Source organism: Thermanaeromonas sp. C210, from assembly GCF_013167955.1.
In the GTDB taxonomy this organism is placed as follows: domain Bacteria; phylum Bacillota; class DSM-521; order Neomoorellales; family Neomoorellaceae; genus UBA12545.
Window position 1 is genome coordinate 292,587 of the sequence record NZ_BLWF01000004.1, and the last position, 57,671, is coordinate 350,257.

General features: G+C 58.0%; 55 protein-coding genes and 1 pseudogene. 5 read left to right on the plus strand and 51 right to left on the minus strand.

The genetic code is table 11. From position 1 onward, the window contains the following. Window positions 1-864: 864 nt before the first annotated feature. The 11 genes from TAMC210_RS11790 to TAMC210_RS11840 form a co-directional block, all read right to left on the minus strand. Entirely contained in the window at window positions 865-1,140 is a 276-nt protein-coding gene (locus tag TAMC210_RS11790) for a hypothetical protein (RefSeq protein WP_173298993.1), read from the minus strand. A 67-nt stretch (window positions 1,141-1,207) separates the two neighbouring features. Continuing rightward, window positions 1,208-1,870, minus strand: coding sequence for a LysE family transporter (locus tag TAMC210_RS11795; protein WP_173298994.1), 663 nt, complete (start codon window positions 1,868-1,870; stop codon window positions 1,208-1,210). Between the two features lie 182 nt (window positions 1,871-2,052). Beyond that, window positions 2,053-3,240 (minus strand): methionine adenosyltransferase, encoded by a 1,188-nt coding sequence (gene metK, locus TAMC210_RS11800; RefSeq protein ID WP_173298995.1) that lies wholly within the window; start codon window positions 3,238-3,240, stop codon window positions 2,053-2,055. 28 nt (window positions 3,241-3,268) lie between these two features. Then, window positions 3,269-4,495: a bifunctional phosphopantothenoylcysteine decarboxylase/phosphopantothenate--cysteine ligase CoaBC gene (gene coaBC / locus TAMC210_RS11805; protein ID WP_173298996.1), complete on the minus strand. Its 1,227-nt coding sequence runs from the start codon at window positions 4,493-4,495 to the stop codon at window positions 3,269-3,271. After that, window positions 4,474-4,677, minus strand: a complete 204-nt coding sequence (gene rpoZ, locus TAMC210_RS11810; protein WP_173298997.1) for a DNA-directed RNA polymerase subunit omega — start codon at window positions 4,675-4,677, stop codon at window positions 4,474-4,476. Before rpoZ ends, coaBC begins: the two co-directional genes overlap by 22 nt. Beyond that, a complete protein-coding gene (gmk, locus tag TAMC210_RS11815) occupies window positions 4,655-5,293 on the minus strand; it encodes a guanylate kinase (RefSeq protein ID WP_173298998.1) in 639 nt (212 codons plus the stop codon). The genes rpoZ and gmk overlap by 23 nt, the downstream gene beginning before the upstream one ends. Beyond that, complete coding sequence (gene remA, locus TAMC210_RS11820) at window positions 5,294-5,566, minus strand: extracellular matrix/biofilm regulator RemA (protein WP_173298999.1); 273 nt, start codon at window positions 5,564-5,566, stop codon at window positions 5,294-5,296. Window positions 5,567-5,584: 18 nt separating this feature from the next. Then, window positions 5,585-6,466, minus strand: coding sequence for a YicC/YloC family endoribonuclease (locus tag TAMC210_RS11825; RefSeq protein ID WP_173299000.1), 882 nt, complete (start codon window positions 6,464-6,466; stop codon window positions 5,585-5,587). 12 nt (window positions 6,467-6,478) lie between these two features. After that, a complete protein-coding gene (locus tag TAMC210_RS11830; RefSeq protein ID WP_173299001.1) occupies window positions 6,479-7,654 on the minus strand; it encodes an LL-diaminopimelate aminotransferase in 1,176 nt (391 codons plus the stop codon). A 17-nt stretch (window positions 7,655-7,671) separates the two neighbouring features. Continuing rightward, the gene (gene dapF, locus TAMC210_RS11835) at window positions 7,672-8,511 is read right to left on the minus strand and encodes a diaminopimelate epimerase (protein WP_173299234.1); all 840 of its coding nucleotides are present in this window, start codon (window positions 8,509-8,511) and stop codon (window positions 7,672-7,674) included. Window positions 8,512-8,603: 92 nt separating this feature from the next. Beyond that, window positions 8,604-11,354: a calcium-translocating P-type ATPase, SERCA-type gene (locus tag TAMC210_RS11840; protein WP_173299002.1), complete on the minus strand. Its 2,751-nt coding sequence runs from the start codon at window positions 11,352-11,354 to the stop codon at window positions 8,604-8,606. Between the two features lie 211 nt (window positions 11,355-11,565). On the opposite strand from TAMC210_RS11840, the gene TAMC210_RS11845 reads away from it, so the two are divergent. Continuing rightward, complete coding sequence (locus tag TAMC210_RS11845; protein WP_173299003.1) at window positions 11,566-13,386, plus strand: Rqc2 family fibronectin-binding protein; 1,821 nt, start codon at window positions 11,566-11,568, stop codon at window positions 13,384-13,386. Here the strand turns inward: TAMC210_RS11845 and pyrF are convergent. The 6 genes from pyrF to pyrR all read right to left on the minus strand — a co-directional run bounded on the left by pyrF (window position 13,299) and on the right by pyrR (window position 21,297). Next, complete coding sequence (gene pyrF, locus TAMC210_RS11850) at window positions 13,299-14,018, minus strand: orotidine-5'-phosphate decarboxylase (RefSeq protein WP_173299004.1); 720 nt, start codon at window positions 14,016-14,018, stop codon at window positions 13,299-13,301. The two genes, TAMC210_RS11845 and pyrF, sit on opposite strands and share 88 nt — an antisense overlap. 24 nt (window positions 14,019-14,042) lie before the next feature. Next, a complete protein-coding gene (gene carB, locus TAMC210_RS11855) occupies window positions 14,043-17,255 on the minus strand; it encodes a carbamoyl-phosphate synthase large subunit (protein ID WP_173299005.1) in 3,213 nt (1,070 codons plus the stop codon). Then, window positions 17,256-18,338 carry a glutamine-hydrolyzing carbamoyl-phosphate synthase small subunit gene (gene carA, locus TAMC210_RS11860; protein ID WP_173299006.1) on the minus strand — a complete coding sequence of 361 codons (1,083 nt, stop codon included), beginning with the start codon at window positions 18,336-18,338 and terminating at the stop codon, window positions 17,256-17,258. Window positions 18,339-18,396: 58 nt separating this feature from the next. Next, complete coding sequence (locus TAMC210_RS11865) at window positions 18,397-19,689, minus strand: dihydroorotase (RefSeq protein ID WP_173299007.1); 1,293 nt, start codon at window positions 19,687-19,689, stop codon at window positions 18,397-18,399. Next, window positions 19,689-20,612, minus strand: a complete 924-nt coding sequence (locus TAMC210_RS11870) for an aspartate carbamoyltransferase catalytic subunit (protein WP_173299008.1) — start codon at window positions 20,610-20,612, stop codon at window positions 19,689-19,691. Before TAMC210_RS11870 ends, TAMC210_RS11865 begins: the two co-directional genes overlap by 1 nt. A 121-nt stretch (window positions 20,613-20,733) precedes the next feature. Continuing rightward, window positions 20,734-21,297 carry a bifunctional pyr operon transcriptional regulator/uracil phosphoribosyltransferase PyrR gene (gene pyrR, locus TAMC210_RS11875; RefSeq protein ID WP_277997719.1) on the minus strand — a complete coding sequence of 188 codons (564 nt, stop codon included), beginning with the start codon at window positions 21,295-21,297 and terminating at the stop codon, window positions 20,734-20,736. A gap of 357 nt (window positions 21,298-21,654) precedes the next feature. Here pyrR and TAMC210_RS11880 point away from each other — a divergent pair, with 357 nt between their 5' ends. The 3 genes from TAMC210_RS11880 to TAMC210_RS11890 all read left to right on the plus strand — a co-directional run bounded on the left by TAMC210_RS11880 (window position 21,655) and on the right by TAMC210_RS11890 (window position 23,856). Beyond that, on the plus strand, window positions 21,655-21,846 hold the full coding sequence (locus TAMC210_RS11880; RefSeq protein ID WP_173299009.1) for a helix-turn-helix domain-containing protein: 192 nt from the start codon (window positions 21,655-21,657) through the stop codon (window positions 21,844-21,846). 319 nt (window positions 21,847-22,165) lie between these two features. Further along, window positions 22,166-23,092, plus strand: coding sequence for an ABC transporter ATP-binding protein (locus TAMC210_RS11885; RefSeq protein ID WP_173299010.1), 927 nt, complete (start codon window positions 22,166-22,168; stop codon window positions 23,090-23,092). Further along, window positions 23,089-23,856, plus strand: coding sequence for an ABC transporter permease (locus tag TAMC210_RS11890; RefSeq protein WP_173299011.1), 768 nt, complete (start codon window positions 23,089-23,091; stop codon window positions 23,854-23,856). Before TAMC210_RS11885 ends, TAMC210_RS11890 begins: the two co-directional genes overlap by 4 nt. A gap of 8 nt (window positions 23,857-23,864) precedes the next feature. Here TAMC210_RS11890 and TAMC210_RS11895 read toward each other — a convergent pair whose 3' ends face one another. From TAMC210_RS11895 to pgeF, 16 genes are all read right to left on the minus strand, one after another. Then, window positions 23,865-25,061, minus strand: coding sequence for a hypothetical protein (locus tag TAMC210_RS11895; RefSeq protein WP_173299012.1), 1,197 nt, complete (start codon window positions 25,059-25,061; stop codon window positions 23,865-23,867). Between the two features lie 172 nt (window positions 25,062-25,233). Continuing rightward, window positions 25,234-25,452, minus strand: coding sequence for a DUF2007 domain-containing protein (locus TAMC210_RS11900; protein WP_173299013.1), 219 nt, complete (start codon window positions 25,450-25,452; stop codon window positions 25,234-25,236). After that, complete coding sequence (locus tag TAMC210_RS11905) at window positions 25,434-26,399, minus strand: RluA family pseudouridine synthase (protein ID WP_254388655.1); 966 nt, start codon at window positions 26,397-26,399, stop codon at window positions 25,434-25,436. Before TAMC210_RS11905 ends, TAMC210_RS11900 begins: the two co-directional genes overlap by 19 nt. Then, on the minus strand, window positions 26,396-26,851 hold the full coding sequence (gene lspA, locus TAMC210_RS11910; protein WP_173299015.1) for a signal peptidase II: 456 nt from the start codon (window positions 26,849-26,851) through the stop codon (window positions 26,396-26,398). Before lspA ends, TAMC210_RS11905 begins: the two co-directional genes overlap by 4 nt. A gap of 3 nt (window positions 26,852-26,854) precedes the next feature. Next, window positions 26,855-27,652: a bifunctional hydroxymethylpyrimidine kinase/phosphomethylpyrimidine kinase gene (thiD, locus tag TAMC210_RS11915; protein ID WP_173299016.1), complete on the minus strand. Its 798-nt coding sequence runs from the start codon at window positions 27,650-27,652 to the stop codon at window positions 26,855-26,857. 191 nt (window positions 27,653-27,843) lie between these two features. Then, window positions 27,844-28,560 (minus strand): TraR/DksA C4-type zinc finger protein, encoded by a 717-nt coding sequence (locus TAMC210_RS11920; RefSeq protein ID WP_217267373.1) that lies wholly within the window; start codon window positions 28,558-28,560, stop codon window positions 27,844-27,846. Window positions 28,561-28,586: 26 nt separating this feature from the next. Further along, complete coding sequence (locus TAMC210_RS11925) at window positions 28,587-28,883, minus strand: DUF5665 domain-containing protein (protein WP_217267374.1); 297 nt, start codon at window positions 28,881-28,883, stop codon at window positions 28,587-28,589. A gap of 93 nt (window positions 28,884-28,976) precedes the next feature. Then, window positions 28,977-29,567 (minus strand): phosphate propanoyltransferase, encoded by a 591-nt coding sequence (gene pduL, locus TAMC210_RS11930; RefSeq protein WP_173299237.1) that lies wholly within the window; start codon window positions 29,565-29,567, stop codon window positions 28,977-28,979. Between the two features lie 54 nt (window positions 29,568-29,621). Further along, the gene (ileS, locus tag TAMC210_RS11935; protein WP_173299018.1) at window positions 29,622-32,408 is read right to left on the minus strand and encodes an isoleucine--tRNA ligase; all 2,787 of its coding nucleotides are present in this window, start codon (window positions 32,406-32,408) and stop codon (window positions 29,622-29,624) included. Between the two features lie 93 nt (window positions 32,409-32,501). Continuing rightward, complete coding sequence (locus TAMC210_RS11940; RefSeq protein WP_217267375.1) at window positions 32,502-33,041, minus strand: DivIVA domain-containing protein; 540 nt, start codon at window positions 33,039-33,041, stop codon at window positions 32,502-32,504. A 113-nt stretch (window positions 33,042-33,154) separates the two neighbouring features. Next, window positions 33,155-33,421: a YggT family protein gene (locus TAMC210_RS11945; RefSeq protein WP_173299019.1), complete on the minus strand. Its 267-nt coding sequence runs from the start codon at window positions 33,419-33,421 to the stop codon at window positions 33,155-33,157. Continuing rightward, on the minus strand, window positions 33,418-34,230 hold the full coding sequence (gene proC, locus TAMC210_RS11950) for a pyrroline-5-carboxylate reductase (protein ID WP_173299020.1): 813 nt from the start codon (window positions 34,228-34,230) through the stop codon (window positions 33,418-33,420). Before proC ends, TAMC210_RS11945 begins: the two co-directional genes overlap by 4 nt. A gap of 3 nt (window positions 34,231-34,233) precedes the next feature. Beyond that, window positions 34,234-34,677 (minus strand): cell division protein SepF, encoded by a 444-nt coding sequence (locus tag TAMC210_RS11955; RefSeq protein WP_173299021.1) that lies wholly within the window; start codon window positions 34,675-34,677, stop codon window positions 34,234-34,236. A 16-nt stretch (window positions 34,678-34,693) separates the two neighbouring features. Further along, window positions 34,694-35,386 carry a YggS family pyridoxal phosphate-dependent enzyme gene (locus TAMC210_RS11960; RefSeq protein WP_173299022.1) on the minus strand — a complete coding sequence of 231 codons (693 nt, stop codon included), beginning with the start codon at window positions 35,384-35,386 and terminating at the stop codon, window positions 34,694-34,696. A 59-nt stretch (window positions 35,387-35,445) separates the two neighbouring features. Then, window positions 35,446-36,420 (minus strand): HlyD family efflux transporter periplasmic adaptor subunit, encoded by a 975-nt coding sequence (locus TAMC210_RS11965; RefSeq protein ID WP_373996452.1) that lies wholly within the window; start codon window positions 36,418-36,420, stop codon window positions 35,446-35,448. Beyond that, window positions 36,421-37,236, minus strand: coding sequence for a peptidoglycan editing factor PgeF (gene pgeF, locus TAMC210_RS11970; RefSeq protein WP_173299024.1), 816 nt, complete (start codon window positions 37,234-37,236; stop codon window positions 36,421-36,423). A 252-nt stretch (window positions 37,237-37,488) separates the two neighbouring features. On the opposite strand from pgeF, the gene TAMC210_RS11975 reads away from it, so the two are divergent. After that, window positions 37,489-38,610 (plus strand): CapA family protein, encoded by a 1,122-nt coding sequence (locus TAMC210_RS11975; protein WP_173299025.1) that lies wholly within the window; start codon window positions 37,489-37,491, stop codon window positions 38,608-38,610. A gap of 4 nt (window positions 38,611-38,614) precedes the next feature. On the opposite strand, the pseudogene TAMC210_RS14015 reads toward TAMC210_RS11975, so the two are convergent. From TAMC210_RS14015 to TAMC210_RS12065, 18 genes and pseudogenes are all read right to left on the minus strand, one after another. Beyond that, a pseudogene (locus TAMC210_RS14015) lies at window positions 38,615-38,879 on the minus strand (YlmC/YmxH family sporulation protein). Between the two features lie 74 nt (window positions 38,880-38,953). After that, window positions 38,954-39,604 carry a stage II sporulation protein R gene (gene spoIIR, locus TAMC210_RS11985; protein ID WP_173299026.1) on the minus strand — a complete coding sequence of 217 codons (651 nt, stop codon included), beginning with the start codon at window positions 39,602-39,604 and terminating at the stop codon, window positions 38,954-38,956. An 11-nt stretch (window positions 39,605-39,615) separates the two neighbouring features. Then, window positions 39,616-40,407, minus strand: coding sequence for an RNA polymerase sporulation sigma factor SigG (sigG, locus tag TAMC210_RS11990; RefSeq protein ID WP_173299027.1), 792 nt, complete (start codon window positions 40,405-40,407; stop codon window positions 39,616-39,618). A gap of 71 nt (window positions 40,408-40,478) precedes the next feature. Continuing rightward, window positions 40,479-41,180, minus strand: coding sequence for an RNA polymerase sporulation sigma factor SigE (gene sigE / locus TAMC210_RS11995; RefSeq protein ID WP_254388683.1), 702 nt, complete (start codon window positions 41,178-41,180; stop codon window positions 40,479-40,481). A gap of 54 nt (window positions 41,181-41,234) precedes the next feature. Then, window positions 41,235-42,158: a sigma-E processing peptidase SpoIIGA gene (gene spoIIGA / locus TAMC210_RS12000; protein ID WP_254388684.1), complete on the minus strand. Its 924-nt coding sequence runs from the start codon at window positions 42,156-42,158 to the stop codon at window positions 41,235-41,237. Between the two features lie 155 nt (window positions 42,159-42,313). Then, window positions 42,314-43,378: a cell division protein FtsZ gene (ftsZ, locus tag TAMC210_RS12005; RefSeq protein ID WP_173299029.1), complete on the minus strand. Its 1,065-nt coding sequence runs from the start codon at window positions 43,376-43,378 to the stop codon at window positions 42,314-42,316. A 23-nt stretch (window positions 43,379-43,401) separates the two neighbouring features. Continuing rightward, window positions 43,402-44,646, minus strand: a complete 1,245-nt coding sequence (ftsA, locus tag TAMC210_RS12010; protein ID WP_373996456.1) for a cell division protein FtsA — start codon at window positions 44,644-44,646, stop codon at window positions 43,402-43,404. A 102-nt stretch (window positions 44,647-44,748) separates the two neighbouring features. Then, window positions 44,749-45,087, minus strand: coding sequence for a small basic family protein (locus tag TAMC210_RS12015; RefSeq protein ID WP_173299031.1), 339 nt, complete (start codon window positions 45,085-45,087; stop codon window positions 44,749-44,751). A 7-nt stretch (window positions 45,088-45,094) separates the two neighbouring features. Beyond that, complete coding sequence (locus TAMC210_RS12020; RefSeq protein ID WP_173299032.1) at window positions 45,095-45,844, minus strand: cell division protein FtsQ/DivIB; 750 nt, start codon at window positions 45,842-45,844, stop codon at window positions 45,095-45,097. Window positions 45,845-45,893: 49 nt separating this feature from the next. After that, on the minus strand, window positions 45,894-47,150 hold the full coding sequence (gene murA / locus TAMC210_RS12025) for a UDP-N-acetylglucosamine 1-carboxyvinyltransferase (RefSeq protein WP_173299033.1): 1,257 nt from the start codon (window positions 47,148-47,150) through the stop codon (window positions 45,894-45,896). A gap of 17 nt (window positions 47,151-47,167) precedes the next feature. Next, a complete protein-coding gene (gene murB, locus TAMC210_RS12030; RefSeq protein WP_173299034.1) occupies window positions 47,168-48,079 on the minus strand; it encodes a UDP-N-acetylmuramate dehydrogenase in 912 nt (303 codons plus the stop codon). Between the two features lie 3 nt (window positions 48,080-48,082). Then, entirely contained in the window at window positions 48,083-49,483 is a 1,401-nt protein-coding gene (gene murC / locus TAMC210_RS12035) for a UDP-N-acetylmuramate--L-alanine ligase (RefSeq protein ID WP_254388658.1), read from the minus strand. A 94-nt stretch (window positions 49,484-49,577) separates the two neighbouring features. Continuing rightward, window positions 49,578-50,693: an undecaprenyldiphospho-muramoylpentapeptide beta-N-acetylglucosaminyltransferase gene (gene murG, locus TAMC210_RS12040; protein WP_173299036.1), complete on the minus strand. Its 1,116-nt coding sequence runs from the start codon at window positions 50,691-50,693 to the stop codon at window positions 49,578-49,580. 139 nt (window positions 50,694-50,832) lie between these two features. Then, window positions 50,833-51,930: a putative lipid II flippase FtsW gene (gene ftsW / locus TAMC210_RS12045; protein ID WP_173299037.1), complete on the minus strand. Its 1,098-nt coding sequence runs from the start codon at window positions 51,928-51,930 to the stop codon at window positions 50,833-50,835. Beyond that, window positions 51,905-53,299 (minus strand): UDP-N-acetylmuramoyl-L-alanine--D-glutamate ligase, encoded by a 1,395-nt coding sequence (gene murD / locus TAMC210_RS12050; RefSeq protein ID WP_173299038.1) that lies wholly within the window; start codon window positions 53,297-53,299, stop codon window positions 51,905-51,907. The genes ftsW and murD overlap by 26 nt, the downstream gene beginning before the upstream one ends. A gap of 130 nt (window positions 53,300-53,429) precedes the next feature. Next, window positions 53,430-54,389: a phospho-N-acetylmuramoyl-pentapeptide-transferase gene (gene mraY, locus TAMC210_RS12055; protein WP_173299039.1), complete on the minus strand. Its 960-nt coding sequence runs from the start codon at window positions 54,387-54,389 to the stop codon at window positions 53,430-53,432. Next, window positions 54,386-55,762: a UDP-N-acetylmuramoyl-tripeptide--D-alanyl-D-alanine ligase gene (locus TAMC210_RS12060; RefSeq protein WP_173299040.1), complete on the minus strand. Its 1,377-nt coding sequence runs from the start codon at window positions 55,760-55,762 to the stop codon at window positions 54,386-54,388. Before TAMC210_RS12060 ends, mraY begins: the two co-directional genes overlap by 4 nt. Window positions 55,763-56,041: 279 nt before the next feature. Then, window positions 56,042-57,538: a UDP-N-acetylmuramoyl-L-alanyl-D-glutamate--2,6-diaminopimelate ligase gene (locus tag TAMC210_RS12065; RefSeq protein WP_173299041.1), complete on the minus strand. Its 1,497-nt coding sequence runs from the start codon at window positions 57,536-57,538 to the stop codon at window positions 56,042-56,044. Window positions 57,539-57,671: the final 133 nt, after the last annotated feature.

Here is a 57,671-nt window from a genome sequence, read left to right on the forward strand (position 1 = left end):
TAAAAGCACGCACCATCTTGTAATATAAAGCATCAGGAAGAAATATTTTCACCTTATGGTTTATTCTAGAGGAATTTGGGCTGATTCGTCGAATTATTAAAGCATGAACACTGCTAAGTCTATAGCTCCGCCGTAACCTCCTGCAATTTAGTAAAAACCTATTACTAAACATAAGAAGCCCCCCGGACCTGCAGTTAACCCGCAGGCCCAGGGGCTTCTCTTATTTAGGATAAGCAGTGTCCGTAGGTACCACCTCCGCTGCACCGTCCTCAACGAGATCCAAATTTAGATGTTAACACTCACACTTCTCCGCCGGCCTCATACGATGTATTAAAAAATGAGAAAGGATGGTCTTTATGGACGGTATATTTGGTGGAAAAGGCAAATTTGCGTTTATACTGTTCCTAATCCTCATCCTGCTCTTCTTTGGGGATGACTAAAATCTGTTCAAAATTCCTATTCTTTTAGCCCCCTGTTCGAGGGGGCTGTTTTTTGTGTGATCAACAGAACATTTTTCTGAAGCCTGAAAGCCACTAATGGTACCCGAGACCTGGACTGACATTACGAGGCACCTCCAGCAAGAATAAGGCCACCTCATGGCGGCCAAGACTTACGCCCCATGCCGGAGCCCTGGTATACCTTATGGTACTACTACTAGGAGTAAACCCATATATTATATATATTGTCCTGTGACGGCCATAAAGAAGAACGAGTCTTAATTTTGGTAATCCCCGACGTCTTAACTTCATGCTTCATAAGGCTAGGTAGTAAAGAAGGGGGTTACATAAGGTGGGAGGCAGAACACTAACAAGAAGTCAAAAGGAGAGAAACAAAAACAAAAGGCTTAAAGGGAGGGACAAAGTCTTAGTTGAGAGAGCGCAACAGGGCCTTGTAGTGCTGGGGATTGGCACAGATCTTTTCCACGGCCTTTTTCACGGCAGCGGTATCGTAGCCCAGGTATTCCGCTAAATCTTCAAACCATGCTGAATCAAAGAAGGTCTTAGCGCTATGCCAATACGGCGAACTTTCATCCTTGTATATTAAGTCGAGGACCGCTCGATAGATGATGCTGGCGGCTAACTGTCTAAGGGTTGCGGGGTCCATAATCATGACGACCACCTCTAAATAAATATAGCACAAGGGACGACATCCTTGCAATTTCTGCGGACCCCAGAAAGAATATTCCTTCCCGGAAAATTTAGGTATGTTACCCCCACACGCCCCAAAACGTAAAGGAGCCGCCCAGGAAAATCAGAAACAGGCCGCAAACTAACAGTATTCCCCGGTAAATCACAGGCGTCACCCAGTGCCGGCCTTTGGCTACGGCTACCGCTACCAGGCTGTACCAGGCCAGGTCGGATAAGATATGCCCGCTAAAGAAGCTTACCAGGCCGGGTACTCCCTGTTTTAAGGACAACACTATGTAACCCAAACCCACAGTCGCCCACCATAACGTCCAGTAGGGGTTGGAAAGACTGACTAGGACGCCGGCCAGGACCAGGTTCATGTACTTGCGAGGTGAGGAACTGGTTTCCTCTGGATTATCTGCCTGGGCAGGATCTACGTTTAGGGTCACTCGGTGATACCACGCATCACGAAATATTCCCCAACCCATGTAAATCAAGAAGACCCCGCCAATCATGGCGATGACTCTGGCCACAGTATCCATGGCAAAGAAGGATCCCAGGCCCATAGCCAGTGCGACCACCAGTACGCCCTCCAGGATACCGTGACCCAGAACCAGGAGCGGCCCCGCTAGAAATCCACGCCGAGCCGCTTCCCCAATGGTCACCGTTAAAAGGGGGCCGGGCATCATGGCCCCGGAAAGTCCTACCGTAAAGGCCGTCAAAAAAATGGTTATTAATTGCACTGCTGAGTCTCCTCCCCCGCGGCCTCCGGAAAACTACAACGGCCACGAAAACCTGCCTTCGTTACCTTCCCAAGGCCTTCGTGGCCGCTCCCTTCCGCCGCCTCCCGTCCTACTTATTGCTAATACCAATTACTTTGCCCCGCCGGGTAACCCGGGGCCCGGCGTATTTTCGCGCCGCCACCCTAAACTCCCGCCGCGGCGCGCAAGGCTTCCACCTTGTCCAGGCGCTCCCATGGAAGGTCCAAATCTTCCCGCCCGAAATGCCCGTACACCGAAACGGGCCGGTAAATAGGCCGACGTAAACCCAAATCGCGAATAATGGCCCCTGGCCTTAAGTCGAAGTGCTCCTTGATTATCTCCACCAACCGGTCGTCGGGCAGGATGCCAGTTCCGAAGGTGTCTATGCTTATGGAGACGGGGCGGGCTACCCCTATAGCATAGGCAACTTGAACCTCACAGCGGTCGGCCAACCCGGCGGCAACGATGTTCTTGGCCACATAACGGGCGGCATAGGCTCCGGACCGGTCCACCTTAGTAGCGTCCTTTCCCGAGAGGGCTCCGCCGCCGTGCCGGGCCATACCACCGTAAGTATCCACAATGATTTTTCGCCCGGTAAGGCCGGTATCGCCCTGGGGCCCTCCTATCACAAAACGCCCTGTGGGGTTGATAAAGTACCTAGTCTTCTTATCCAGCATTTCTTCGGGAATGACCTTATAGATTACTTCATGCAGTATTCCTTCCCTCAAGTCTTCTAAATCTATATCCGGACGGTGTTGGGCAGAGATTACCACAGTGTCCACCCTTACGGGCTTGTCCCCTTCGTACTCCACCGTAACCTGTGATTTCCCGTCCGGCCGCAAGTAGGGTAGGATGCGCTCCTTGCGCACCTCGGCCAGCCTGCGGGTCAACTTGTGGGCCAGGGAAATGGGAAGGGGCATCAACTCGGGAGTTTCTTTAGTAGCGTACCCGAACATCATCCCCTGGTCTCCAGCCCCCAGGGTTGCCGCTTCGTCATCCTCCAGGCCCGTCCGCTTTTCCCACGCCTGGTCAACTCCCATGGCAATGTCGGGCGACTGCTCGTCAATGGAAGTAACCACCGCACAGGTGTCACCGTCGAAGCCGAATTTCGCGCGGGTGTAGCCTATATCCCGTACCGTTTCCCGCACCACCCGGGGAATATCTACATAACAATCAGTAGTAATCTGTCCGGCCACCAAAACTAAACCCGTGCTTACCAGCACTTCGCAAGCCACGCGAGCCCAAGGGTCTTTCTCTAGAATGGCATCCAGAACCGTATCGGCAATGCGGTCCGCCATTTTATCAGGATGGCCCTCGGTGACGGACTCCGAAGTAAAAAGTCTGCGTCCCAAGTTGTCACTCCTCCCTTTAAAATCCCGTTTACTCGGCCAATGCCGGCAAAGCCTTTATGGCGTCCAGAATTTGGTGGGCTACTTCCAATTTAGGCAGCAAGGGCAACTCCTCCCGGCGACCGTCGGGATAGAGTAAAGTAACCTGGTTGGTGTCGGTGCCGAAACCCGCTCCCTCCCGGGTAACATCGTTGACCACCATCAAGTCCACATTCTTGGCCTTCATCTTTTGAGCCCCGTGTTCCAGGGCTCGGTCGGTTTCCGCCGCGAAACCTACCAGGATCTGCTTCTCCTTCCTCTTGCCCAGTTCGGCCAGTATGTCCACCGTGGGCTCCAGGGTAACGGTGAGGAATTCTCGACCGCCCTTTTTTATCTTTTCCGGCACCGGCTGGGCCGGGCGGAAATCTGCTACCGCAGCCGCTTTGATGACCACGTCCACGTAGGGAAATAGCTCCAGCACCCGCTCGGCCATTTCGGCTGCCGTTTCCACCTGATAGATTTCGACTCCCCACGGGGGTTCCAGGCCTGGGGCCGCACTGACCAGAATGACCCGCGCTCCCCGCTCCCAGGCCGCCCGGGCCAAGGCATAGCCCATTTTGCCAGAGCTCCGGTTACTCAAGAATCGTACCGGATCCAGGGGTTCCCTCGTGCCCCCGGCCGTAACCAGTATCCTGCGACCGGCAAAATCCTGGACGCTGAGGGTCCTGCGTACGGACGCCATGATCGCGGACAGGGAAGCCAGCCGACCTTTACCTTCGGCGCCGCAGGCCAAGATTCCCTCCTCCGGCTCGATTATCCCCCATCCCCTCTTTTGGAGGAGAGCCAGGTTTTCCTGTACCACGGCCTTGGCATACATATTTACATTCATGGCCGGAGCGACCAAAGCGGGACAGGTGACCGCCAGGGCAGTAGTGGTGAGTAAATCGTCGGCTATGCCGGCGGCTAGCTTGCCAATGATATTGGCCGTCGCCGGGGCTATTAACAGCAAATCCGCCCCCTCCGCCACTTCGATATGGACCAGGGGGTTCCTATCCTCAGAATCAAAGGTGTCTGTAAGGACGGGGTTGCCAGACAAGGTGCTCAAGGTAAGGGGAGTGATAAATTCTCGGCCTGAACGCGTCATGATAACATGTACCCGGGCTCCCTCTTTTACCAGCAGCCTGCACAAATCGGCAGCCTTGTAAGCCGCTATCCCCCCGCAGACACCCAGGATGATCTTTTTTCCCTGGAGGACATTCACGATTTTTTCCGGCCCCATTCCATCTTCAACTTGCCTTCAGCGATTTCTTGCAGGGCTACGGTTACCGCTTTAGTGCCCTTGGGGTAAAGATTCTCCAGCTTTTCCTGGGTAAGCATCCGTGCCCGCTTGGCGGCCAGGACAGCCAGGGCATATTTGCTATTTATTTGCCGCAGCAGTTCATCGATGGACGGGCGGTTCACCTGATCGCGCCTCCTTATGCCAGAAAGGCTGTTGCCAGTATGCCTTGAAGCGTGCCGTGCGGCACTTTTCCGCGGTGATAATAGCTTCAATCTTGGCTACGGCACTCTCCACAACATCGTTGACCACCACGTAGTCATAGAGGTCCATTTGTTGTAGTTCATTTTCTACCCATCCCAGCCGGGTAGCGATAACCTCCGGGGTTTCCGTTCCCCGCCTCCTTATCCGTTCCTCCAGCTCCTTGAAGGTGGGAGGAATGACGAAAATGAAGACGCCGTCGGGATAGTGTTTTTTAACCTGGGCTGCCCCCTGGGTATCGATCTCTAAAATAATATCTTGCCCCCCGGCCAGGGCTTCTTCCACCGGACGGCGCGGGGTCCCATAAAGGTTGCCGTAAACCTCCGCCCATTCTAAGAAGGCCCCCTCCTCAAGAAGGGCCAGGAACTCTTCGCGCTTGAGGAAGAAATAGTTTTCCCCATCCTTCTCTCCCGGCCTGGGCGGCCGCGTAGTGGCCGAAACGGAGTAGCCCAGGTGGGGCAACCTCTGGCGCAGGACCCGACAAACAGTCCCCTTCCCCGCGCCCGACGGCCCCGAAAGCACCAGTAGAAGTCCCCGCATTTAGTCTTCGGACTCCTCCGCGGAGCCCGGGGATTCTCGGGAAGCCAGGCGGTGGGCCACTGTTTCGGGCTGAACGGCGGAAAGGATAATATGATCGCTGTCGGTAATGATGACCGCGCGGGTGCGGCGGCCGTAAGTAGCATCGATCAACATTCCCCGGTCCCGGGCCTCCTGGATAATACGTTTTATGGGGGCCGATTCCGGGCTGACTATGGCGACGATACGCCTCGCCGAAACAATGTTGCCAAACCCAATGTTAATGAGTTTGTCCATATAGCCTCCTCCAGGATCTTATTCTACGTTCTGCACCTGTTCCTTCATTTTCTCCAGCTCACCCTTGACGGCTATCACCATCCGGCTGATTTCCAGATCATTGGCTTTGGCGCCAATGGTGTTGATTTCCCGGAGCATTTCCTGCAGGAGAAAATCTAACCTCCGCCCTACTGCCCCTCGGCCCTCAAGTAACACCCCCCATTCCTCCAGGTGGCTTCTGAGCCTGACCAGCTCTTCGTGGATATCGCAGCGCTCGGCCAGCAGGGCGACCTCCATCTCTAGGCGGTCGGGATCTAACACATCTGTGCCCTGCACCAGCTGGGCGATTTTCTCCCGAAGCCGGACCGCATATTCTACGGGCACCTGGGGCGCCCGCCGGCCTATGGCTTCAATATACTGCTCCACCGTGCGGGCCCGCTGCTTCAGGTCCTCCTGCAGCCGGGCTCCTTCCGCTAGGCGGGCCGCTACCAGGCCACCAAGGGCTGTATCCAAAGCATGGTAAAGCACGGGCCATAAAGTATCTTCCTGGCAGGCAGGTCCGCCCATTATAAGGACATCAGGCAGGGTCAACAGCTGGGCGGCGGTAATATCCTCCGGTACACCCAAAATCTGTGCCAGTTCCTTCAAAGCACTATAATAAGCCATTGCCCGACCCTTGTCAACGGATATGGGCTGTTTTTCGGGATTTTCTTCGCTAATGCTTACGAATACGTCAATATGCCCCCTGGCAAACCGCTTTTTGATTTCCGTCCGGATGGGATCCTCCAGGGCCAAATAGGCCCGGGGCAGGCGGATGTTTATGTCCAGAAATCGGCTGTTCACCGACTTGGCTTCCACTACTACCACTGTACCGGCTCCGGTGGCTTGACCCCGTCCGTATCCGGTCATACTGGCGATCAAGAACTTCACCCCTCAATCGAACCTGACCTGCCCCAGGGCCCTGCGCAGCCTGACGAAGGCCTCCTTAATACGCTCCTTATCGATGGTCAAGGCGATGCGGAAGTATCCTTCCCCGTGCCTCCCGTAGCCGTTCCCCGGAGTCACAATTACTCCCGCCTTTTCCAAGACGGTTTCGGCAAAGCTCTCTGAGGTGTAGCCTGCCGGTACCGGAGCCCACACGTAAAAAGTGCCTAAGGGCTTGGACAAACGCCAGCCCATGGAGTTCAGCCCGTCCACCACCAGGTCCCGGCGTTCCTGGTAAACGCGGCAGACTTCGCGCAGACCGTCCTGCGGTCCGGTTAAGGCCTCAATCCCGGCGTACTGGACGGCCTGGAACACACCGGAGTCAATATTAGATTTGAGGCGGCCCAGGGCTTCTATCACATCGGCACGTCCACAGGCCCATCCCAGGCGCCATCCCGTCATGTTGTAGGGCTTAGAAAGGGAGTTAAATTCAATACCTACATCCTTGGCACCCGGGGTAGCCAGGAAAGACGGGGCCCGATAACCGTCATAGGTTATTTCGCTGTAGGCCGCATCATGGCAAACGATGATGTCATAACTCTTGGCGAACTCCACCACTTCGTGGAAGAACTTGTCCCGGACCACTGCCCCGGTGGGATTGTTGGGATAGTTGAGGAACATAAGCTTGGCGCGCCGGGCTACCTCGGAGGGAATGGCCGCGAGATCCGGCAGGTAACCCCTCTCCTCCTTTAGGGGCATGAGGTAGGGTTCTCCCCCGGCCAGGAGGGTACCGATGCCGTAAACGGGATAGCCGGGATCGGGCACCAAATTTACATCTCCCGGATCAACATAGCAAAAGGAAATATGGGCAATGCCTTCTTTGGAACCGATCAGGGTGACCACTTCCGACCGCGGATCCAGTTCAACTCCGTACCGCTCCCGGTACCAGCCGGCTATGGCCTGTCGAAAGGACAGCAGGCCCACAGAGGTAGGATAGCGGTGATTTTCAGGATTTTGGGCTTCTTCCTTTAACTTGGCTATAACGTGGGAAGGGGTGGGCATATCGGGGTCCCCGATCCCTAAACTTATAATGTCCACTCCCCTTTCCCGGGCCTCTTCGATTTTTTTCTCAATGCGGGCAAACAGGTAAGGGGGCAACTTTTGAATGCGCTGGGCTTGTTCCATGATAGAACCAACCTCCTCTAACTTTCCTGCCGGTAGACACCGTCGAAAACCCGGACGGCCGGGCCGGTCATGAACACCCGGTTATCGGGCGCCCATTCAATGGCTAAGTCGCCGGCTGCCAGGTGTACCGTCACGTGACGGCCGGTCCGCCCGGTTAAGGCCGCCGCCACCACGGCGGCACAGGCGCCGGTACCGCAAGCCATGGTTTCCCCTGCACCCCGCTCCCAGACCCTCATCTTAACTTCTGCCGGGTTCAATATTTCTATAAATTCTACGTTGGTTCGCTGGGGAAACAAGGGGTGGTTTTCGAGGAAGGGGCCCCAGGTGCTCACCGGAGCGGTGTCAACATCGGGGACAAAAAGCACGCAGTGGGGATTGCCCATGGAAACGCAGGTGGCCTTAACAATTTCCCCCTCCACTTCTAGGGGTATGTCGATGGCCTTTTCTCCTTCCCCCGACATAGGAATGTCTCGGCGGTCCAGGCGGGGTTCCCCCATATCCACCCGTACCCCCAAGACCCGGCCTCCTTCTAGAATCAATTGGGGCACTATGATTCCCGCCAGGGTTTCCACCCGGATGCCCGGCCCCGGCACCAGACCTTCTTCGTAGGCAAAACGCGCCAGGCAGCGTATGCCGTTGCCGCACATTTCGGCTTCGCTGCCGTCAGGGTTGAAGATGCGCATCTTGAGTTCGGCCACCTGGGAGGGCAAGAGAAAAATAAGGCCATCGGCACCCACCCCAAAACGCCGGTGGCAGACACGGCGGGCCACCTCCCCGGGATCCCCGGGTAACCTCTCCTGGAAGCAGTTCACCAGCACAAAATCATTACCCAGACCGTGCATCTTGGTAAAATGCAAGGAAACCCACCACACCTTTCCTGGCCTCGTTTTTCTATTTTAACACCCCTCAGGCTATTTTACCATGGATTTTCGACGAGGGGGCAGGATTTTCACCGGAAATACAACCACACCACCCGCCGTAACGGCCGGAGGAAATAATGTTCTATTCCTTGGAGATAGGTCCTCCAGCCCGCAGCCAGCAACACCAGAGCCCAGTGAAAAAGGTTAAGCGGTGCCGTGTGGAAAACCCTCTGTAGGGGAGGCCAGTAGATCACCAAAACCTGCATGACGGCCGAGCAGGCGGTGGCCAGTACCAGATGTTTGTTGCTGAAATAGCCCACAGCAAAGGGCGACGCGTCTTCGGAGCGACATTCGTAGACGGCAAAGAGCTGGGCAAAGACCAGGGTGGTGAAGGCCAGGGTGCGGGCCGTGGCCAGATCGCCGTCGCCTAAAGCCAGCCCGGCCAGGAACACCAATACGGTAACCAGGCCGATCTGGAGGCCAAGGGAGATTATCCGCCAGCCCAGACCCCGGGCAAAAATACCCTCACCCGACCTATAGGGAGGCCGGGCCATTAAATCCGGCTCCCCGGGATCCATGCCCAGGGCCAGGGCGGGCAGTCCGTCGGTGACCAAGTTTATCCATAAAATCTGGATGGGAAGGAGCGGCAGGGGCAGGCCGGTTACCGCCGTTACAAACATGGTTAATACTTCGCCCACGTTGCAGGAGAGAAGATAGCGGATAAACTTGCGAATGTTGCTGTAGATGCCCCGGCCCTCTTCTACGGCCGCCACAATGGTCGCGAAATTATCGTCGGCGAGAATCATCGATGCGGCTTCTTTGGCCACATCGGTACCACTCCGGCCCATGGCAATGCCTATATCGGCTTCCTTGATGGCCGGCGCGTCATTCACCCCGTCCCCCGTCATGGCTACCACATGGCCGATCTTCTTTAAGGCCCGGACAATGCGCAGTTTTTGCAAGGGCGACGTCCGGGCATAAACCGCGACTTCTCCGGCCCGGACGGCCAATTCCTTGTCGGTTAACGCCTCGAGCTCCGTCCCCGTCATTACATTGTTCTCTTCGGCCGGGAGGCCCAGCTCCCGGGCTATGGCCTGGGCCGTTAAACGGTGATCGCCGGTAATCATCACTACTTCGATGCCAGCCCGCCGGCAGACCTCTATGGCCTCCCGGGCCTCGGTCCGTGGGGGATCGCTCATGCCGGCCAGGCCGATAAAGGTTAAATTCTCCTCCACGGCCTCGGGTGTCAGAGGAAGGGAAGGCGGAAGGTCCCGGTAGGCCAGGGCCAGGACCCGCAGAGCCCTCCGGGCCATAACCTCGTTTTGGGCCTGAATCTTGCGGCGCCACGGGGAGGTTAAGGGTACGGGCCCTCCTTCCAGGAGGAGGGAACTGCACCGGTTTAACAGCACATCGGGAGCGCCTTTGACGTAAACCCTGCGCCTGCCGCGGCTCTCATACACCACGCTCATACGCTTGCGTTCGGAATCAAAGGGGATCTCTATCAGCCTGCGACCGTTCTTCTCCAGTTGTTCCCGCCAGATCCCCCCCTTAGCAGCCATTACCAGTAGGGCCCCCTCCGTCGGATCGCCGCTTATCTTCCAGTCCCTATTCCTTTTGCGGCCCCCCCTAAACCATCCTCCGACGGTCAAACCATTCCTCTCCAGAAGGGCGTTGTTGCACAGGGCAGCAGCTTTTAATAAGAGTTCCAGGGGGCCGTCTACCGGTGCTTTGTGCCCGTCTAGTAAGATATCTCCGTGGGGAGTATACCCCGTACCCGTTACCTCATACACCGTGTCATTAACGCATATCTGGCGGACCGTCATTTGGTTGGTCGTCAAAGTACCTGTTTTATCGGTGCAGATGACGGTGGCACAGCCCAAGGTTTCTACGGCCGGCAACTTCCGTACAATGGCCCGGCGGCGGGCCATCCTCTGGACCCCCATGGCCAGGCACACCGTCACCACGGCAGGTAAGCCTTCCGGAATGGCCGCCACCGCCAGGCTAACCCCCACCAGGAACATGCGGTAGGGGTCTTCACCCCTGCCCAGCCCGATAACCACCATCAGTCCGCAGATGACCAGACAGGCCAGCACCAGCCAGCTCCCCACCTGAGCCAGCCTTTTTTGCAGGGGAGTTTCTTCCTCCTTAACCTCCTGGATCATGCCGGCAATGTTTCCAATTTCGGTGGCCATCCCGGTGGCTACCACCAGGGCCTTAGCCCGGCCCCGGGTGACCACCGTACCCATGTACAGCATATTGCGGCGGTCTGCCAGGGATACTTCCCCAGGCAAAGGGCCAGGCTCCTTAGCCACCGGCTGGGATTCCCCCGTTAGAGGGGCTTCTTCTACCTCCAAATTGCTGGACGACAGCAACAGGGCATCGGCCGGCACCCGGTCCCCGCCTTCCACCAGGATGATATCTCCCGGCACCAGGTCCCGGGCCGGGATTCGCTGGACCTGAGCATCGCGGATAACGCGGGCAAAGGGAGCGGCCATTTCCCGCAAGGCTTCCAGGGATCGTTCTGCTCGGTATTCCTGGATTATACCCAGAAAGGCGTTAAGGAGGACAATGGCAATAATGGTAACGGCGTCCGCCACTTCACCTAAGAAAAGGGAGATCACCGTGGCCCCCAGAAGAACCCACACCATGAAATCGCTGAATTGCCGGAGGAAAAGCTGCCATGGAGAAACACCGGATTTCCCGCGAAGCTGGTTGAAACCCGTTTCCTTCAGGCGTCGCCGGGCCTCTTCGCCCGTCAAACCGTATTCCCCGTTGCTCCGCAAAGCCTGAAGGGCCTGGGAAGGCTCCATCTGGTACCACCGGCTGCTCTTGACGTGCATATGTCCTCTCGCCCCTTTAACTGCTAAGGCTGGTCCACGTTAATCTTTATGCCTGTCCTTCAGGGAAAAGAACTAGGTGAAAGGAAGGGCTTCGTGCTATACTCGGTAAAAGAGGGCGCTGGTTCGCCGAGGGTCGGGAACGGGCCTCAGCCGGCAACCCGCTCCCGACGGCAACCGCGATTCTCCGGGAGTAACGAAAGGAGCAATTACCGTGGCTGTGGACGGCCTTTTCTTGAGCTCGGTTACGGCAGAACTCTCCCCCTGGGTGGGTAGTCGTGTGGACCGGGTATATCAGCCGGATAAAGATACTATTATCCTTCACCTGCGCCGGGGGCGGGAGACTAAAAGACTCCTAATGTCTGCCCATGCGGAGTATTGCCGCCTCCATTTTACCGACGCCAACCCGCCCAATCCCCCCCAACCTCCCCTGTTTTGCATGGTCCTGCGCAAGCACGTGCAGGGTGGTCTCCTTACCGCCATACAACAGGTTGGGCTGGAGAGGGTAATAGAACTGCACTTCTCCTCGACTGATGAGGTGGGCCGCAGCGTACAACGCATCCTGGTGGTGGAGATCATGGGCAAGCATTCCAACATCATCCTCCTGGAACCGGGCGGCACCATCATCGACGCCCTGCGTCGGTACACCCATGCCGTGAGCCGCTACCGGGAAGTACTCCCGGGCCGGCCCTACGTGCCTCCCCCGCCCCAGGGCAAGAGGGACCCCCGGAGCCTGGATCCGGAAGAATTTAGCCGAATAATCTTCCAGGGCTCTTGGGAAAAGTCCTTAAAATCCCTTCTAGTAAAATCCCTCGACGGCATAGGCCTCCAGACTGCGGTGGAAATCCTTCACCGGGCTGGTTTGTCGCCGGACACAACCGCCGAGGTCTGCGGCGAGCACGAAATAGCCCGCCTCTGGCAGGCCCTCCAGGAGGTGCTGGTGTCCGTGCAGCCCTCGAACTGGCAGCCGACGGTCGTCAGAAACCGGGATAGAACCGCGGTGGCCTTTGCCGCCTTTAATCTTCTACAGTTCGGGGACTTGGCCCGCGAATTTTTTCCGTCCCCTTCCCAGGCCTGCGAAGTTTTTTACGAGGAGAAAAGAAGGGAAAATCTCTTCATCGGTCGCAGGCGTTCTTTGTCCGGCCTTATCGAGCGAGAGCTAAGGCGCTGCTTAAAAAAAGAGGCCCTCCAGGCCGAAACCGTAGCGGCTGCTGCCGGAGCCGAACAATGGCGGCTTTACGGAGAACTCATTGCTGCCAATATGTACCGCCTCAAGAAGGGGATGGATTCCTTCACAGCCGAAAATTTTTACGACCCGGGAGTCCCGGAGTTAACTATCGAGCTTGACCCCTCCCTTACCCCTGCAGAGAATGCCGAACGCTATTTTAGCCGCTATCATAAGGTTAAGAACGCGGCCCTCCAGGCCGCCCTCCAGCTTGAACAAACGCGGGAGGAGATGGCCTATCTTAATTCGGTGGCCCAGGCGCTGGAGATGGCTGAAACCCTGGAAGACCTGGAGGAGATCGGCCAGGAACTGGTCCGGGCGGGCTATCTGCCGCCCGAGGAAAAAGACAAAAAACCCTCTGGGAAAACCAAAGAAAAGGAGCGCGCGGGTCTTTCCCGTCCCCTGCAGCTCCTTTCCGGCGACGGTTTTACCATCCTCGTGGGTAAGAATAACCGGCAGAACGATTATTTAAGTTTAAAGCTCGCTAAGGGGGAGGATATCTGGCTCCACGCCAAGGATGTCCCGGGATCCCATGTCCTCATCCGCACCAGGGGACGGCCGGTCCCCGACCGCACCCTGGAGGAAGCAGCGGGCCTCGCTGCTTACTTCAGCCGGGCCCGCCAAGCCAAGCGAGTGGCAGTAGACTACACCCTAGCCAAGTATGTTCGCAAACCGCCGGGTGCCAGGCCAGGTATGGTGATCTACGACCATCACCACACTGTCTATGTGGCGCCCATTTCCCCCAGTATGCTGACAGCGGCCTCCACCGGGTCGGGGGCCGAAATTACCGGACGTCCCACCACCAGGTAGGAGGCGCCCCGGCGTACGGCCTCTCCCGGCGTCAGCACCCGGCTCTGGTCGTCACTCCGGCTGCCCTGGGGCCGGATTCCCGGGGTAACGATGACCCAATCCGGCCCGCAGGCCCTGCGAATGGCTTCCAGCTCGAGGGCCGAAGCCACCACCCCGTCCAGGCCGCATTCCCGGGCCAGGCGGGCCCAGAACACTACCTGCTCCACCAGGCCCCGGCGAACCCCCACCTCCTCCCGGAGGCCGGCTTCGTCCAGGCTGGTAAGCACCGTCACGGCAATGAGGAGGGGAGCCCGTCTCCCCTGCCCGTCCGCCTCGTCCTTCACGGCCTCTACCGCTGCCCGCAGCATTTGGCTGCCGCCTGCAGCGTGGACGTTCAGCATATCCACCCCATGGCGCACCAGGGCCCGCGCGGCCCGGGCAACGGTGTTGGGTATGTCGTGGAGCTTTAAGTCGGCAAAAACCCGCCCGCCCCGTTCCTTGATCATGTGGACGGCCGCCGGGCCCGCCGCCGTATAAAGTTCCAAACCCACCTTAAACATGCCTACATAAGGGGCGAGCTTGGCCACCAGTTTCTCTGCCGCCCCCAAGTCGGCTACGTCTAAAGCGACAATCAGTTTATCCCGGTTTGACAAAGGTCCGTACCTCCCGTTTTCTGTTTATTCGCGCGACCGGACATACTCCTGCAAGGGCTTTACTGACACTGCGCGGCCGCGGCGCAGGGCCTGCAGGAGGGCGCGGGCCGTGTCCAGGGAGGTGAGGCAGGGAAGCCCCATCTCCGCCGCCGCCCGCCGGATTTTGAACCCGTCCCGCTCCGGCATCCTCCCCCGGGTAAGGGTGTTAATGATGAGGTGAACCCGGTTGCTGCGAATGTAGTCCAGGATATTGGGCGAGCCCTCCCTGATCTTACCCACCCGCTCTACAAAGAGGCCGGCGGCAGCCAGGGCGCCCGCCGTGCCCGCTGTGGCCACGATCTTAAATCCCAGCTGCGCAAATTCCCTGAGCAAGGGGACCGCCTCGGCCTTATCCTTGTCCGCAATAGTAGCCAGTAACGTACCCCTTTCCGGAACGGCATACCCCGCGGCCACCAGCCCTTTATAGAGGGCGATCTCAAAACACGGATCGATGCCCAACACTTCCCCCGTGGATTTCATTTCCGGCCCCAAAAAGGTGTCCACCTGCCACAGCTTACCGAAGGAGAAGACCGGCACTTTAACGGCCGTATAACCGCCTGTAGGCCACAGCCCTCCCCGATAACCCTGTTCCTTTAAGGTGCGGCCCAGCATAATGTTGACGGCCAGGGCCACCATGGGCACCCCCGTAACCTTGCTGAGATAAGGCACCGTCCGGCTCGAACGGGGGTTCACTTCCAAAACGTACAACTCTCCCCGGTGGAGGACGAACTGGATGTTGAGCAATCCTTTTATCCGCAGAGCCCGGGCCAATTTCAGGGTATAGGCTGTCACTTTTTCTTCCCATTCCGGGGTTAAAGAGCGGGCCGGGTAGATGGCAATACTGTCGCCGGAATGGACCCCCGCCCGCTCCACGTGTTCCATAATACCGGGGATCAGCACTTCTTCCCCGTCGCTCACGGCATCCACCTCTAATTCGAGGCCCGGCAGGTACTTATCCACCAGCACCGGATGCTCCGGCGCTACCCTTATAGCCGTGGTAGCATATTCTAGGAGCTCCCCTTCATGGTGGACGATCTCCATGGCCCGGCCGCCCAGCACATAAGAAGGCCGCACCAGCAAGGGAAAGCCCAGCTCTTTGGCCAGCCTGGTCACCTGCTCCAGTGAGACGGCCGTGCCTCCCGGGGGTCGCGGGATTTGTAATTCTTCTAGAAGAGCATCGAACTTCTGCCGGTCTTCGGCCCGATCGATATCCTCCACCGACGTCCCCAGGATTTTGAAGCCCGCGGCCTCTACGGCGCGCGCCAGGTTAAGGGCCGTCTGGCCGCCGAACTGCACCACCACTCCCTGGGGTTGCTCCTTGCGCAATACATTGACAACCTCTTCCGGAGTGAGGGGCTCGAAGTAAAGGCGGTCGGAGGTATCGAAGTCGGTGCTCACGGTTTCAGGATTATTATTTATCATGATAGAGGTGACGCCGGCCCGGCGCAGGGCCCAGGCTGCATGTACGCAGCTGTAGTCGAACTCGATACCCTGGCCTATCCGGATGGGCCCGGAACCCAGTACCGCCACCTTGGGTCCTGGCGCGGCTTCTCCTTCGTCTTCCCCGCCGCCATAGGTGGAATAAAAATAAGGCGTATCGGCTTCAAATTCAGCGGCACAGGTATCCACCGTCTTGTAGGCCGGTTGTAAATTGTTCTGCTCCCTCCGGCGCCGCACTTCGGCCTCCTCCAGGCCCGCCAGGCGGGCCACCCGGGCATCGCTCAAGCCCCTTTCCTTGGCCCGGCGCAGAAGCTCCGCCGTCAAGGCGGGTCCCGCCTCCCTCAATCTAACTTCCAGTTGAACGATGTTCCTGATTTTGGCCAGGAAAAAGGGATCTATGCCTGTTAGGGAGTTTAGCTCTTCGATACTCCAGCCGCGGCGCAAGCCCTCCGCTATGGCCCAGAGCCGTTCGTCGTCAGCCTCGGCAATCTTTTGCCTCAGGCACTCGTCGTTGAAGCGGGCCCAATTCTCCAGCCACAGGCCGTCGACTTTGAGATCCAGGGACCGGATGGCCTTGAGGAGGGCTCCTTCAAAGGAACGGTCAATGGCCATTACTTCCCCGGTGGCCTTCATCTGGCTGCCCAAGGTCCTGTCGGCGCCAGCAAATTTATCGAAGGGGAACCGGGGAAGCTTGATCACGCAGTAGTCCAGGGCCGGCTCGAAGCAGGCGGTGGTCTGCCGGGTAACGGCGTTAGGTATCTCGTCTAAGGTGTAACCCAGGGCCACCTTGGCCGCCACGCGGGCAATGGGATAACCGGTAGCCTTGGAAGCCAGGGCACTAGAACGGCTGACCCGGGGATTAACTTCGATAACGTAATATTGACGGCTTTGGGGATCCAGGGCAAATTGGGTGTTGCAGCCGCCCTCTATTCCCAGGGCCCGAATGATTTTTAAAGCCGCCGCACGCAGCATGTGATATTCCTTATCGGATAAGGTCTGGGAGGGAGCCACCACCATGCTGTCCCCGGTATGGATGCCCACCGGGTCGATGTTTTCCATATTGCAGACGGTAATACAGTTGTCGGCTCCGTCCCGCATGACCTCGTACTCTATCTCTTTCCACCCGGCCACCGACTGTTCCACCAGCACCTGGTGGATGAGGCTCAGGTGCAAACCCTTGGTGACAATCGCTTTTAATTCTTCCTCATCGCGGGCCACGCCGCCACCGGTCCCGCCCAGGGTATAGGCCGGCCTTACAATGAGGGGATAACCGTTTTGAGCGGCAAATTCCAAAGCCTCTTCCCAGCGGGTAACAATGCGGCTGGCGGGAACAGGCTCGCCGATGGCCTCCATGAGTGCCTTAAACTGCTGCCGATCTTCGGCCCGCCGGATGGCCTCCAGCGGGGTACCCAGGAGGCGAGTACCTGCTTCCTCCAGGACGCCCGCCTCGGCCAGTTGCAGGGCTAAATTCAAACCCACCTGGCCCCCCAGGGTGGGCAGAAGGCCGTCCGGGCGCTCCCGCCGAATAATTTGGGCTACGAAATCTAGATTTAGGGGTTCGAGGTACACCCGGTCGGCCATTTGAGCGTCGGTCATAATGGTGGCCGGGTTGGAATTCACCAGGACTACTTCCATACCTTCTTCCTTGAGGGCGCGGCAGGCCTGGGTCCCGGCATAATCAAACTCCGCTGCCTGGCCGATGACGATGGGCCCTGAGCCGATGACCAAGATTTTCCGCAGGTCTTTCCGTAAAGGCATCTAAACCACCTCCCGCCCGCCGGTGACCAGGTCTAAAAACCTTTGCAGTATATGGGCGCTGTCCGAAGGTCCGGGGGCAGCCTCGGGGTGATACTGGACGGAAAAAACGGGCAGGTAGCGGTGGCCGAGGCCCTCCACGGTGCCGTCGTTAAGATTAATATGGGAAATATAGACTTCCGGGGGCAGGGAATCGGCCCGGATGGCGTACCCGTGGTTTTGAGCTGTGATGTACACGCGTCCGCTGGTCAACTCTTTCACGGGATGGTTGACCCCCCGGTGTCCGAAGGAAAGCTTGTAGGTATCTCCACCCAGGGCGAGGGCGATCAATTGGTGGCCCAGGCAAATCCCCAGCAGGGGCACTCGACCCAGCAAATCCCGTACCGTTTGGACACCGTAGGGCACATCTTTAGGGTTTCCCGGGCCGTTGGAGATCACCACTCCGTGGGGCCTCATGGCCAAAATATCCGCCGCCGTACTGCGGGCCGGCATTACTATTACCGTGCAGCCCCGCCGCTGGAACCACCGCAAGATACTCCTTTTTACCCCCAGGTTGTAAACCGCGATACGGGGGGAACCCCCCGTCAGGACATAAGTTTCGGTATTGGTTACTGCGGGTACCAGTTGATCGCCGTGTAAGGGAGGAACTTGAGGGGCGAGAAGCTTTAACTCTTCCAGGTCCGCTCCCCCACAGGCCAGGATACCGCGCATGGTACCCCGGTTACGCAGGTGGCGGGTAAGGGCCCTGGTATCCACCCCCTGGATGGCCGGGAGGCGGTGGCGTTGCAGGTAGGAGGCCAGGTCCTCCGCGGCCCGCCAGTGGCTCGGCTCCGGGCAGGCCTCGTGGACCACTAGTCCTAGAGCGTTAGGCCTGTCTGCTTCTTCGTCCTCGGGGTTCAGGCCGTAATTGCCGATTAGAGGATAGGTCAGGACCACTATTTGTCCGCAATATGACGGGTCAGTCAGTACTTCCTGGTAGCCGGTCATACCGGTGGCAAAAACCACTTCTCCGTGGCACGAGGAGCTGTAACCTATAGCCTCCCCCCTGAATATCGTCCCGTCTTCCAGAACCAGATACCCTTCCATTTTGGCTTCTCACCCCTTGGGCCTATGATTGAAGGTCGCGCTACCCTGCAGCCGGAACCTAAAGCAGGACTTTCCCCTGTTCCATAACCAGGCGTCCGCCCACCACCGTGGCCACTGGCCAGCCCTGGAGTTTCCACCCATGAAAGGGGGAGTTCTTCCCCAGGGAGTAAAAACGGTTTACATCGACTTCCCGTTCGAGTTCGGGATTGATCACGGTTATGTCGGCTACACTGCCCACCGCCAGGGTTCCCCCGGGAACCTTGAGGATTCGGGCGGGATTGAGGCTAAAGGCCTCCACCAGGCGCCGCCAAGAAAGCCGCCCGGTCTTGACCAGTTTGGTCACCACCAGGGGAACGGCCGTTTCCAGCCCCACCAAACCGAAGGGAGCCAGGTCGTACTCCACGTCCTTTTCCTCCTCGGCATGGGGCGCGTGGTCCGTGGCCAGGGCATCGATGACGCCCCCCGCCAACCCCTCCGCCAGAGCCGCCCTGTGCTCTTCATCCCGGAGGGGCGGATTGACCTTGGTGCTGGTATCATATCCCGCTACCGCCTCGTCCGTCAGGCAGAGGTGATGGGGCGTTACTTCGGCCGTAACCTTAAGGCCCCGGTCCTTGGCCTGCCTGACCATCTGCACCGAGGCCGCGCTGCTCAAATGGGCCAGGTGCAACCTTCCCCCCGTAAGCCCGGCCAGGATCAAATCCCGGGCCACCATCACTTCCTCGGCTGCGGCCGGGATACCGCGCAGTCCCAGCACGGTGGACATTAGTCCTTCGTGCATCACACCATCGGCCACCAGGTGCAAATCCTCGCAGTGGGAAATCACCGGGATATCAAAAAGGCGGGAGTATTCCAGGGCCCTGCGCATGACTTCCGCATTCATAACCGGACGGCCGTCATCCGAGATGGCTACCGCCCCGGCTTCTACCAGGTCCCTGATTTCGGCCAGTTCTTCGCCCCGGGAGCCTTTGGACAGGGCGCCGATGGGGTACACCCGTACCACTCCTGACGTCCGTGCACGTTCTTTGATATAGGCTATGACGGCGCCGCTGTCAGCTACCGGCTGGGTATTGGGCATGCAGGCCACCGCCGTAAACCCACCGGCCGCCGCCGCGCGGGTGCCGGTGGCTATAGTTTCCTTTTGCTCATACCCGGGTTCCCTCAGGTGTACGTGCATATCGATGAAGCCCGGCGCTACGATGCAATCCTTAACGTCTAGAACCTTGGTTTCTCCATCGGGCTCTATGGTCTTTTCCAAGGCCGCCACCCGGCCGTCCACCACCAACAGGTCGCAAGTATCTTCCAGATTTTGGGCCGGATCGATAACCCGGCCACCGCGGAGCAAGATTTTCATTACTGGCTGCCACCTCCGATAAGCAGGTATAACAGGGCCATGCGGATGGCCACACCGTTAGTAACTTGCTCCCGCACAGCTGACTGCAGGCTGTCGGCTACAGCCGGAGCAATCTCCACCCCTCGGTTCATGGGACCGGGGTGAAGGACCAAGGCGTCCGGCTTGGCAAGCCGGAGGCGCTCGGGAGTAAGCTCGTACAGTAGGGCATACTCCCTCAGGGAGGGAAAGAGGCCCCTCTTCTGCCTTTCCCTCTGGATGCGCAGAACATTAATTACGTCGACCCCCTGCAGGGCATCTTCCACGCGATAAAAAACCTTTACTCCTAGCTTTTCGATGCCCGGCGGTATGAGGGTAGGCGGCCCCGCCACCCTGACTTCCGCCCCCAGCTTGGTCAACCCCCAGATGTTGGAACGCGCCACCCGGCTGTGGAGGATGTCCCCCAGGATGGCCACCTTAAGGCCCTTAATGGTTCCCCGTTTTTCTTTGATGGTGAAGAGGTCCAGAAGGGCCTGGGTGGGGTGCTCATGCATGCCGTCCCCGCCGTTGATGACCGAGGCCTGGATGTATCGCGTCAAGAGCAGCGGGCTCCCCGCCGCGCTGTGGCGGATTATCACCGCATCGGTTCCCATGGCGGCCAGGGTTTCGGCCGTATCCCTTAGGGATTCGCCCTTGGTAACACTGCTGGTGGCCGTGGCGATACTCGCCGTATCGGCACCCATGTATTTGGCCGCCAGTTCAAAGGAGGTGCGAGTACGGGTACTGGGTTCGTAGAAAAGGGTCACCACCAGTTTGCCTCGCAGGGTCGGGACCTTTTTAATATCCCGCTGGATAATCTCCTTCATAGGGGCCGCTGTATCGAGGATCAGCTCGATCTCCTCGGCCGTCAGGTCTTTAAGGCCTAAAAGATGTTTGCTCTTCAGCATCGCTTTTCATCCCCCATTTCCCCATTAAGCCCATATATAATAAAAAACTCCTTATTGCCCATGCCAGGCTAATAAGGAGGGTGAAGGCCTTGCCGTCCTTATTAGCCTCACAGGACTAATTTCAAGGACCGGCGTTTTTTTCCGGTAACGCTCGTATCAGAACTTGATCTACACCGTCTATTTCCTTCAGTTGAACGGCTATTTCTTCTTTGCGGGAAGTCGGAACGTTTTTGCCTACGTAATCGGCTCTAATGGGCAGCTCCCGGTGACCCCTGTCGATCAGCACGGCCAGCTGGATGTTTTGCGGCCGGCCCAGGTCTATCAGAGCATCCAGGGCGGCCCGCACCGTCCTGCCGGTGAATAGCACATCGTCTACTAGGATTACTTTCTTGTCGGTAACGTTGAAGGGTATCTCGGTGCGGTGGACTATGGGGTAGGCACTTAAAGTGGTGAGGTCGTCGCGGTAAAGGGTTATGTCCAGGACCCCCAAGGGTACCGTCACCCCTTCGATCTCTTTGATAAGGGCCTGGAGCCTTTCCGCCAGCGGGACCCCCCGGCGCCGGATACCTATGAGCACCAGGTTTTGAGTGCCCTTATTCCGCTCCAGAATTTCGTGGGCAATGCGCACCAGGGAGCGGCGTATTTTTTCCTCATCCATGATCTGAGCCTTTACCTTCAGTGTCAACAATTCTCACCCTTTCTACCGGCATAAAAAAACCCACGCTCATCCGGCGCAGGTTTAGCATGCCCTCATCAGGCCTATTAGTATCCCTTGCTAGCCTCACCGGACTAACTTAAAAGGATTATTACCGTGATAACTTTAGCCCAATATGTCCTCCCTGTCAAGCATTATTTTATTTATTGTTACCGGACAGTGATAATGTCATAGTGTAAGCGGACTGAGAAAATGTCATTATGAGGGGAGAAACATTTTTGAGCGAAAAAGAAGCTAAAAGGGTTTACGTCGTGGAACAGGTCCTCGCCGGGAAAATCACTGTCCGGCAGGCAGCAGAACTTTTGGAGTTTCCGCCTTAAGGGAGGAATGAAAAAAGAAGGTGTTGCGGCCCTGGCCCATAAAAATCGTGGTCGAAAACCTAATCATGCCGTCCCTCAAGAAGTTCGTAGCTTGGTAGTTTCTCTAGCTGCAGGGCCATTTCAGGAGGCTAGTTGTCAACATATGTCGGAGCTGCTGGCTGAATTCCATAATATCTCTTTATCTCCTAAAAACTATTAGCCGTATCCTCGCCCAGGCCGGTATCTATAACCCCCATTCCCATAAGGCTGCCCGTAGAAGACGCTCCCGCAGCCGTATGCCTAAAGAAGGTATGTTGGTCCAGATGGATGCCCGTCCCTTTGCCTGGCTGGAAGAGAGAGGCCCTAAAATGACCCTCCACGGCTCGGTGTCACCTCGCTCAATTGGTCTTCCATACCTTGTAGGCGGTAGGGGTTCGGTTGCGAGGAGTAACCGACAAGGCTATAATTATTGTTGGTCAGCACTATGCAGCCTTGCCCTCCCCGGAGGGCCTTTTAGTTGTAGGGGAGTTTCACTAAAGATGAGGGATGAAATAATTATAAGGGCCGAAAAGCTGGTAAAGCGCTATAACGGTTTTACGGCGGTCAAGGGCATCGATTTTACCGTCCGCACGCGGGAATGCTTGGGATTCCTGGGTCCCAACGGCGCAGGAAAGACCACCACTGTAAGGATGATCTACTGCTTTACCCCCATCTCGGAGGGTAAGCTGTCGGTGTTGGGGCTGGATGTCCGCCGGCATCCCCGCGCCATTAAGGCTCAATTAGGGGTAGTGCCCCAGGAGGACACCCTGGACCCCGAGCTTACCGTGGAGGAAAATTTGCTCCTCTATGCCAGTTATTTTGATCTCCCGCCCAGGGTAGCCCGGCAGAGGGCCGAGGAGTTAATGGAGTTCACCGATCTGCAGGATAAAGCCCATACTTCGGTAGAGCATCTCTCCGGAGGCATGAAGCGGCGGCTGGCCATAGCCAGGGCCCTGATTAACAATCCCAAACTGCTGATAATGGACGAGCCCACCACCGGCCTCGATCCCGAAGCCCGGCGCTTAATATGGGAAAAACTCCGCCAGCTTAGGGAAAAAGGGATAACCGTGCTCCTGACCACCCACTACATGGAGGAAGCGGCCTATCTCTGTGACAGGGTACTGGTCATGAACGAGGGCCGCATTTTGGCAGAAGGGGCACCAGAAGACCTCGTACGCTGCCAGGTCGGTCAAGAAGTAATCGAGCTGGCTCCCTTTCCCAACCACCGGCCCGGCGAATTTTTAACAGGCCTCGACGGTCAAATCAGGGGTTACCAGCTCGTGGGAGAGACTTTATTCCTCTATACGGACCGCGGCCACGACCTCTGGCCGCGGCTACAGGACCGGGCTTTCCGGCACAAAATGCTGCGCCCGGCTACCCTGGAAGACGTCTTCCTAAAGCTGGCAGGGAGGGGGTTGACGCAATGAGCCCGCAGCTCTCCCGCCGTACCTGGAAGGTCTTCTGGCGTAACTTCATCGTTTTCCGCAAAACCTGGCTTGCCAATATCATGTTTAATTTTGTGGAGCCCCTCCTCTATCTAGGGGCCATGGGTTGGGGGCTGGGTAGCTATATCCCTGCCATCCAGGGGATGAGCTATCTCCAGTTCCTGGCCCCGGGGCTCATCGCTTCTTCGGCCATGTGGGCCACGGCCTCGGAATGCACCTATGATAGTTTCGTCCGCATGCGCTACCAGAAAATTTATTATGCCCTGGCGGTCACCCCCCTGAGTATAGAGGAAATCGTGCTGGGGGAAATGCTCTTTGGGGCCTTCAAAGGGCTGCTTTACGGGAGCGTGATTCTCCTGGTGATCTTCGTGCTAGGGCTGGTTCCCTCTCCCTGGGCCCTCCTCATTCCCCCGGTCCTGGTACTCTGCGGCCTGGCCTTTGCCGAGTTAAGCATGATCTGGACCGGCCTGGTACCCAAAATCGATACCTTCAGCTATTATTTCACTTTGATAATTACCCCCATGTTCCTGTTTTCAGGCATCTTTTTTCCCCTGGGCGATCTGCCACCCCTGGCCCAACAGCTGGCATGGTTCCTCCCCCTGTACCACGTAGTGGAGCTCCTGCGGGCCCTTACCCTCGGGCATATAGGGGGGCACCTGTGGCTTCACGTAGTATGGCTGCTGGCCTTTATCGCTCTGTTCCTATACCCTCCCATCCATCTTCTGCGCCAGCGTCTCGTGGGTTAGTAAAATCATCATAAGGTAAGGCGGGGACGCTGCCGGGAATACGTCAGACCCAGGAGAGAAGCTATTTTTAATGCCAGGCGGACCGGCCAAAGGGATAAGTAACGTTTTAACTCCTGTTTTTCCCGCTGGAGTTCGGCTACTGCCTGTTCCAGGTCCTCGTTGGCAATCAACGTGGTCTGCAAGCGATATTCCTGTTCCCGGAGCTGCTGTTTAAGCCGTGCCTGCTCGGCCTGGGCATCGGCCACTGTTTTGTTTAAGGTACCCTGGAGCTGCATGAGCCTGGTTTCCAGGTGGTGAACCCTTTTCTTTAGGGCGTCGCGTTCCACCCTTAGACTGACCAGTTGTTCTTCCACCTGGGTTAGCTCCTGCCGTAGCTCTTCCTTCCGTTGATGAAGCTTTTCCAGATCGGCCAGGAGGTTTTGGTTCTCCTTGCGCAAGTCTTCCACCTCCTGGCGCAGCTCTGCCAGTTCCCGGTTTTCAGCGACCTTCTCCCCCGGTGGCATGGTCTTGCCGCCGTTGATTAGGCTGAGCTCCGGACCCGTATTGAGGATCAAGGTAGCCGCCTCCGCCCCGGCCGCCACTTCTTGCCAGGCGGCAGCGCCATCGGCCGGATTGGTAGAGGACTCCAGGGGAAAGAGCTTGTCCCAGAAGTCCTTTTCTTTTTCGGGTTCCGGCAGGTGTTCCGCAGCAGCAGGGGCGGTGGTCTCTTCCATCGTCGCCGCGGCCGGTTGCTTATCCTCTTCCGGGTCGCGGTAGGACCAGTGGATCAGGCCCCACCTCCCGTCCTTAAGCCTTAAGAAACGGCCATCATGCACCAGCTTCTGTTCACCAGGCACTTCCGGCTTACCGCTCTCCCGCAGCTCGCTGTTAATATCGCTTAACCGCATGGCCATCCCCTTGGTCTGCAAGAGCCGGTGCGCCGGGTCGTTGTCCTTCAGGCCATCCAGGCGCAGGCACCAGAACCCCTTTCCTTCATTCCTGAAGCAGGGGTTCTTGCTGAGGCACCGGTTCACGTTCTTCTGCACCTTGGCCGTGGATTGGTTGGGCAGGAGCTCTTTCTGGGCAGCGGCAACGAGCTCGCTCACGGATTGGGGAGAATATTCGAACAGACGAAGTTTAAGCAGGTCGGTAAGGGAGTCTAAACGCCCGGTCACCTGAATTTTAGCTACCTTGGGTAAGGGGGCAATTTTCGATTTCTTAGCCATCGATGTCACCTCTTTGGGTACTTCCTGTTTCCCAGGAAATATTTGACATCAATGGCTCAAACTCCTTCGGGAAAAAGGAAAGGTTATGTCATTTTATGGTAAGATAAAGCCCCGAAAAATAGCGAAGACTGTAGCCCTGGTCCTCCCCTCCGACCGTATATCCGTACTGAACTCACCCGCGGTGTTCCTCTAAAATTTCCCGTGCCTGGGCCGCTTTCCCTTCGGGCACCAGGACCTCTACCTCGCCCAGGGGGCCGAGATTTAGACCGTATAACCTCCCTATGGCCTCACCGCGCAGCCGTACAGGTATACCAGCTGATTCCAGGAGGCCCTTCATCAGGGAGGCCTCTACCGGCAAAGTGGCTGCTACTACTACCCATCTTTCTCCCATGGGCACCCGTCCTCTCCACAGGTCCGTTCTTTACGCCTGCGCAACTCTTCCAGTACGCGACCGAAGGCTTCCGGCAGGGGCGCGCTGAATTCCAGATACTCCCCAGTGCGGGGATGAGTCAAACCGAGGTGGGCAGCATGGAGGAGCTGCCCCGGCACGGCGAAGGGCTGTCGGCGCAAACCGTACTTGGGGTCTCCTACCACCGGATGGCCCACATAGGCCATGTGCACTCGTATCTGGTGGGTACGGCCGGTTTCCAGGGTAGCTTCCACGAGGGTATAGCCGGGAAAGCGCTCCCGAACGCGGTAATGGGTAACCGCCGGCCGCGAATTCTTGAGGGTTACGGCCATTCGCTGGCGGTCAACGGGGTGACGGCCGATGGGGGCTTCAATGCGGCCCGAGGATTCCGTGATTTCTCCGTGCACCAAAGCCAGGTACACCCGTTTGACCTGGCGAGCTTTGATCTGGGCCACCAGAGAGCGATGGGCCGCATCATTTTTAGCGGCTACCAGCAGCCCGGAGGTGTCTTTGTCCAGGCGGTGGACGATGCCCGGCCGTAGAACACCGTTGATCCCGGACAGGTTCCTGCAGTGGTAGAGAAGGGCGTTTACCAGGGTGCCCCTTTCGTTTCCCGGGGCAGGATGGACTACCATTCCCTGGGGCTTGTTTACGACGATAATATCCTCATCTTCATAGACCACATCCAGTTCAAGGGGCTCCGGCCTGGCCTCTAGGCGCCGCGGCAGCGGTATATGGCCCGATATCCGGTCCCCCGGCCGGACCTTGTAATGGGCCTTGACCGGCCGGCCTTCCACCGAGATTAAGCCCTCCTCTATCAGCCCTTGCACGCGGCTCCGGGATATATTCGGGAGGTGGCGGGCCAGCCATACGTCCAGGCGTACCCCGGCGTCCTCCTGGCCTACTACGAAGGAAAAAGAACCCGTCACTCCCTCTCCCTTTCCCCTTCCCCACCCCGGCGCCACAACTGCCATACAAGCAGACTTGCGCCCCCCACAATGGCCACATCTGCCAGGTTGAAGACAGGCCATATGCGGAAATCTAAAAAGTCCACCACGTAGCCGAAGCGCAAGCGGTCCAGGAGGTTGCCTAAAGCTCCCCCCAGCTGGAGGGCCAGGGCCAGCTGAAAGTAAAAGCCGCCGTTTCTAAACTGGCGATAAGCAATAATTATGAGTCCGGTAACAATTATGCCGGTGGCTATAAAAAAGGAGGTCCTGTGGGCCAGCAGCCCAAAGGCCGCTCCGGGATTGTTTACATGGGTAAGGTGAAAGATGTTGTCGAGGACGGGGACGGTCTCGTTGGGCGCCAGAGTACGGCGCACCACCATCTTGGTCAGTTGGTCACCCGCCACGATTGCCAGGACCAACAACGGGAACAGCAAAGGTTAATCCCCCCAGGTGTAATAACCTGCCAGGTGGTGGACCGTACCGTAACCCCGGCCTACAGGCCGACCGGCTGCCAGGGCCCGCCCCAGATACTCCTTGGCCTGGCGCGCTGCGTCGGGTACCTCTAGCCCCCTGGCTAGGAATGCGGTCACGGCGGCGGCAAAGGTACACCCGGTACCATGGGTGTTGTTGGTATTTATACGCGGTCCAGCAAAGCGGTATATCTTGCGGCCGTCGAAGAGGATGTCTATCACTTCTTCACCCGGCAGGTGTCCACCCTTCACGATTACAAAGGGTACTCCCCAGTCGCGGATCTGTCGGGCGGCTTCCTCCATGTCCCGCTCTTCCTTTATGGGGCGGCCCGTAAGCGCGGCAGCTTCTTCCGCGTTGGGGGTCACTACCAGGGCCAGGGGCATGAGCTCCTTAACCACAACCTCACAGGCCTCGGGCGCCAGGAGGGCATGTCCGCTCTTGGACACCATAACGGGGTCCACTACCAATTTTTTTACTCCATATTCCTTGATTTTACGGGCCACGACCCTCACAATATCGGCGTTGGCCAGCATACCGGTCTTAGCCGCATCGGTTCCGATATCCTTTAACACCGCGTCCATCTGGAGAGCCACGAAGTCCGCGGGCAGGTCATAAGTCCCCAGAACTCCACAGGTATTCTGGGCCGTGACCGAAGTAATCACGCTGGTACCGTAAACCTGTAAAGCCGCAAAGGTTTTCAGGTCGGCCTGAATCCCGGCCCCTCCTCCGGAGTCCGAACCGGCAATGGTTAAAGCTTTGTACATTTCCTCCCCTCCCTGCCTCGAAATTTAACCAAAGGCCTCCGTTTTCGGCACCTTAATTCCCAACCTTACAACTTTACCTTTAGCCCTCACCCTATAATATCACTACTGTTCCTAAGGGTAAACAACCTTCCTTTGGCCGGCGAAACCCTGGGGGATTCCCTGCCGAGAAGGTTTTTCTCCCGGCGGCCCGGCTAATCTTCGCGTTTATCCCAGCCTTCATTCCCGATCAACGGCGCACGCGGGTAGCCTTCGTCGTCGATATAGGCCCCCACATCCTCGTAAAACATTCCATCGGCTCCCTTAAAGTAGGGAATACCTTCCACCGGATCTACATAACCGTGATCCTCATCAAGGTCCATAGGGCCGTAATATGAACCGCTACCCGCCTCGGAGGCATGCTCCGTTGTTTGGGCCAACATCTGCCAGACGTCTTCCCCTCCGTCTATCATCCTATCCCCTGTCTCTTCATCCCCGGGAAGGCCCCCAAAAGGAAGAGGAACCACCTCTTCCTCTATGGGGCGCCTGCGCTGCGTCACGCGAGGCTCCTCTGCCGCGCGGCGGCATTCCAAACAGAGGGTGGTTTCCGGGACAGCCTCTAGACGCTCGAGGGGTATTTCCTGACCACACCGCTGGCAGCGGCCGTATGTCCCTTCCTTGATACTTTCCAGGGCGTCCTGAATCTTTTGGAGCTGAAGCATGGCATTATCCCGCAGGGCCAGGTCCTTACTTCGCTCAAAGAGCTCGCTCCCCAGATCACCTGGATGGTTATCATAACTGGAAAGCTCCTGGATAGAGTCCTGCATAGCCTCGTTTAAACCCTTCAGGCCAAAGGAGCGCATCTGCTCCTCGTAAGCGGCCCGGAGGGCAAGTAATTTCCGGCGAAAATATTCCAACTTTTGTTGCTCCAAACCCATCTCTCCTTGTCCGCTTTTCTTTAATAGTAAATCTCCTTCTGGACCACCCGGACGATTTCGGCAATGAGTTTCCCGATAACCGGGAGGTTCTGCAGGGCCAACTCGCGAACCAGATAAAGCACAACGGTACCCAGAATGGTGACGCCTACCGCAACACCCAGCCCCCTGGCCAGGCCGGCCAGGAAATTTAAGTAGAGCAGCCGGAGGGGGCGGCGGTAGAGCTCTATCCATTCGGCCAGGTTAGCCTTTTCCAAAGTTAGAATCAGAGCCTCAATCTTTTCGCTCAGAGAGCCGTCTTCCCGTCGGCGCTCCACCACTTTCTTCTCTCCCGTTCCTTAATAAAATATATTGCCCTTAACCGCCATGCTTAAAACCTTATCTCCCGTAGGGCTCCTACAAAAAAATCCTGCTTAAGGCCGCAGGATGTGAACGACGTCTCCATTCTTGAGCATGGCCGCATTGGCTTCGTCAGTGTCCAAGTGCAGTTCCAGCCGGGCTACCGGGCTTACCCGGACAATGACATTGTGCAAAATCAAACCCCTCTCCCCCGGCACCAAAACCCTCACCCGCTGCCCGTCCTTCAATCCCCACTTGCGAGCGTTGGCCTCATCCATGTGTATGTGACGGGCCGCTACGATTACGCCCCGGGGGAGGTTAAGGGCGCCTCGCGGGCCGACCACCGCGATACCGGGCGTCCCCTCCAGGTCGCCCGATTCCCTTACTGGCGCCCTAATCCCCAGCCGGTAGGTGTCGGTTACGGCGAGCTCTATCTGGGAGTGTTCCCGCGGCGGGCCGAGGAGCCTCAAGCCCTCGATAACCCCCCGCGGTCCTACTATGGTCACCGTTTCTTCCGCCGCATACTCCCCGGGTTGGCTGAGCTCCCGATAGGGCTTTAACCGGTACCCGGGGCCGAACAGCGATTCTAAGTCAGCCTGACTAACATGCATGTGGCGATTGGAAACCCCTACCGGCACGGCCAGCGGCAGCACTTCCCCCTTCATCACGATGAAGGCCCTCCCTTTAGGCCCCTAGCTGCAAAAGGCCACCCCTATCTATTATCCCGCCTGGATTTCCTTTAATACCGCCACACAGTGGGAACAGAGTTCCGGTTCGTCTTCGTGTTGGCCCACAGTTTCGCTGACCTTCCAGCAGCGTTCGCACTTCTTTCCCGGAGCAGGCGCAATACGGATCGTTAACCCGGGAAAGGCCACACCTTTTACTCCCTCTTCCGGCACCGGTTCAGAAGGGGGCCATACCCGCACACCGGATACGATGAAGAACGCCGGAAGCTCTTCCTCTACAGCCTTTAAAAACTCATAAAGCTCCCCGTCCGGGTAAAGGTGCACAAAAGCGTTTAATGAGTTTCCTAAACCCTGCTCGCGACGGGCCAGTTCCAGGGCCCGGTTGACCTCTTCGCGAACCTGCAGCAGTTTATCCCACTTGGCCTCCAAATCCCGGTCCCACCATTCATCCTGTACCCTCGGCCAGGGGGCCAGCTGCACACTCCAGGCCTTGCCGGCTGCCGGCAGGTGCTGCCATACCTCCTCGGTAGTAAAGGCCAGAATGGGGGCCAGAAGCCGTACCAGTACGTGGAGAATCTCATAAAGGGCCGCCTGGGCGGAACGGCGGCCCCGGGAGGCAGCCGACCAAGTGTAGAGGCGGTCCTTGAGGATATCCAAGTAAGCCGCGCTCAAATAGTTTACACAAAAACTGTGCACGGCATGATAGACTACATGGAATTCGTAGTCCTCGTAAGCCCGGGTAACCTTGTCCACCAGGCGCTGCAGTTTGGCCAGGGCCCAACGGTCTATCTCCAACATTTCCCCGTAGGGTACCCGGTCCCGGGCCGGGTCAAAGTCATATAAGTTGCCCAGGAGGAAGCGGAAGGTGTTACGTATTTTCCGGTAGGCCTCGGCCAGTTGCTGCAGGATGTTGGGAGAAGCCGCTACATCCCGGCGGTAGTCGGCGGAGGCCACCCACAGCCGTAAAATATCGGCTCCCATTTCCCGGATGACGTCGGCCGGGTCAATACCGTTGCCCAGGGATTTCGACATCTTGCGGCCTTCTTCGTCTACCAGAAAACCATGGGTGAGGACGGCCCGGTAAGGCGCCTGGCCCTCGGTGGCCACCGAAGTGCACAATGAAGAGTTGAACCATCCCCTGTGCTGGTCGCTCCCCTCCAGATACAGATCGGCCGGCCAGGAAAGCTCAGGCCTCGTTCGCAGTACCGCCGCATGGCTGGAGCCGGAATCGAACCACACATCCATGGTATCGGTTTCTTTGCGGAACCGCTGGCTCCCGCAGGCCGGGCAAGTAAGGCCGGGAGGTACCAGTTCACTCGCTTCCCGGGCAAACCAAACGTCCGAGCCGTGGAGGCGGAACAAATCCTGGAGGTGCTTGATGGTGGCATCGTTGATGATCTCTTTGCCGCATTCCGCACAGTAGAAAATGGGAATAGGTACTCCCCAGGTACGCTGGCGGGATATGCACCAGTCCCCCCGCTCGGCTATCATGTTATAGATCCTCTCTTCTCCCCAGGCCGGTATCCACTGGACCTGGCGCACGGCGGCCAAGGCTTCCCGGCGGAAGCCGTCAATGGAAGCAAACCACTGTTCTGTGGCGCGGAAAATAACGGGGTGCTTGCACCGCCAGCAGTGGGGATACTGGTGGGTTATGATACTGGCATGCTGGAGCGCTCCCCGCTTCTCCAGTTCCTTGATAATCTCCTGATTAGCATCCCCCACGAAAAGGCCCTGGAACGGACCTGCCTCGGCCGTAAACCGGCCCTGGTCGTCCACGGGAGAAAGGACGGGAAGGCCGTAGCGCTGGCCGATTTCAAAGTCTTCCAGGCCGTGCCCTGGAGCGGTGTGGACGCAGCCGGTACCCTGGTCCATGGTTACGTGCTCACCCACCACTACCACCGAAGGCCGGTCCATGAGGGGATTGCGGCAGACCACACCGTCCAGTTCCGCGCCCCGGAAGTGGGCTAATATGCGATAGTCCTCCACCTGCCAGAGTTCCAGGACATCCCGGTAGAGTTCCTCGGCCAACAACAGCTTCTCGCCCCCTGCCTCTATCAACACGTAAGACGCCTCGGGATGGAGGGCGATGGCCACGTTGGCGGGCAGGGTCCATGGTGTAGTGGTCCAGATGACCACATAGCTGTTCTGGGGTTCCCATAAGCCCCCGGCATCCGTCACCGGGAACTTAACGTAGATGGATGGCGACTGCTTTTCCTCGTATTCGACCTCTGCCTCGGCCAGGGCGGTCTCACAATCCGTACACCAGTAAACGGGCTTACGGCCTTTGTAAATATACCCCTTCTTGGCCATCTCGCCGAAAATGCCGATTTCTACCGCTTCGTACTCGGGCTCCAGGGTAAGATAAGGGTGTTCCCAATCTCCCCGCACACCCAAGCGTTTAAACTGTTCCCGCTGGATGTTGACGTATTTTAAGGCGTACTCTTTGCAGCGCCGCCGGAATTCCAGTACGTCCACCTCCCGGCGGTTGAGCCCCAGGTTCTTGATAACCTGTTGCTCAATGGGCAAACCGTGGGTATCCCAACCGGGGACATAGGGGGCGTCGTAGCCGGACATGGAGCGGTATTTGACAATTATATCCTTGAGGATTTTATTGAGGGTATGGCCCAGGTGAATATCCCCGTTGGCATAGGGCGGGCCGTCGTGGAGGATAAATTTGGGTTTCCCTTTATTCGCTTCCTGCACAGCATGGTAAAGGCGGTTTTCCTCCCAGAATTTGAGGATCTGGGGTTCCCGCTGGGGTAAATTGGCCCTCATGGGGAAATCCGTTCGCGGCAGATTCAAGGTTTTACTGTAGTCCACTTTTTGCCGTCACTCCCACACTCCGGTAGGAATATTAAAAGTATCTTTGTCTAGTATACGCCTGTGAGTACAAACCCGTCAAACGCATCTTAATTATTCGCCGGGGCTCGCCTCCCCGTCCCCGCGCTCCCCGCCCCCGGCGACGGCCCCTTCACCCGGTTCGGCCGCCACCTCCTCCGCCGGAGCCGCCTGGTCTTCAGCTTCCAGAAGCTCCAGTTGGGCCAATAGGAAAGAGCGCCAGCGGGACTTAAAGCTGCGCACCCGGGCTTCCAATGCTGCCTGGTATCGTTCTATTTCGGCCACTTTGTTCTGGGCCTGGGCTATCATGCTCTGGGCCTGGGCCTCCGCCTGCTTTAAAAGGGTTTCGGCCTCCTGCCTGGCATTTTCCCTGGCTTCTTCTGCCGCCTTCTGGGCCATAACCAGGGTTTCCTTGAGGGTATTTTCCAGCCGTCCAAAGCGTCCCAATTCTTCTTCCAGATGCAATACCCTTTCCCGCAGCTCCTGATTTTCCCGGAATACCTGGGTGTAGTCCTTCAACAGCTGGGCCAAAAACTCATCTACTTCTTCGCAGGAGTATCCCCGTAAGCTCCGTCTGAATTCCTTTTTATTTATATCCAGCGGCGTCAGCACCATAACCCTCACTCCCCCGAAGGTGTCGCCCGGAAAACTCCGTCATTAACCGGCGCAGAAATGGAATTCGCCCGGTAACGTCACCGGGCCCTTGCATCTCTGCTGCCCCGGGATGCTCAACCGAGCCGGAGCAAAAAATTAATCACCAGGCGCTCTATTACTTCCAAGGCAATAATGGCCACTAAAGGTGAAAAATCCAAGGGTAGAGAAGTACGCGGTAAGAGGCGGCGGAAGAAGCCGAGAACAGGCTCCGTGCTTTCGTAAACGAACCGGCACACGGGATGATAAGCATTGTGAGGAATGAAGGACAGTATCACCCGCGCTATTATAAGCCACTCGAAAACCCTAAAGGCCACTTCTATTAAAGTAATGGCCAGAATCATGCGCCTTGCCCCTCACTTAAGGCCCGGGCCCTTCGGGCCGCCGTTTTGACGGCCTCCATCAGGGCGCCCCTTAAGGCCCTGTTTTCCAAAATGTCCAGGCCGGCGATGGTCGTTCCCCCCGGTGAGGTCACCTGCGACTTCAGCACCGCCGGGTGCTCTCCGGTGTTCAATACCATGCGCGCCGCTCCCACCACCGTCTGGGCAGCAAGCTTAAGGGCTGTATCCCTCCCCAGGCCGCATAGCACTCCGCCGTCGGCCAGGGCTTCTATAAAAAGATACACGTAGGCCGGGCCGCTCCCGCTTAAACCAGTGACCGCGTCCAACTGGTCCTCCGGCAGGAGCAAGGCCTCGCCCACAGAAGCAAAGATGTCCAGGGCAACCTTTTCGTGCTCCGGGGTAACCAGCGGGTTGCCCGCCAGGACGGTAATGCCCTCCCGGACGAGGGCAGGGGTGTTGGGAACCGCCCGCATAATAGGAACACCGGGCCCTATCCACCCCTCCAGCTGCTTAAGGGTGATGCCGGCGGCCACGGAGATGACCAGATGGGAGGCCTTAAACGATAGGGTCTTTAAAGCTTCCGCCATGGACTGGGGCTTCACGGCCACTATTATTATATCTGCCTGTTCCAGCACTTGCCCTCCGCCGGTAGCAGGGCGCAAGCCGTGTTTCCGGGCGAGCTCTTCTAGACGCTCCCGGGATGTATCGAAGGCCACGATCCTTGCGGGAGGCACCAACTGCGAAGCAAGTAACCCTTCTATCAGGGCACCACCCATAGCCCCGGCGCCGATAAAGCCTATAGTCTTATTCATGGGCTACCTTCTTCCTGTCTGAGAATAAATATCCGGCCAGGCCAGCCCTCCGCCTGCAGACTTAAACTCCAAATCACCACTGAGATCAATATTGCTGGGCGTGAAGACAAAAATGGCCTGGCCCACTCTGCTAACCTGGCCGCCCAGGGCAAAGACGGCCCCGCTCAGGAAATCTAAAAGCCTCCTGGCCTCCTCCGGCGGCATCTTCTCCAGGTTGACTATGACCGGCCGGTAACTCTTCAGATTCTCTGCCAGTACAGCTCCTTGTTCGTAAGACTGGGGATGGGCTACCATGAGGCGCATGGCTCCCCGGGCCGTAGGCAGACTCACCAGCTTGCCCTGCTGTTTGGTCCCTTGCGGTACGATCGTTTCTGCGGTACTGCGTCCTTCCTCTTCTTCCGGGCCGTAGCCCAACCAGTTGAGGAAAGCTTCCCAGACTCCAGCCATCAGCCTGCCTCCCTGTTCATTGGCGGGGACCAAAAATGGCCGTTCCAATGCGGACCATATTGGACCCTTCTTCAACAGCTACTTCAAAATCATTGGTCATACCCATGGACAAATATCGCATTTCTACTCCCGGTAAGGCCAGGGCCTCTATTTCCCCGGCCAGCTCGCGCAGGCGCCGAAACACCGGGCGTACTTCTTCAGGGTCGTTAACAAAAGGGGCTACCGTCATTAAACCGAGGACCTCGAGGCTCTTAAAACCGGTTAGTTCCTTAAGGAAGCCGGGTACGGCCTCCACTGGAAGGCCGAACTTGCTGCTCTCCCCGGCCACATTCACTTCTACCAAGACCTTTATTCTTTCTCCTGCCGGAGCCGCCCTCTTTTCTAGCTCCCTGGCCAGCTGCAAGCTGTCCAGGGAATGGATCAGCCGGACCCGGTTCCACACATATTTGACTTTATTGCGCTGGAGGTGACCGATCAAGTGCCAGGAGATATCCTCTTCCGCCAGGCCCGCCTGTTTTTCCAGCAGCTCCTGGACGCGGTTCTCTCCCAGCTCTTTAATCCCGGCGTCCACGGCCTCTTTTATTCTTTCCACCGGCACATTTTTGGTAACCGCTATCAGGGTAATTTCCTCCGGCTGCCGGCCCACTTTTCGCGCCGCCCGGGCAATGCGTTCCCGGACCTCGGCAACATTCTCTCTGATTCCGCCCACCGGTTCACTCCTTTCCTAAATTCGTTCTACAAATCCGGCGCAAATCCTGCCGGTTCTGGTCAACTTTTCCCCCCAAGGAAGCGCACCCAGTAAGGATTGACCACCACTTCGCTTCCTTCCTTTAATCCCCGGACGGCAGCCCTTTCCTCCACGGCGCCCACTATTTCTACTTGCTGGAATTTAGCTTCTCGGCCCACCAGACAATAAACCCCAACAGAACCGTCTTCTAAGGTCACCAGTGCCGTCTGGGGAACCACAACGCCGTCGTAACTTTCTGCAATCGCCTCTACAGTGACCACCCGCCGGTGCAGCCACCAGCTCCCCCACTTGTCTATTCTTAACACCAGTACGTAGTCGTCCCCCAGGGAATAAAGCCGATCTACTTTGGCCGACAATGAGTCTTCCTGCCCCGGGCTGCGCAGAATAACCCTTTTTTTCTCCTGCCAGGCAGGGGGGACTTCGGGCAACATGGCATATAAGAACAAAGGCTGCAAATTATTGACCAGGCGAACCACTGGGGTTCCGGCCCTGACCCCCCTTTCTTCTCCCGCGGGGCGGGCCCGGCGGGCTAGGGAAATCACCTCCGGGGGATCGAACTTTTCCAGCATCGCGGGCTGCAGAACCTTCTCCAGCCCATCGGGATGATAGCATACCTGACTGGCAAAGGGGGCCTTAAGGTCCCTTACCCCCGCATCACCCACCGCCACTCCCGCTAACTCCACTTGGGCAATAGTTCCCCCCGCCGCTACCCTTTCCCCTTCGGGGATCAGCCTTATTAAAGTGCCATCGGCCGGAGCCGCCAGAAGGGTTTCCTCCCGGACAACCACCGTTTCTAGGGAGATAGTTTTTTCCAGGATCCCGGCCGTCACCTGGCGGGTCTCAAGGGCCTGCCAAGCTATAAAGAACAGCAGCCGGCTTGCTCCTTGGTACAGGAGAAAAAGGAGAATACCTCCCCAAAACAAGCCCCTGATTAGCTTCTTTGTGCGGGACCCGCGCCTTTTTCGGGGGAGGCCAGAGGAGGGCAGGGCCGCCACCTAGCCTTCCCTCCTGCCTAGGACGGCGGCCATTCGCCCTGTCCGGCCCCCATCCCGGCGGTACGAGTAAAAAAGCTCCTGGTGACAGGCCGTACAAAGCCCGGCTACGGCTATTCGCTCCGGATGCAAACCCGCGTCGACCAGAGCAAGGCGGTTGGCTTCCCACAGATCCAGGTACCAGCTCCCTTCCCCACCCGGTCTTAACACCGCCTCTCCCCAGGGCAGCTGCTTTCTAAAGGCTTCTGCTACCTCGTCACCCACGCGGTAGCAGCAGGGCCCGATGGCCGGGCCTATGACTGCCCGGCACTCGGCAGTCCGAACATTAAAGACTTCTGCCAGGCAATCTACTGCTGCCCCGGCCACCCGGCTCAACGTCCCTTTCCACCCGGCATGGATCAAGGCCATAGCCCTTCCGTCGGCGCTTACAACATAGACCGGTACACAGTCGGCAAATAAGGCTACCAGGGTGATGCCCGGCTCAGCGGTAACCAGAGCATCTACACCTGGAACACAAGTCTCCAGAGTATCCGCCCCTCTCCCCCTATCCTTCTTTCCGGCCACGGCCACACGGGATCCGTGGACCTGCTCTCCCACTACCCAAGTTGCTAGAGGCAACCCTGTAGCCTCGGCGAAGAGGCGGCGGTTAGTCAACACAAGGTCGGGCTCATCACCGACATGGAAGCCCAGGTTAAGACTTCTGAAAACCCCCGGGCTTACTCCCCCTTGCCGGGTACTGAAGGCAGCCCTGACAGGAGCCTGCTCCTCCAAGGAGGAAAGGCGAAAATAGGGAACGGATCCTGGAACCAATTCTAACACCGTTGGGAAGATCCCTCCTAGGTATCGGTGGCCGGAGGCCGGCGCGGGAAGTTCTTCTGGGTGTTATTATATAACACCCCGGCCCATTTAGTTAAGAGAAAAGGCAGGAGTTTTTCCTGCCTGCCTTTTGTTGCTCCATGGCCTTTTTTGACGCCAATTTTCGCCTCGTTCAGGCCTCTCGTTGCCGTTTATGTGTTAAAATTAATAATAATCCCCCTCCTCAGGGGAACCGATTTATGGGAGAGGTACTGGGTGAGACTAAGGACCAAAAGAATTATATGGGCGCTGGCTCTTTTCCTCTTGGCCGGTCTCCTCTGGCGGCCATGGGCGGCCAACCGGGAAACGCCGCCCCTGCCGAGCGAACCTCCATCCTCTACACCGCCGCCCCCGCCTGCCGAGCCTTTAACCCTGGCCGCCGTCGGAGACGTCATGTTGGCCCGCAAAGTGGACCGCCTCATGCAATCCCAGGGACTGGGTTACCCCCTGGCCGAGCTGGGACCCCTGCTGCGGTCAGCCGACCTCACCTTCGGGAATCTGGAGTCCCCCCTCTCCGATACCGGAAAGCCCATCCCGGGTAAAGGTATCTGGTTCCGCGCACGACCGGAGGCCCTTCAAGTCTTGCAACAGGGGGGCTTTGACATCCTCAACATCGCCAACAACCACATCCTGGACTATGATACACCGGCCTTTCTCCAAACGATGGAACTGCTGGACAAAGCGGGTATACGTTACTTCGGTGGGGGACAAAACATCCAGGAGGCGCGCCGGCCGGTCCTCCTGGAAGAGAAGGGCATTCGTTTGGGCTTCCTCGGCTACAGCGACATGGCCGACATTTTCTGGAGCTACGATTATCCCCGGTCTTTTAAAGCCACCGCCGATCGCCCCGGCATCGCCCCCCTGGAGATAGAAGCTATGTGCCAGGACGTCGAGCTCCTCAAGGCCCAGACCGATATCGCCGTTGTCTCCCTCCACTGGGGCACCGAGTACCAGCGCCGCCCGTCGTCCGAGCAACGCCAAATAGCCCATCGCCTGGTGGAGGCCGGGGCCGATATAATTCTGGGCCATCATCCCCACGTCTTCCAGGGAATTGAGGTCTATAAAGGAAGTATCATCCTTTACAGCCTGGGTAATTTCATTATGGACCAGAACTGGTCCCGGGAAACCTGCGAGGGATTGCTGGTGATGCTTACCCTGACCCAAGCCGGTTGGCAGCAGGCGGAAATCCTTCCCGTCCAAATCGTGGAGGAACAACCCCAACGAGCAACAGGAACGCGCGCCGGGAAAATCCTGGCGGAGCTCCGGGATTTGAGCCGGGACTTAGACACCGCAGTAGAGATCAGCGGAAACCGAGCTATAGTCCACCAACAGCCTTAAAGTGCTATTTCTTGTGCTGGGGAGCGACGAAGCTAGGATTTTCTACCAGAATAACGTCTACTCCGACTTTAACAACCTTTTCCCAGGGTATAATCATATCCTCGTTATGTCCAAAAAAAAAACAAGAACTTCCCGGTCTGGCCGGGTAAGATCAAAGCTTTGATCCGTCCTTCTTCCACGTCGATCTCCACGTCTTTGATGAGGCCAAGCCGGCGGCCGTCCACTACATTGATGACGTCCCGCAGGCGGAGCTCCGAAACCCTGACCACCCCCGCCACCCCCAAGTATTTATATCCTTAGGCTTAACATCATTATATGCGGCGGGGGTGGAGGAGTTTATCGGTCAGAAGGGGCTGGCGGCTAGGAGGGAGGCCAGGCGCTCTTTAGAAGCCTGCAGTACCTCTATAATCTTGAACCGCAGCTCTACCCGGCGCTCCTGGGGGTAGGATTCACCGGCAAGGGGTGCTACCACCGCCCGGGTTTCCCCGCCGTCCGCCACATCCACCAGGCACAGGGGAGGGAACAAGACACACCACCAGTTTTCCCCCTTCCCTTCGCCGATGATTAAGCGTACGGCCTCATAGCGGCCTTGGGGGAGGACGAGGGAGCCGTATGTTCGGGTAGGAAAGTCAAAGTCGCCCCACTGGGCTTTAACGGGATAAGGGCTCCCTTCGGCAGAAAGCTTTTCTTCGGCCGCCCGGGTCAAGGTGGCCAGATTTTGGGCCAGCCAGTGCCGGGCTTCCTCTACATCCCTCGCGTCCTTTAACTGCTTGCTCGCCTCCGCCAGGACAACATTCCGGACCTCCATCTTCAACTGCTGGTCGCGGTCGGTATCACTGGGAGCGACTACGTGGAGCCGGATGAGATTGTCAGGGTTGTAGGCCGGTACCGCGGGAGAATCCGGAAGACTTCCCCGACCGGCAGCCAGGCCCGCAAGGACCAGTAATAATGCACCAATTCCGACAGCTATGCCGTAACGCCGATATGAGAACATCTTGCCTCCTCCTACATGTACTTGCGCATGTGATTCAAAGCCGCTTTTTCCAGGCGGGAAACCTGGGCCTGAGAAATGCCTATCTCCTCGGCCACCTCCATCTGGGTCTTCCCTTCAAAGAAGCGCAGGGAAAGGATGAGCCTCTCCCTTTCATTGAGCTTGCCGAGGGCTTCCCGCACGGCAATGCTCTCCAACCAAGCACCGTCCTGGTTCTTTTCGTCTCCGATCTGGTCCATTACATAGATGGGATCGCCCCCATCATTATAAATGGGCTCAAAAAGAGAAACCGGCTCCTGGATGGCATCCAGGGCAAAGATTACCTCTTCCTGGGGCATATTGAGCTCCCGGGCTATCTCCGCCACCGAGGGCTCCCGGCCATACCGGCTTACCAGGGCATCCCTCACCTGCAGGGCGCGGTAGGCCACGTCTCGCAGGGAGCGGCTGACCCTTATGGGATTATTATCCCGCAAGTAGCGCCGGATCTCTCCGATAATCATGGGCACGGCGTAGGTGGAAAATTTAACATTTTGGGCCAGATCGAAATTATCTATGGCCTTCATAAGGCCAATGCAGCCCACTTGGAACAGATCATCCACGAACTCTCCCCGGTTAGTGAAGCGCTGGATAACGCTCAAGACCAGCCTCAAATTGCCGCGGATAAGCTTCTCCCGGGCACTCTGATCGCCGGCCTGCATCGCCTGAAACAACTCGCGCATCTCTTCATTGCTCAGGAGGGGGAGCTTGGAGGTATTTACTCCGCAAATCTCCACTTTGTTGAGGGTCACCGGCGCAAAACCTCCCATCCCCACTATTTGCCCGGTAATTTAATTATTACCACCCGGCTCTACTTTTATACGAAAATAAAAGACCCGCATTATTCCATGCGGGCGATTTCCTTTCGCAGCCGTTTTATTATTCTTTTTTCCAGGCGGGATATATATGATTGGGAGATGCCTAGAATGTCCGCCACTTCCTTTTGGGTTTTTTCCACCCCATCGATGAGGCCAAAGCGAAATTCCATGATCTTCCTCTCCCGCGGCGTCAACTTGCGCATGGCCGCGTGTAATAGCTTGCGATCTATCTCCTCCTCAATGGACTTATATATAATATCGGTGTCCGTGCCCAGAACATCAGACAAAAGAAGTTCATTACCGTCCCAATCGATGTTTAAGGGCTCATCAAAGGATACTTCTACCCTGGTCTTATTGTTGCGGCGCAGGTGCATCAAAATTTCATTTTCAATGCACCGCGAAGCATAAGTAGCCAGTTTGATGCGCTTCTTGGGATCGAAGGTATTGACGGCTTTGATAAGGCCGATGGTCCCGATGGAAACCAGATCTTCAATGCCTATCCCGGTATTTTCGAATTTGCGGGCGATATAGACCACCAGCCGTAGATTGCGCTCAATGAGGGTGGTTTTTACTCCTGCATCGCCGTCTTCCAGGCGGTTCAGTAAGTAGTTTTCCTCATCGCTGGAAAGGGGCGGGGGCAATGCCTCGCTGCCGCTTACGTAAAAAAGCTCTCCCAGCCGGTGGACGACTGCTAACAGCCGCCCGGCAGCCAGTTTAAGCTTCAATTTCCATAGCGTCCAGCTTCCGGCCACATGTCCCATCCCCCTTCATCCCTGAACTCAGACCTGCAAAAGATCCGGGTGCAGCAGGGCCCGGTAACCGCCTTCTAGGTTGAGGCGTTGCCAGCAGAGGCCTATTACCACATCTTTCACTCTGATTAAGCGGTCTTCCCACAAAACAACCACCTCATCGGGCTTGAAGCCCAGCAACAAACCGTGCTCCCGGCCCAGGGAATGGAAGGGAATGACTCGAATGCGCGCCGCCCAGGGTGTCCCATGGAGGGAGGACACCAGTTTTTCCAGTTCTGGCTCCCCGGGTACGGTTAAGTCTAACTGCAGTTCGGGAGGCAACAGGGGACGCAGGGCTCCGTACTCGGCCACGATGACCGGACGACCTGTAAAGGGATCCCGCAAGTTGTTGCCGGTATCGACGAGGGCTTTCAGGGCCAGCCGCTTCCCGTTAAAACCGATAACGATGGGCAGGCGCAGCAGGCTCTGCCAAAAATTTCGCTTAATAAAGAGGCTCCCCCAGTAGACTAAGAACAGGGCAGCCCCTACGGCCATGGCCAGCCCTCCATAGGGCAAAGGGCCTATAACTACTCCTCCGCCTGTGAAGGCCTGGGCGGTCAAGGCATCGGCCAGGTACAGGGCGCCCAGCACCGCTCCGCCCATGACGAAGGAAACTAAATAAAAATACCCCACCCCTTGCAGGAACTTATGCCAGCTCACGGGGAAAAAGGCCAGGGACACCATGAGCAGAGACACCAGGATCTTGACGGCAAACCACATCCACGGCCCGCCGGCGGGGGAAAAAATGGTCAGGGAATAAAGGGAGCCCAGGGCTGCCCCGCCCAACAAGCGCCAGGGGCTAGTTGCGGCCTGGGACAGCCTGGCCGTCGCCCAGAGGATAATATAATCCATAAACAAATTAACGAGCAAAACTACGTCCAAATAAATAATATGAGTCCCCGCCACCCCGCCCATCACTCCGGCACCCGCCCTAATTATTACCATGATATGAGCTTAATGGCATTTTAAGACCTGCTTGCCATTAAACATTATATAAGACGGGCCCAAAAAAATATGTCAGGTGGTGGCGACAAAAATAAAAGGCTGCTTTGACAAACAGCCTTGACTCTTTACCTCCGACGAAGGAAGGCAGGTATGTCCAGATCGTCCAGATCAAAGTTCTTGATGTCCATTTCCCGGGTGGCCGCTGCCTGTTTGGCGGCGCTTTCTCGTCGCTGGCCTTCAAAACCGGTAGCAATTACCGTCACCCTGATCTCGTCCTTTAGGTTTTCATCGATGACGGCACCGAAGATGATGTTGGCGTCGGGGTCCGCCGATGCCGCAATGATTTCCGCCGCTTCGTTGACTTCAAAGAGGCCCAGGTTAGGTCCACCGGTGATGTTCAACAGTATGCCCCGGGCTCCCTCAATGGAGGTTTCCAGTAGAGGGCTGGAGACAGCCATCTTGGCCGCCTCTACCGCCCGCTTTTCCCCGGTAGCGCGGCCTATCCCCATCAGGGCGGAGCCGGCGTCGGTCATAATGGTCTTAACATCGGCAAAGTCCAGGTTGATCAAGCCGGGAACGGTAATAAGGTCGGAAATACCCTGGACTCCCTGACGGAGTACGTCGTCGGCGATGCGAAAAGCCTCCGTAATGGTGGTCTGCTTATCGGCCACCTGCAGCAGCCGATCATTGGGGATCACAATCAAAGTATCCACTTTGGTGCGCAGCTCGGCAATACCGCTTTCAGCCTGGAGGGCCCGCTTACGCCCTTCGAAAGTAAAGGGACGGGTAACCACCGCTACCGTAAGGGCACCTACCTCTTTGGCTATCTGCGCGACCACCGGGGCAGCCCCGGTGCCCGTCCCGCCGCCCATGCCGGCCGTAATGAAAACCATATCCGCTCCCTGGAGACGCTGGGCCAGCTCTTCCCGGCTTTCTTCAGCGGCTTTCTTCCCTATTTCGGGATTGGCGCCCGCCCCCAAGCCTTTGGTGAGCTTGGCGCCTATCTGGATTTTCTGTTCTGCCTGGCACAGGCGCAGGGCCTGAGCATCGGTGTTCACGCTGATAAATTCGACGCCCTTCAGGCTGGCGGCTATCATGCGATTGACGGCGTTATTCCCTCCGCCCCCCACACCCACCACTTTAATAACTGCAAACTGGTGGTTGAGGTCCCCATCATCAAATTCCAGCACCCGTTATTCCTCCCTTTGCTAGCTTACTGAAATAGTTCACGCAGCCACCCTTTAAGATAAGTCCATAGGTTGCACCACACAGGCTCACGGCCGGCAGCCGCCTGAGCCCTGCCCAGACTTCGAGCCCCGTAGATCAGCAGGCCCACGCTGGTAGCGTAAGCCGGCGTGGATACCATATCGGCCAGGCCCCCTAGCCGGCACGGCGCCCCTACCCTCACCGGCAACTGGAGTATCTCCCCCGCCAGCTCGGCCATCCCGGGCAGGAGGGAGCCCCCGCCGGTCAATACTGCGCCCCCCGGAAGGAGCCCCTTAAACTCTGCTCGTCCTATTTCCCGGTGCACCAGGGTTAAGATCTCCTCTACCCGGGGCTGTATAACGGAAGCCAGCATCTTCTTGGAAACCGTATGCTCCCCGTGGCCTCCCACATTGGGTACGGGCAGAAGCTCGTTATCGGGTACTGTGCCCACCGGGATAGCCGCCCATTCCTTCTTAATTTTCTCGGCCTGGCTCAGGGGGGTACGCAAGCCCACCGCTATGTCGCTGGTAATATGATCTCCGCCTACTGGAAGAACCGAAGCGAACCATAGCCCGCCCTGGGCCACCACTGCTATCTCGGTCGTCCCTCCGCCCACATCCACCACTACAGCACCCAGTTCCTTTTCCGCCGGCTGGAGGACGGCTTCCGCCGAGGCCAGGGGATTCAGAACCAACTGTTCAACTTCGAGGCCGGCCCGTTGTACACTTTTGAGTAAATTCTGCACCGCCGCACCAGCCGCGGTGACAATGTGGGTTTCCACCTCTAACCGCGATCCGGTCATCCCTACAGGATCGATTATCCCGTCGTAGCCGTCCACTATGTACTGGCGGGGCAAAACATGGACAATCTGCCGTTCCGCTGCCAGGGGTATTACCCTCGCCGCCTGCAGGACGCGTTTTACATCCTCCGGCTCGATTTCCCTGTTCTCCCCCGCCACGGCCACCACACCCCGGTTGTTGAGGGACTGAATGTGGGACCCCGTAATACCCACATAAGCCGAACGTATCCGGTACCCGCTCATCCTTTCCGCCATAGCCGCCGCCCGAGCAACGGCCTGGGCCGTATGTTCAATGTCCACGATGATGCCCTTCCGGAGGCCCGCCGAAGGAACCTCGCCCAGGCCGATAATATTAAGGCGTCCTTCCTCTTCCACCTCGGCTACGGCCATCACGACTTTGGTCGTCCCTATGTCCAGTCCGGCTACCACTTCATCCTTGGGCAAACCCGGCACCTCCGGCAACCAAGGCCTTGCTAGGGCCTCTGTCCCTATCAAGAAAAATTCAACACAACTGCGGCCTTTCCTTTTTTTATCCCCGAGAAATTATGGTCCCGGCTAAGTTCTCTTGCGCTTTAGAAGGTGGCGGCGGATAATGCCTAAATTCTGGAATATCCGGGCCCCGAATACTACCACCGCGGCCAAATACAGCTCTACGCCCAACTGGTCGCCTATATAGGCTAGGAAACCGGCCAGCAGGGTGTTGGAAAAAAATCCGGTAAGGAAGATCGCGTGGTCGAAATTATCCTCCTGGGTAGCCCGCAAGCCTCCAAAAACCGAATCCAGAGCGGCGAGTACCGCCACCGACATATATTTGGCATAGGCCACCGGGATCTTCACAGGGAGAAGCAATCCCAAGACGATGCCGAAGAGCAAGCCCAAAAGGGGAAGCCACATGATGCCATCACCTTTCTTGCCGGACCTTGATTACCGGAGGCCCCGCAAAACTTACATCGATGTATTCCAAGGACCCTAAAGGGCCGGCACCCTGTAGGGCCTCCTTTAATCTCTGCCACTTTTCCTCCGCGCCACCGCTATCGCCAAACTTAACTTTAACCTGTCCCTGCAAATAAAGCAACAGGTTGTCGGCCTCCCCCGCTTCTATCTCCATTATTTGCTGACGATCTTGGGGAGAGAGCTCCTTCAAGACCGTCAGGGCCGCCTTAAGGCCTTCGTCACGCAAACAAACGCCGGGCCCTAAGTCTTCCCCTAACTCCAGGCCTGAAATCAACGGCAGCTCCCGCTGGCGTAGACTGGAAGTCCCTTCCATAACGTACCCCTGGCCATCCACTACCCAGAACCCCTCCTGGGCCGGCAGAAGGGCTAGGGCCTCTCGCTCGCGCAGGGTGATCACGAGGGTGTGGGGCCAGCGGCGCTCCACCTGCACCTCTTCGATTAAAGGATGCACCCTCACGCGTTCGGCCACGGCCCTGACATCCAGCTGCCAGAGGTTCAGGCCGGGCTCCACGGCGGCCAGGCGAAGAACCTCCCCCTCCGGCACCCTGACGTTGCCTCTAACCTCCACCGCCTGCAAACTGAAGATACCCGAATGAAGGAAAAAAAATAAGGACGTGATGATTAACAAACTGAAGACAAGGCCCTTCAGGCGCCTTCTTTTCTGCCGGCGGGAGCGCCTCCTCATATTCAACGCCATTATATCAGAATCCCCGGACTTGTCCAAGATGTTGCCAAAAAATGGAGGGCTAACCCTCTCTCTCCCTGGTGAGCTGGGCGCCCAAGCTCTGGAACTTGCTTTCCATTCTCTCATAACCACGGTCCAGGTGGTGCACCCCTTCTACGTAAGTTACTCCTTCAGCCATCAGCCCCGCCACTACCAGGGCTGCTCCTGCCCGCAAATCGGTGGCCTCCACCACCGCCCCGCTTAACTTAGAAACCCCATTAATAACCGCAATCTTCCCCTCTATCTTTACATCGGCACCCATGCGCTTGAGTTCTGCTGCATGGCGAAAGCGGTTTTCAAAAATGCTCTCGCACAGGATACTCGTGCCTTTCGCCGTGGTCATTAACGCCATTATTTGGGGCTGCATGTCGGTAGGGAAGCCGGGATATGGCAGGGTTCGGCAGTCCACCGCTTTGAGCCGTCCTTCTGCTTCCAGGCGGATCCCCGCCGGATCTTCCTCTACCCGGGCACCCATCTCCCGCAATTTGGCTATGACCGCCGCCATATGGTCGTACCGGGCCCCCCGCAAGAATACCTTGCCCTTAGTACCGGCCACAGCCGCCAGATAAGTTCCCGCCTCAATGCGGTCCGGAATGACCCGATGGCTGGCCCCTGTTAGCTCCTTGACGCCCTCTATGCGGATCACATCTTGGCCGGCACCTTGAATACGAGCACCCAGCTTATTAAGAAAATTTTGTAAGTCCACGATTTCGGGCTCACGGGCCGCGTTCCGGATCAAGGTAACTCCCTCGGCAAGCACCGCGGCCATCATAATATTCTCCGTTGCCCCCACACTGGGAAAATCAAGAAGGATATCCGCCCCTCGCAGCCTGGAGGCCTTAGCTTCAATAAATCCCTGTTTTTCTACTATAGAGGCCCCCATGGCCACAAAACCCTTTAAGTGCAGGTCCATGGGGCGCGAGCCTATGGCGCAGCCGCCGGGATAGGCTACTTTAAAGTAATGCCAGCGTCCCAAAAGAGGCCCCATGACCAGATTAGAAGCCCGGAGGCGCCGCATCAGCGGTGGTAGAATTTCGCGGGATGCCGCGCCGGCCGGATGAATGTACAGGCTTTCCCCCTCCTTCTTGACCTCAGCTCCCAAAAAGCTGGCTACTTCCATCATAACAGCAACGTCCCGCAGGTCGGGTACTCCCTCCAGGACACAAGGTTTCCGCGTCAATAAAGTAGCTGCTATGAGGGGAAGTACGGCGTTTTTGGCCCCGCTTACACGCAGCTCTCCTTCCAGGCGGTTGCCGCCCACAATAACCAGACGTTCCATCCCCTACCCTCCCCTGTTCAGGGGCCCTCTCCCCATACCTCTATCTCCGTTTCCAGGAAAATGCCGAATTTGTCGGCCACGGCCTGCTGGATCCTGGCCACCAGGTGCAGTACGTCCGAAGCCGTGGCCCTGCCGCGGTTAACAATGAAATTGGCATGCACGGATGATACTTCCGCATCTCCCTGGCGCCATCCTTTGGCTCCCACCTGTTCGATAAGCCATCCGGCATAATGGCCTGGCGGGTTCTTGAAAATGCTTCCGGCATTAGGCCAATTTAAGGGCTGCTTGCGACGCCTCAAGGCCAGGTTGCGGGCTATGGCCTCTACAATTTCCTTTTCGTCTCCTGCATTTAGGGAAAGCGCGGCCGCGACGACTACCAGGCCCGCCCCTTTTAACTTGCTCTCCCGGTACTTAAAATCCAGTTCGTCACCACCAAGGGTTAGGGCTTTGCCGTCCCGGTCCAGCACTTCCACTTTTTCCACCAGCCGCCCTATCGACCCCTCCGGAGTACCGGCGTTCATGACCACGGCACCCCCTACAGAAGCCGGGATACCGGCGGCAAATTCCAGACCCGTTAGGCGGGCCCGGCGTGCCTCGGCCAGAACCAGGGGCAAAGGAGCCCCCCCTTCCGCCCACACAGTCCGGTCCCGCACCTCAACCCGGCCGAGCCCCGCCATCTTAATCACCAGCCCCCGCACCCCCTCATCCCGCACGAGAAGGTTGGACCCGTTCCCCATGACATAGAGGGGCAGACCCTTCTGCCGGGCAAAGGTGAGGCAAATCTCCAGGTCGGTACGGTCGGCGGGCAAGGCCAGGAACTCTGCCGGGCCGCCTATGCGAAAAGTAGTATGCCTGGCCAGGGGCTCCTCGGGGAGCACCCGGCCCTTGATCCGGCCTTGAAGCTCAGTTGCCAAGCTCTGCCCCTTCACCCTCTAGCCCTCCGCCCCGCCTCTACCCGGCCCAGAACCGTTGAGGTAGCAGACCAGCTCTTCTCCTACCCGGTTCACATCGCCGGCGCCTAAAGTTAACACCAGATCACCAGGCCGGCAGTTCTTCTGCAAAAACTCCAGGGTTTCGCCAGCCGTAGGCAGATAGTAGACGGCGGAATGGCCTGCCTCCAGGAGGGAGTTTACGATTAACTCCGCGGTAACGCCCGGCATAGGTTTTTCCCCGGCAGAATATATTTCATTAATGATTACCAGGTCCGCCTGGCAGAGGGACTGGCCCAGTTGCCGGTGCAGGTGAAGGGTGCGGGTGTAGCGGTGGGGCTGGAAGACCACCACCACCCGCCGGGCCCCAACCTGCCTGGCCGCCGCCAGGGTGGCCCTGACCTCCGTGGGATGATGGGCATAATCATCCACCACCCAAATACTGCCCTTGCCTTCTAAAATTTGAAACCGGCGCTCTACACCACGGAAGCCAACCAGGCCGGCCTGTATGGTGGAGAAGGGCAACCCGAGACTATGGCCCACGGCTACGGCCGCCAGGGCGTTAACGACGTTGTGCTTGCCGGGAACGTTGAGCTCCAGGCTCCCCAGAAACCGTGAGCCGCAATATACTTTAGCCGTGCTTCCCAATCCCTTTAGATTAATTTCCCTGGCTTGAAACCGGGCCCCTTCCCCCAGGCCGTAGGTGATGCCATTTTTTGTAAGCCTAGCGGCTATCCCTGCTAAAGAGGGATCGTCTGCGCAAATAACCGCCTCCCCTCCCGGCTTTACGTTGCCTAGAAAGGTGGCGAAGGCCTTAATTATGGCTTCCAGGCTACCGTAGTAGTCAAGGTGATCGTCTTCTATGTTGGTGGCTACCGCTATCTCCGGCCTTAACCAGAGAAAGGAACCGTCGCTCTCATCGGCCTCGGCCACGAAAAAGGGACCGGCCCCCCGCCGGGCGTTACTTCCCAGTTCCGGAACATATCCTCCCACCACTGCCGTGGGATCCAATCCGCCCTCCAGCAGGGTGAGGGTGATCATGGCCGTGGTCGTCGTCTTGCCGTGAGCCCCCGCTACCGCAATACCCCTTTGCCGCTCCATGAGTTCGGCCAGGAGCTGCCCCCTTTTGATTATCGGGAGGCCCCTCTCCTGCGCCTCCCGGACTTCGGGATTATCCGGGGATACGGCGGAAGATATAACGACTCGCTCCACACCTGCTGCTATATGGTCGGCACAGTGGCCGCGGTAAATGAGGGCCCCGCGCTGGGCCAGCAAGCGCGTAAACCTGTTCTCCCTCAGGTCGGATCCGGATACCAACTGGCCTTCGGCCACCAGGATCTGGGCTAGCCCGCTCATGCCCACTCCGCCGATGCCGATAAAATGGGTCCAACCCTTACCCGACAATCTTTCATCTCCTTTCCTCGGAATACCAGCCCCCGGCATCAGCAGCGTCCTGAGTACACTTGCATCATATGCAGGGCAGACTCCAGGGGTGACGTCAGGGCCGGTGGGCTACCGCCAGGATACGTTCCACAATTCGCTCCAGGGCGTCCGGTCGTCCCAGGCGCAGGCTGGCCTCCGCCATGGCCTTGAGCCTTGAGGGCTGGGCCAACAAGGACTGCAGGGTGGTAAGCAGTCTCCCGCTTTTAAGCTCGTGATCCCGGATTACCACCGCCGCCCCTCTGTGGGCTACCGCACGGGCGTTATACTCCTGGTGATTACCGGCCGCGTAGGGGTAAGGTATGAGAACGGCCGGAAGCCCCCGGACCAGAACTTCGGCCAAAAAGGAGGCACCTGCCCGCCCGACCACTAAATCCGCTGCTGCCAGGGCAACATCCATTTCATATAAATAGGGTGTAATGGTAATGTTGCCATTTTTGTCCATATCTATGCCGAGACTTTGGGCTTCTTCCTTCAGGACTTCATACCCTTGGCGTCCCGCCACATGGAGAATACGCACGGATGGTTGTCCACGATAAAACTGCAGTACAGGTAATATGGCCCGGTTTAAACTCCGGGCGCCCTGGCTACCGCCCACGCTCAGAATGAAGGTATCCCCGCGACCTATCCCCAGCCGTTCCCGGGCCTCTGCCCGTTGGGCCCGCAAGATCTCCGGCCGCACCGGCAACCCGGTAGTCACCAGTTCTGCACCCCGGGGAAAGAATTTCGCCGCCTCCGGAAAGGTAAGGCAGACGGTATGGGCCACCCGGGCCAGCCAGCGATTGGTCATGCCTGGGAAGGCATTCTGCTCGTGCAGGACCACCGGGATCCCGAGGACGGCGGCTACCAGGCATACCGGGCCGCAGACATAACCGCCGGTGCCCACCACCACGTCAGGTCGGAAGCGCCGAACTATAAGGTAGGCTTCAGCCAACCCCCGACCCAGGCGGGCCAGGGCCCAAAAATTTCTCCATATCCTCCGGCGCTCCAGCCCCTGTACGGTAATGGTCGCCAGGGGGAGCCCGGCCCGGGGAACTACATCCGCTTCCAGACCCCGGCGCGTACCGATATAGAGAATCTCGGCCTCCGGCTCAGCCTGCTTCAGCCCCTGGGCAATGGCCAGGGCCGGATAAACATGGCCGCCGGTTCCACCGCCCGTAATAACCACCCGCAAAGGAACAGCACCCCGTTTCCCATGATTATCGCGGTCCCACCGGGGAAAGACGTCAATCTAACCGTCCTCGCCCCTCGGGTCGCCTCCGACCCTTTAGTTGTTCCCGGTCCAAGCCGGGCAACCGGAGGGTTGGCGGCCCCTAATTATGGGCATAGCGAGAAACATTGAGCAGAATCCCTATCCCGGCCAGGGTAAAAATTAAGGAGGAACCCCCGTAGCTCACCAGGGGCAGAGTTATCCCCGTTACCGGCAGGAGCCCCGTCACTACACCCATATTGATGAGGGCCTGCAGGACGACCATAGTAGTTATGCCTGCGGCCAGCAAACTCCCGAAAGCATCGGGCGCATTGAGGGCCGTGCGAAAGCCCCGCCACAAGAAGATGAAAAAGGCCGTAACCACCAGGGCCGCGCCCACAAAGCCCAGCTCTTCACCTAAAATAGCCATGATAAAGTCGGTATGCTTTTCCGGTACATAATAAAGCTTTTGCCGCCCTTGCCCCAGGCCGCTGCCAAAGGCCCCCCCCGAGCCCAGGGCCAGCAAGGACTGGATAGTCTGGTACCCGTGTCCCTGGGGATCGGCCCAGGGGTTTAGAAAAGCGGTGAATCGCGCCATGCGGTAGGGAGCCAGGGCAATGGCGGCGACCACTAAGGCCAGCCCTCCCAAGAACAGGATCATTAAGTGATTACGGTTGGCTCCTCCGGCCGCCAGCATGAGGTAGGTACTTCCGGCCAGCGCCACTGCTGTTCCCAGGTCCGGCTGGGCCAGGATCAAGCCACATACTCCTCCTATCAAAAGGAGATAAGGCCCCAAGCCCCGGACGAAGGAGTCCCCCAGCCCCCGGTTATTATCGGCCAGGCTGGCAGCCAAAAAAATCACCATGGTCAGCTTCATTAGCTCGGAGGGCTGGAAGGACAGAGAACCTACACCCAGCCACCGGCTGGATCCCTTGGCCGTTATCCCTATCATTAGAACCAGAATGAGCAGGAATACGGATATCCCCAGCAGGGGCGCCGCCAGCCGCCGCCAGTGGGAATAGGGAAAGCCCATTAAAGCCACCATGCCGACCAGACCCAAACCGGCCCACGTCAGCTGGCGCTTAAGGTAGTAAAAGGCATCCCCCATACTGTAGGCCGAAGTTACGGCACTGGAACTGAAAACCATGACGATGCCCATCGCAAGCAATACCAGGGTGGATAGAAAAATGCCGAAGTCAACAGGTCCGGCCCGCCTCGGCATAGCTCTCTCCGCCCTCCCCCAGGGAACGGACGAGGCGCTTAAACAGCTCCCCTCGCTCCTCGTAATTCTTAAACATATCCCAGCTGGCACAAGCAGGGGACAAGAGTACCACGTCACCGGGTTCGGCCAGATTGTAGGCCCGGTTCACGGCTTCCACTAAATCTCTTACCACCAAAATAGAAGCCACTCCCTCCCTTTGGGCCGCCTCTTTCAGGGCCGGAGCCGCTTCCCCCAGAAGTATGAGGTGTTTTACCCTCTCCCGCATTTTCCGGGCCAGGCAGGTGAAATCGCTTCCCTTGTTCTTGCCCCCGGCAATTAGAATCAGCGGCTGGGCATAGGCGTCCAGGGCCTTGAGGGTGGCTTCGGGGTTAGTGCCCTTGGAGTCGTTTATGTACTGGACGCCCTTAATCTCGGCCACGAATTCTAAGCGGTGGGGGACTCCCGGAAAAGTCTTTAAGGTGTGGGCAATACGGGAGGCGGACACACCCAGAATGCCGGCCGCCGCGGCGGCTGCCAGGGCATTTTCCAAATTATGGGCTCCCTTCAAAGCCAGCTCCTCCACGCGGCACAAGTACCGGGCACCGTCTCCTAAATCCAGGCAAAGCCGGCCCTCCTGCACAAAGGCCCCCCTTTCCGGCCGTCGCTCGCGGCTGAAAAAGAGCACCTGCCCCTTGGCCTTATTCTTTAGTTCCCGCACTACAGGGTCATCGAAATTGAGAACCGCAAAGTCGTCCTTCTCCTGGGACGCCAGAAGCCGCGCCTTGCAACGGACGTATTCCTCCCAGGTAAGGTGGCGGTCCAGGTGATCAGGCGTGATGTTTAAGATGACCGCCACCCGGGGACGAAAGAGCTCGACGGTTTCCAGCTGAAAACTGCTCACTTCGCACACAAAGTACCATCCTGGCCAAGCCTTGACCGCTTCCGCTACCAGGGGAGTACCTATGTTACCACCTATCTTCACCGCGTAGCCGGCATCCTGGAGCATCTGCCCTACGAGGGCCGTGGTGGTGGTTTTTCCATTGGTGCCGGTTATCCCTATCACCGTGCTCCGGGGCGGCAAAAGCCGGTAGGCCAGCTCCAATTCTCCCCACACAGGGATGCCCAGTTCCCGGGCCATCCTTAGAGGAGGTTCCCAGGAGGGTACCCCGGGGCTGGTCACTACCAGGTGGGGTTTCCAGGTAGCAAGGTCCGGGTAAGATCCCAGTATCAGCCGCACCCCCTTATCCCGGAGTTCTCGTACCTCCTCCTCCCCTTTAACGTCTTTATCGCAAGCGACCACTACGGCGCCCAGGTCGGCCAAGACCCCGGCCGCCGCCGTCCCACTCTTACCCAGTCCTACCACCAGAACTTTGGAACCCTTCCAGTCCATTCTGCGCGCCTCTTTTCCAGTCTGTAAGAATTCCCCCGACCCTGCCGGCATCCCGTCAGGAAGACCCTCGATCGCGGGCACCGGAGCCCTAAAACCCAGTTCCAAGCGGGGCCAAAGCTACCGGTGCCCCTCACAGGGTTAAGCTGAAAAGGCCCAAGCCGGCCATAACGGCGGCGATGGCCCAAAAAAATAAAACTACCCTTGTTTCCGGCCAGCCCAAAAGCTCAAAGTGGTGGTGCAGGGGGCTCATGCGAAAGAGCCGGCGCCCGGTGAGGCGGAAAAAAAATACTTGGAGAATGACGGAAAGGGCTTCCAACACGTAAACCCCGCCTATAATGGGAAGCACCAGTTCCGTCCGCGTCATAATACTGAGCAGCCCCACGGCCGCCCCCAGGGCCAGGGATCCCGTATCTCCCATAAAAACTCGGGCCGGATAGAAATTATACACCAAAAAGCCCAGACATCCTCCTGCCAGGGCCCCGGCAAGGATTGCCAGACCCACCTCGCCAGCCGCCAGGGAAAGGAGCAAATAGGCCAGGGCTACCCAGAAGGTGACTCCCGCCGCCAGCCCGTCCAGCCCGTCCGTCAAGTTCACGGCATTGGTAGTAGATACCAGGAGGAGTGCTGCCAGCAAAGGGTAGTACCATCCCAAATCCCACCGCCAGGAGGTGAAGGGGATGGCCACCTCCGTGCCCCTGCCGAGAAACCCCATAGCCAGCAGCCCCGCAGCCAGGCCCAGTAACACCTGTCCTCCCAGTTTTTGCCTGGCCAGCAATCCCAGGGGCCGCCGCCATACGACCTTAAGGGCATCGTCGGCGAGCCCCAAAAGGGCGTAACCCCAGGTGAGGCCCAAAAGGGTAAGAGTCAACCCATCGGCCGGCGCGAGCACCACGATGGCTACCGTCATGGCCGCCAAGAAAATAATTCCGCCCATGGTTGGAGTACCCGACTTGCCCAGATGAGTCCGGGGCCCATCGCGCCGGACTACCTGACCGGCCCGCAAACTTTGCAACAGCTTGATCACAGGCGGTCCTAAAATCACACTGATGATAAAGGCCAGAAAACCCGCCCATAAACCCTGCTCCATCATTCCACCTCTTCCAGTACCTCTAAAACCTGCTCCATACCCACAGCCCTCGAACCTTTCAGGAGGACGACATCTCCCGGGGCCAGATGGCGGGCCAGGAAGGCACCGGCTTCCCGGGGACCGCTAAAGGAAAATACCCTATCGGGGGCCATACCTGCCTCCCTTGCGCCCCGGGCAATCTCCCTCGCCAGTTCTCCCACCGTCAGCAGGAGACTTACTCCGGCTTCGGCAGCCGCCCTGCCTATCCGCCGGTGGAATTCAGGCGCCCGGTCTCCCAGTTCCAGCATGTCCCCCAAGACGGCCACCTTGCGCCCCGGCAATTGGGCCACGACCTCCAGGGCCGCTGCAGTGGATTCGGGGTTGGCATTATAAGCATCGTTATATATATACGAACTCCGGGGACCGGGCAAAAATTCCTGCCGCATACTTTCTCGAGGCCAGGAGGCCAGACGTAGGGCCATGTCCTCCGGGTCTACACCCAGGCAGTACCCTGTGGCCATGGCGGCCAGGCTGTTCAGCACATTGTGGAGGCCCGGTACCGGAAGGCGAACCATCACTTCTCCCCGGGGAAAGACGGCCCGAAATTCCGTCCCTTCCCTGCCCAGCGCCTTGATATCCCTAGCCTGCACGGCCGCTGTTTCCCCGATCCCGTAGAAAACAACCCTGGCCCGGGTATTCTGGGCCAGCCGGCGACACCACGGGTCATCACCGTTCAGAACGGCCAGGCCCTCTGGCGGTAGGGCTTCCACAAGCTCTCCTTTGGCCCGGGCAATATTGGCAATGGACCCCAGTCTGCCCAGGTGGGCAGTCCCGATATTGGTGATTATCCCCACCGTAGGTCGGGACAGCCGGCATAAGGCTGCGATCTCCCCCAATCCCCGCATAGCCATTTCTACTACCGCCATCTGGTGCTGCGGCGTCAACTGCAACAGAGTAAGGGGAAGGCCGATCTCATTATTAAGGTTGCCCGGCGTCTTGCAAACTCTAAACTTAGCCTCCAGTACTTGAGCCACCAGGTTCTTGGTGGTCGTCTTGCCGCTGGAGCCGGTCACCCCTATAAGCTCACCCCGGAAAATCCTCTGCCGGTGGTAGGCGGCCAGGGCTTGAAGGGCCTCTAAGGTATCGGGAACCTTAAGGAGGGGTCCCTTCACCGCCGAGGGTAACCGGGCCACCACAGCCGCCACGGCGCCCCGGGCCAGGGCTTCTTCCACGTAGTCGTGGCCGTCAAAACGTTCCCCTTTAAGGGCAAAGAACACTTCTCCCCCGCAGACCCGGCGGCTGTCGGTGCTCACGCCCTTAATCTCCCTGCCAGGGTCCCCCTGTATCAATTCGGCCCCTAAAATCCGACAGAGTTCTCCCAGGGTTAATGCAATCACCTGTTTCCTCCCACCGTTTCCCTGACGTATCCCCATTTCGAGCATAGGTCTGCTTGGCTTTCGCTCGCAAAGGCCTCCCTCGCGGGCCAAACTATTACTCAGCTTCAAGCTCCGGCGGATTTCCCGGCCAATTCGACATCCTATCTCCGTTGCTGGCCTCGGCCTTCCATGGCCTCGGGTCCGCCTCCGTTTTTCGTCTTCGTGAAGTTTGGCAGCCGCTCGGGTTAGTCCCTCGCTTTCAAGCCAGAGCAGGCCTCTACCCCCAAAAGTGCGGATAACTCAGACCCTTTCCCTATACCCCAGACGTTCCAATTCTTCGGCGGCTACTTTTCGGTCGTCAAAGGGCAGCACCTGACCCTTCACGAGCTGATAGTTTTCGTGCCCTTTGCCGGCGATGACCACAGTATCCCCCGGCTCGGCCATACCCAGGGCCCGGGCAATGGCCCGCCGACGGTCTACCTCTATCTCATAGTTTTTAGTTCTCACCCTCCGTACCCCCGGCTCTATCTCGGCGATAATATCTTCCGGTTCCTCGCTGCGGGGGTTATCCGAAGTTATTATACAATAATCGCTCCACCGGGCCGCCGCTTCGCCCATAAGGGGACGCTTCTTACGATCCCGGTCCCCGCCGCAACCGAAGACGACGATAAGCCGTCCCTCCGTCAGTTGCCGGGCCGCCCGGAGGGCGTTCTCCAGACCGTCCGGGGTGTGGGCATAATCTACAATAACGGCAAAATCCTGTCCCTTCTCCACCCTTTCAAACCGCCCGGGCGCCCCCGTTACCCGGCCCAAGGCATCGGCTACTTGGTGAAGATCCAGCCCCTCCTGCCAGGCCACGGCCCAGGCGGCCAGGGCGTTGTAGACATTGAATTGGCCGAGGAGCCTTAGTCTCAAGGGAATGCGGAAGCCCGGACCCACAACCACCAGGCTCGAACCGCTCCTATCCATCCGCAGGCCCTCCCCCCGGATTACGGCCTGGGGGCCGAGGCCGTAGGTGACCACCGGAACCTTCACCAGCGGTATTAATCGTTCTGCCCAGGGATCGTCGGCATTTACCACGCCGTACTTGAGCCCGCCCTTGTACCCGCGCCCTAACTCCTCAAATAATTTGGCTTTGCTCGCAAAGTAGCTCTCCATGTCAGGGTGAAAGTCCAGATGATCCTGGGTCAAATTGGTGAAAACGGCCACGTCGAACTCCGTCCCCCGCACCCTCTCGAGGGCCAGGGCATGGGAAGAAACCTCCATAGCCACCGCCCGGGCGCCGGCTTCCAACATCTCCGCGAGCAAGGCCTGCAGGTCGAGGGATTCGGGAGTAGTATGCTCGGCAGGCCACACCCGGCTACCCAACCGGTTAGCGATGGTTCCCACCAGTCCGGCAGGGCAGCCGGCCTGCTGGAGGATCTCCTGGATGAGATAGGTGGTGGTCGTCTTCCCATTGGTGCCCGTTACCCCGAAAAGGCGTAGGCGGCGGGAAGGGTAACCGTAGTAGCAGGCCGCCAGGTCGGCCAGGGCCCGGCGGCTATCCTCAACCTTTAACCAGGCCACTTCCGGGGGCAAAGGCACATCCTTCTGGACGACTACGGCCACGGCTCCGCGCCGGAAGGCTTCTTGGACATAAAGATGGCCGTCGGTCCGCAAACCCGGCACGGCCACAAAAAGAAAGCCCGGTTCAATCCGGCGAGAATTGTAGTGTATTCCTCGGATCTCGATATCCCGGGGACCGCCCTGGGCCAGTACTCCTGCGACAGCCCCCGCCAGTTTAGCCAGGGTAAGCATAACCCCTTCTGCCCCCTTCCGGCTGTACCTTCCACAGACTTTCTATATTTCTATTTTTAACCACCAGAACCCGTTCTTACACCTTCCTTGGATGGGCAGGGCCCGCAGGGCCAGGGAAAGTCGAAGGGAACCT

Excerpts from the sequence above, each read along its gene's own strand:
- spoIIGA (WP_254388684.1), bottom strand. The coding sequence starts at position 42,158 with ATGGGCGGGGTGGCGGGGACTCATATTATTTATTTGGACGTAGTTTTG.
- coaBC (WP_173298996.1), bottom strand. The coding sequence starts at position 4,495 with ATGGGGCCGGAAAAAATCGTGAATGTCCTCCAGGGAAAAAAGATCATC.
- TAMC210_RS11900 (WP_173299013.1), bottom strand. The coding sequence starts at position 25,452 with ATGGGAGAAAGATGGGTAGTAGTAGCAGCCACTTTGCCGGTAGAGGCC.
- TAMC210_RS11890 (WP_173299011.1), top strand. The coding sequence starts at position 23,089 with ATGAGCCCGCAGCTCTCCCGCCGTACCTGGAAGGTCTTCTGGCGTAAC.
- pduL (WP_173299237.1), bottom strand. The coding sequence starts at position 29,567 with ATGAAGGGGGAAGTGCTGCCGCTGGCCGTGCCGGTAGGGGTTTCCAAT.
- TAMC210_RS11870 (WP_173299008.1), bottom strand. The coding sequence starts at position 20,612 with ATGCTGAAGAGCAAACATCTTTTAGGCCTTAAAGACCTGACGGCCGAG.
- TAMC210_RS11955 (WP_173299021.1), bottom strand. The coding sequence starts at position 34,677 with ATGGCTGGAGTCTGGGAAGCTTTCCTCAACTGGTTGGGCTACGGCCCG.
- proC (WP_173299020.1), bottom strand. The coding sequence starts at position 34,230 with ATGAATAAGACTATAGGCTTTATCGGCGCCGGGGCTATGGGTGGTGCC.
- carB (WP_173299005.1), bottom strand. The coding sequence starts at position 17,255 with ATGCCTTTACGGAAAGACCTGCGGAAAATCTTGGTCATCGGCTCAGGG.
- carA (WP_173299006.1), bottom strand. The coding sequence starts at position 18,338 with ATGGAAGGGTATCTGGTTCTGGAAGACGGGACGATATTCAGGGGGGAG.
- TAMC210_RS11895 (WP_173299012.1), bottom strand. The coding sequence starts at position 25,061 with ATGGCTAAGAAATCGAAAATTGCCCCCTTACCCAAGGTAGCTAAAATT.
- TAMC210_RS11945 (WP_173299019.1), bottom strand. The coding sequence starts at position 33,421 with ATGATTCTGGCCATTACTTTAATAGAAGTGGCCTTTAGGGTTTTCGAG.
- TAMC210_RS11885 (WP_173299010.1), top strand. The coding sequence starts at position 22,166 with ATGAGGGATGAAATAATTATAAGGGCCGAAAAGCTGGTAAAGCGCTAT.
- TAMC210_RS11840 (WP_173299002.1), bottom strand. The coding sequence starts at position 11,354 with ATGCACGTCAAGAGCAGCCGGTGGTACCAGATGGAGCCTTCCCAGGCC.
- TAMC210_RS11865 (WP_173299007.1), bottom strand. The coding sequence starts at position 19,689 with ATGAAAATCTTGCTCCGCGGTGGCCGGGTTATCGATCCGGCCCAAAAT.
- spoIIR (WP_173299026.1), bottom strand. The coding sequence starts at position 39,604 with ATGTTCTCATATCGGCGTTACGGCATAGCTGTCGGAATTGGTGCATTA.
- thiD (WP_173299016.1), bottom strand. The coding sequence starts at position 27,652 with ATGTACAAAGCTTTAACCATTGCCGGTTCGGACTCCGGAGGAGGGGCC.
- TAMC210_RS11830 (WP_173299001.1), bottom strand. The coding sequence starts at position 7,654 with ATGGAACAAGCCCAGCGCATTCAAAAGTTGCCCCCTTACCTGTTTGCC.
- murA (WP_173299033.1), bottom strand. The coding sequence starts at position 47,150 with ATGGAACGTCTGGTTATTGTGGGCGGCAACCGCCTGGAAGGAGAGCTG.
- ftsW (WP_173299037.1), bottom strand. The coding sequence starts at position 51,930 with ATGCCGAGGCGGGCCGGACCTGTTGACTTCGGCATTTTTCTATCCACC.
- murD (WP_173299038.1), bottom strand. The coding sequence starts at position 53,299 with ATGGACTGGAAGGGTTCCAAAGTTCTGGTGGTAGGACTGGGTAAGAGT.
- TAMC210_RS12015 (WP_173299031.1), bottom strand. The coding sequence starts at position 45,087 with ATGTGGCTTCCCCTTTTGGGCTTGCTCTTCGGCATCGTCTTGGGATTG.
- sigG (WP_173299027.1), bottom strand. The coding sequence starts at position 40,407 with ATGGGAGGTTTTGCGCCGGTGACCCTCAACAAAGTGGAGATTTGCGGA.
- gmk (WP_173298998.1), bottom strand. The coding sequence starts at position 5,293 with ATGCGGGGACTTCTACTGGTGCTTTCGGGGCCGTCGGGCGCGGGGAAG.
- remA (WP_173298999.1), bottom strand. The coding sequence starts at position 5,566 with ATGGACAAACTCATTAACATTGGGTTTGGCAACATTGTTTCGGCGAGG.
- TAMC210_RS12065 (WP_173299041.1), bottom strand. The coding sequence starts at position 57,538 with ATGCTTACCCTGGCTAAACTGGCGGGGGCTGTCGCAGGAGTACTGGCC.
- TAMC210_RS11940 (WP_217267375.1), bottom strand. The coding sequence starts at position 33,041 with ATGGTGCTGACGCCGCTGGATATAAATAAAAAGGAATTCAGACGGAGC.
- TAMC210_RS12020 (WP_173299032.1), bottom strand. The coding sequence starts at position 45,844 with ATGGCGTTGAATATGAGGAGGCGCTCCCGCCGGCAGAAAAGAAGGCGC.
- mraY (WP_173299039.1), bottom strand. The coding sequence starts at position 54,389 with ATGATGGAGCAGGGTTTATGGGCGGGTTTTCTGGCCTTTATCATCAGT.
- TAMC210_RS11880 (WP_173299009.1), top strand. The coding sequence starts at position 21,655 with ATGAAAAAAGAAGGTGTTGCGGCCCTGGCCCATAAAAATCGTGGTCGA.